The following is a 52781-nucleotide window of genomic DNA, read 5'->3' as shown; positions in this document are numbered from 1 at the left end:
CAAGAGGTCTACGTCGCCTCGACCGGCGTGATCGGCGAGCCGCTGCCGGCCGAGCGCTTCGAGGGCGTTCTGGCCGACTGCGCGGCCCGCGCCACGGACGGCTCCGCCGCCTGGGCCGAGGCGGCGCGCGCCATCATGACCACCGACACCTTCCCGAAGCTCGCGACCCGCACGGCCACGATCGACGGCGTGCCGGTGACGATCAACGGCATCGCCAAGGGCGCCGGCATGATCGCCCCCGACATGGCGACGATGCTGTCCTTCGTGTTCACCGATGCCGCCCTGCCCCAGGCGGTGCTGCAATCCCTCCTCTCGGCCGGCGCGAAGACCAGCTTCAACTGCGTCACGGTGGACGGCGACACCTCCACCTCCGACACGCTGATGCTGTTCGCCACCGCCAGGGCCGGCAATGCGGCTTTGTCGGACCCGGCCGATCCGCGGCTTTCGGGTTTCCGGGAGGCCCTGGACAGCCTGCTGATCGAGCTGGCGCAGCTCGTCGCCAAGGACGGCGAGGGCGCGCGCAAGTTCGTCACCGTCCGGGTCACGGGGGCCGAGAGCGATTCGTCGGCCCACCGCATCGCGATGTCGATCGCCAATTCGCCGCTGGTGAAGACCGCGGTGGCGGGCGAGGACGCCAATTGGGGGCGGGTGGTGATGGCGGTCGGCAAGGCCGGCGAGCCCGCCGACCGCGACCGGCTCGCCATCTGGTTCGGCGACGTGCGCGTGGCCGTCCAGGGGGCCCGGGACCCGGATTACAGCGAGGCGGCGGCGAGCGCGGTGATGCGCGAGCCGGAGATCGAGATCCGGGTGGATCTGGGCCTCGGCGCGGGTCAGGCCCGTGTCTGGACCTGCGATCTGACCAAGGCCTATATCGAGATCAACGGGGATTACCGCTCGTGAGGGCAGCCCTGGCCGGCGTCCTCCTGATCGCTGCGCTCTCAACCGGGGCCCGGGCCGACGATTCGGCCTGCGCCCGCCATATCAGCGTGGTCGGCCGCGCCGCGGAGGCGCGGGTGCCGGATTTCGCCGAGGTGACGGTGGGCATCGAGGCGCGTGCGCCCGATGCGGCCGCGGCCCTCGACGCGGCCTCGAAGGCGGTGACGGGCGTCTCGGCGCAGGCCCGCGCCCTCGGCGTGCCGGCGGCCGATATCGGCACCGCGGCTGTCTCGCTGCAAGCCGCCACACGATCGGTGGCCCGGCCAGGGGGCGGCCTCACCGAGGAGCCGGACGGTTACCGGGCGAGCAACTTCGTGAGCGTCCGCCTCGCCGACATGGACCGGCTCGGCGACCTCCTGCGCCAGGCTCTTGAGGCCGGCGCGAACCGGATCGACGGCGTCGGCTTCGGCCTGCGCGATCCCGACAAACTCGACGCCACCCTCCAGGTGGCGGCGGCCCGGGACGCCCGCAGCCGGGCCGCGGCGCTCGCCGACGCCCTCGGCGTCAAGCTCGGCCCGCTCTGCACGTTGGGACCCGCGGGCGGCACACCCTACGCGCTCGCGAACCGCGCCCTGGCGGCGCCGATGGCCGCCAAGGGCCGGCGCGTCCCGATCGAGGCCGGCACGATCCAGATGTCCTCCGAAGTCGCGGCCACCTTCGCGGTGACGCCATGAGTGCCCCCGGGACGGCCGGCCCGCGCCTTCTCCTCGTGGTGGCCGTGGCCCTGGTCGATGTCGATGGCCGCGTGCTGGTGAGCGAGCGCCCGGCAGGCAAGCAGCTCGCCGGCCTGTGGGAATTTCCCGGCGGCAAGGTCGAGGCCGGCGAGCGGCCGGAAGAGACGCTGATCCGGGAACTCTCCGAGGAACTCGGCATCCGGGTCGAGGAGCCGTGCCTCGCGCCCCTGACCTTCGCCAGCCACGCCTATCCGGATTTCCACCTCCTGATGCCGCTCTACGTCTGCCGGCGCTGGACCGGCACGCCGCAGCCGATGGAGGGGCAGGCGCTGAAATGGGTCCGGCCGAAGGCTTTACGCGATCTCGCGATGCCCCCCGCCGACGCGCCGCTGATCCCGTTCCTGATCGACCTCCTGGAGGTGTGAGTCCTCCTCACAGCGACAGGATCGCCTCGACCGCCTCCTGCACGGCGAGCGCCTCCGCGAAGGTGGCGAGGTGGTGCGGCTCGCCCCGCGCCATCCGGACGACGCCGTCGAGCTGGCGCCGCAGGGTGATCGGGCGCAGCGTCTCATTCGGGAGTGCGCCGGGCTCCGGCTCGAAGCGCCCATCCGGGCCAAGGCGCTCGGCGATGGCCCAGTCGCGCAGTCGGACGGCGCCCGCGTCGCCCGCCAGCGTCCACGTGTTGTGGTCGTCCTTGTCGGTGCCGCCGACCCGGCCGGTCAGGGTCACGGGGACGCCGCCCGCCGTGAGCGTCACGTCAATCGCCCGCTCGGAGCGGCCGGGCTCCGGGAAATCGATGCGGCCACCGATTCCCTCCAGCGGGCCGAGCAGGCGGCGGGCCAGGAACAGGAAGTGCGAGACGACCTCGCGGGTGAAGCCGCCCTCCGCCCGCGCGTCGAGCCAGCGCACCGCGTCTGCCTGCCACGGGCGCGGCCAGCGGGCGAAGTCCACCGCGATGGTGAGGCGCCGCGGCCTACCCACGGCGCCCTCGGCGATCCAGCGCTGCAGCACCGCAACGCCGGGCGACGAGGCGAAGGGGAAGTTCACCGCGCCGGCCGGTCCGGCCTCCGCCACGAAGGCGCGGGCCTCGGCGAGGTCGATGGCGAGCGGCTTCTCGCAGAAGACGCTCCGGCCCGCCGCCAGGGCAGCCCGCGCGTAGCCGAGATGCGAGGCCGGCGGCGAGGCGACGTAGAGGCAGGCGCTCGACGCCACGACGGATTCGGCATCGGCGACGCGCGGCACCATGGGGAAGGCCGCGCCGATGCGGGCCAGGGCCTCCGGCGACGGGTCCCAGATCGCAGCGACCCGGACGGGTGAGTCCGGCGCCCCGTGGATCGCGCCGAGCAGGCGCTCGCCCATGATCCCCGCGCCGATGATCCCGAGGGCGAGTTGGTCGTCGGTGGCCGGCATGGAGGATCCCGCATGTCGGACGGCACGGATGCGCGTCCCGGCATAGCCTTACGGATCTGAACCGGTGCGGGAAAGGCTGACGGCCAACACGACCTCAGGCTCGGCCCTGCCGGGCATCGAGGCTGAGCGGACCGGCCCCGAAGGCTGCGACCTGGAACAGCCCCCCGGTCATGGCGAGGTTTTTCAGGAAGTGAGTCATCTGGGCCTTGTCGCCGAGCACCGCATGGAAGGTTACCGTCGTCACGATCGCGAAGACGGACAGCACGATCGCGACGAGCCGGGTGCGGTAGCCGGCGATCAGCAGGAGGCCACCGCCGATCTCGACGGAGGTCGCCACCCCGTAGGAGATCGGCGGTACCGGCAGGCCACCAGCCTCGATGGTGGCGAGGGTCGCCACGGGAGAGACGAGCTTGCCGGCACCACTCACCAGGAAGATCACGCTCATCAGGATCCGGCCGGCCAGCGGGAGCAGCGCAGTTGCGTTCGGAGCGCGGGAGATCAAGGTCACCATGGGGGTTCCGTTCGCTTCGGCGGCGGGCGCAGGACTCAGGTCGCGCCCGGACGTGCAACTCTCTCCAGCCAGCCTGCCGCGAGGCTGACCTCGGCCTGCGACAGGCCGTGGCCGGCGGGCAGGATCCGATGCTCGACCTGCGCGCCGGCGGCGGTGAGCTGCGCCGCGAGGCGGCTTGCATTCTCCACCGGCACGATCGGATCCATGGCGCCGGAGAGAATCAGGACGGGTTTTCCCGCGAGCTCGGCCGCCGGGGGATCGGCGAAGGGCACCATCGGGCGCATCAGCACGGCGCCCGCCTGAATCTCCGGCCGCAGCATCAGCAAAGCGGCGGCGATGTTGGCGCCGTTGGAGAAGCCCAGCGCCAGCGGCGCGCCGAGCCCGTAATGATCGCGCGCCGCCGCCACGAAGCCCGCGAGGTCGTGGCTGCGGCGGCGCAGGTCGGCCTCGTCGAACACGCCCTCCGCCAGCCGGCGAAAGAAGCGGGGCATGCCGTTCTCGAGAACCGCGCCCCGGGGCGACAGGAGCGCGGCGTCCGGCGCCAGCATCCGGCCGAGCGGCAGGAGATCGCTCTCGTCGCCGCCGGTCCCGTGCAGGAGGAGCAGCGGGTGCCCCGTATCCGGGCCGGGCTCGAAGCGGTGGATGAACCCGAGGGTCTCGTGGGTCATGGCGACCTCCTGGCGGTGTGGGGGCGGTCCCGCCCCGCGGGACGCGGAGCGGGCGCGCTGGCTTCAGGCGACCTTGGGCAGCACGGCCTCGATCTCAGCCCGGTGTGGCTCCAGCCCGGCGGGCAGCTTCAGGGCGGACCCAAGGGCCTCGATCGGCTCGTCGACCGCGAAGCCGGGCGCGTCCGTGGCGATCTCGAACAGCACGCCGCCCGGCTCGCGGAAGTAGATCGAGCGGAAATACTGCCGGTCGCGCTGCTCGGTGACGTGGAGGCCCCGGGCGGCGAGGGCGGCGCCCATCGCGGCCTGCGCGGCGTCGTCCGCCGCCCGGAACGCGATGTGGTGGACCGAGCCGGCGCCGGGCCGGCCGGGCAGGAAGCCGCCCACCGCCCGCAGGGTCACGAAGCCGCCCACCGCGGCACTGCCCGCGAAGCGGATCAGGTTGCCCTCGCGGCCGGCCTCGTGCAGGCCCAGCACCTCCGTGAGGATCGCGGCCGTGGGCTCGGCCTTGTCGAGGAGCAGCGTGACCCCGTGCAGGCCGCGGATGGCGTGCTCGACCGGGACCTCGCCGGAGGCCCAGGCCTCGCCTTCGCCCTCCGGATCCGCGACTCCGACCAAGGCGAGCATCATCCCGTCGGGATCGCGGAAGCGCAGAACCGGCGCGCCGAAGACCTGCACCAGCGGCTCATGGGCGACGCCCTGCTCGATCAGGCGGTGCGTCCACCAGCCGATGGAGGCGCGGGGGATCCGGAACGCGGTCTCCTGCGTCTCACCGACGCCGACGCGGCCGGGGGCGGCCCGCTCGATGGGGAAGAAGGTCAGGATCGTGCCGGGGCGCCCGGCCGCGTCACCGTAATAGAGGTGGTAGGTGCCCGGATCGTCGAAATTGACGGTCTTCTTCACCAGCCGCAGCCCGAGCACGCGGGTGTGGAAGTCGAGGTTGCGCAGGGCCAGCCCGGAGAAGGCCGTGACGTGATGGAGGCCGGTCTGGATCATGGCGCTGTCTCCTGAGGCTGCCGCGCCGGGCGCGGTGCGTCTTGCGATGACAGCAATCTGCCCCTTGCCCTTGGTCCCGAAAATAGAAACGCTGGAGACCCATCGTTTCCGGATCTGACCCAAGAGCTTGGCAAATGAGACTGCCTGACTTCGAAGCCTGGGCGGTGTTCGCCAAGGTGGTGGAGACCGGCTCCTTCGCCCGGGCCGCCACGGATCTCGGGCTGTCGAAGGGCACGGTCTCGAAGGCGGTCGGCCGGCTTGAACTCCGGATCGGGGCGCGGCTGTTCAACCGCACCTCGCGCAAGCTCGCGCTCACCGAAGCCGGGCAGGCCGCCAGGGCGGGCGCCGCGCGCATCCTCGCCGAGGGCGAGGCCGCCGAGGCGCTGGCCATGGCTGGCGCCGCGGAGCCGCGCGGACTGGTGCGGCTCGCGGCCCCGATGACCTTCGGGGTGATGCATGTCGCGCCAGTGCTGCCGGATTTCCTTCGTGCGCATCCGGCCGTGTCTGTGGACCTGCACCTCTCCGACGCGGTGGTCGATCTCGTGGGCGGCGGGTTCGACATCGGGCTGCGGATCGCGGCCCTGCCGGATTCGTCGCTGCGCGCCCGCCGGCTCTGCGCGGTCCGTCGCTCGCTCGTGGCCACGCCCGCCTATCTCGACCAGCACGGACGCCCCCGGCATCCGGACGAACTCGCCCGCCACGCCTGCCTCGGCTACGCCTATCTGCCGACGCCCGACCGCTGGCGCTTCGTGGATGCGCGCGGCGCGGAGGCCGTGGTCACGCCCGGCGGCGCGCTGCGGGCCAACAACGCCGAGGCGCTGGCCCCGGCGCTCCGGGCCGGCCTCGGCCTCGCGCTCCAGCCCGATTTCATGATCTGGGACGACTTGGAATCGGGCCGCCTGGAGCGGGTCCTACCCGGCTGGTCGCCGCCCCCGATCGCGCTGCACCTGGTGACGCCGCCCGGCGATCCCCGGCCGGCCCGCGTCACGGCCCTCATGGCCCACCTTGTGCAGAGCCTCGCCAACGCTCCGTGGGCCGATCCGCAGGCCGCGGGGCCGGCACGAGCCCCTGACAGGCGCTGAAGCTAATACATATTAGGGAAGTCTATCGGCCCACAGACTACCGTTCGATCCGCGGGCAATACCCGGCTTGACGCAGGAACTTAGCGCATCGTCCTACGCATCAACACTCGGAACGCCTTCGGCACCAAGGAACGCACACCCCTGTCCCATTCGATCAATACACGGCCTGGAGACGCAAACGACTGGCCACCCTCACGGGAATCTTCCCGTGAGGTTAATGTTGGCCTTGCATGGCAACCTGACGTATGCGAGGACTATAGTCCGAATCGGCACGGCGGGACTTCGCTGCCGGAGGATGCTATGTATGAGTGTATACCCTCTGGTCGAGGCCTCCATGTTCACAGCGGTTCCAGGGCGCCGCGTGCCTGACAGGCTGCGGCATAAGACGGTCGCGGCGGCGGTAGCTGATTCGCTGCGGCGGCGGATCCTGACCGGGGAACTGCGCCCGGGCGTTCAGCTTCGCCAGGATGCGCTGGCCGAAGAATTCGGGATCAGCCGGATCCCGATCCGCGAAGCGCTCCTCCAGTTGGAGGCCGTCAATCTCGTCAAGATCGCGCCGCACCGCGGAGCCGTGGTATCGGGCCTCTCCCTGACGGAGGTGGAGGATATCTTTCGGCTCCGCGCCCAGCTCGAGCCCCAGCTCCTGCCGCTCTCGGCCCGCCACCTCACCGACGAGGATTTCAGGGACCTTCGCGCCGTGCTGAAGGCCTACGGTGAGGCGCTGAGCAGCGGCGAAGTCATGCTCTGGGGCGAGCTGAACCGCCGCTTCCACTTCGACCTGCTGCGCCACGCCGAACGGCCCCGCGCGCTCGCGATCGTGTCGGGCCTGCTGCAGGATTGCGACCGCCCGACGCGCCTGCAGCTCCAGGCCATGGGGGATGTCGCCCGCGCCCAGGAGGAGCACACGCAGATCCTCGATCTCTGCGAGGCCCGCGACGTCGATGCGGCGGCGGCGGTCCTGCGCGCCCATATTGAATATGTCGGTGTCTGCCTCCTGGCGGTGTACCGGGACGGGCAAGCCCGGCTCTGATCCGATCGGCATCGTCGCCCTCCCGGCCAGGGGCCTCAATCCCCCTTGTCGGCCCGGCCGCCGAAGCGGGTCAGCCGATCCTTCATCTCCAGCACCTTCTGGACCTTGGCGCCGAGGGTGAGGAGCTGGACGAGGCGGTCGGTCTCCAGCCGGCGCATGTCGTCGTACCAGCCGGTGAAGAGCTCGAACAGGTCGTGCATCTCCCCGAGCCGGGCCTGGGCATGACGCTCGGCCTCGGTCTCGACCTGCTGCATCAGCAGCTCGCGCAGGAGCGTCAGGGTCGGGTCGATCTCGCGCTTCTTGCGCTCCTCGACCAGGGTGCGGACGATCTGCCAGACATCATCCGGCGTGGCGAAGTAGTCCCGCCGGTCGCCGGGCCTGTGCTGGAGCCGCACCAAGTTCCACGACTGCAACTCCTTCAGACCCATGCTGACGTTGGAGCGCGACACGCCGAGCCGCTCGACGATCTCGTCGGCGTTGAGCGGCCGCTCGGCGACGAACAGCACGGCGTAGATCTGCCCCACCGTGCGGTTGATGCCCCATCGGGAGCCCATCTCTCCGAAATGAAGCACGAAGGTCTGGACGAGGGGGGGCAACTGCACGGGGGGGTCCGACGGGGTGCGAGGATCCGGGGGTGCCGGGCTCTCCCGGCACCCTATCAGGTCTTGAGCCAGAACCGGAGCACCGTCGCGACCAGCCCGAGGGCCACGATGCTCAGCGCCCAGATCGCCACGAACCAGGCGAAGCGTTTCCATAGGGGGAGCGGGGCGGTGGGGGCCATCAGTGATACCCATGCGTGTCGACCTTACCGCGGAACACCCAGTACGAGTAGGCGGTGTAGGTCAGGATGATCGGGATCAGGACCGCGGCGCCGACCAGCAGGAAGATCTGGCTCGCCTCGGGGGCGGCCGCCTGCCAGATGGTGATCCGTCCCGGCACCACGTCGGGGAAGATGCTGATCCCGAGCCCGAGGAACGAGAGGCCGAACAGCCCGAGCGCGATCAGGAACGGCGCCCGCTCGGCCCCGCCCCGCAGGGTCCGCCACAGGGCGTAGGCCGCGAGCGCCACGAGGAGCGGCACCTGCGCGGTGACGAGCACGTTCGGCATCTCCAGCCAGCGCGTGAAGTAGCGCCCCTGCAGGAACGGGGTTGCGGCGCTCACCAGAGCGATCGCCGTCACCGTCCCGATGGTGAGGCGCTGGGCGAGGCGCCGGGCCTGGAGCTGGAGTGTGCCCTCGGTGCGCATCACCAGCCACGTGGCCCCGAGCAGCGCGTAGGCGACCGCGAGGCTCACGCCGACCAGCAGGGTGAACGGCGTCAGCCAATCCCACCAGCCGCCGGCATAGGCGCGGCCCTCCACGGTGATGCCCTGGAGCAGCGCCCCCAGGGTGATCCCCTGGGCCAGGGCGGCCACCACCGAGCCGACCGCGAAGGCGACGTCCCAGGCGGCGCGATGGCCAGGATCGCGCCAGCGGAACTCGAAGGCGACGCCCCGGAAGATCAGCCCGAGCAGCATCGCGATGATCGGCGCGTAAAGCGCCGGCAGGATGACCGCGTAGGCGAGCGGGAAGGCCGCGAACAGCCCCCCGCCACCCATCACCAGCCAGGTCTCGTTGCCGTCCCAGACCGGGGCGATCGAGTTCATCGCGGTATCCCGGTCGGTTCCCGGCTTCAGGGTCGGGAACAGGATGCCGATGCCGAGGTCGAAGCCGTCCATGATGATGTAGGACAAGATCGCGGCGGCGATGATGAACGCCCAGACAACAGTGAGATCGATATTGTGCAGCATGGCGGCCTCACGCGGTCGGCTGGAGATGGCGGTCGGGATCGATGGCGGAGGCGGGCGTGATGCCCGCGGTCCGGATCGGCGCGCCGGGCTCGATCCCGGTCTCGCCGGACTGCGGCGGCTTGGCCATCAGGCGCAGGATGTAGAGCGTCCCCATGGCGAAGACCGTGAAGTAGATCACCACGAAGGCCGTGAGCGAGGCGGCCACGGCAGGCCCCTGGAGCGGCGAGGCGGAGTCCTCCGTGCGCAGCAGGCCGAACACCGTGTAGGGCTGGCGCCCGACCTCGGTGGTGACCCAGCCGGCCAGCACCGCCACGAAGCCGGCGGGCCCCATGGCGAAGGCGAAGCGGTGGAAGGGCGCCCAGGTGTAGAGCCGGCCCTTGTAGCGGGCGAATAGGCTCAGGCAAGCCAGCAGGAGCATCAGCATCCCCAGGCCGACCATCACGCGGAACGACCAGAACACGACCGGCACCGGCGGCCAGTCCTTTCGGGGCAGGGTTTCGAGGCCGGCGAGCGGCGCGTCGAAGGCGTGCTTGAGCACCAGCGAGGACAGCTTCGGGATCTCCAGCGCATAGCGGATCGTGCCGGCTTCCTGGTCGGGCAGGCCGAACAACACGAGCGGCGCGCCGTCCGGATGGCTCTGGAAATGCCCCTCCATGGCCATGACCTTGGCGGGCTGATGCTCCAGGGTGTTGAGACCGTGCGCATCGCCGGCCAGGATCTGGGCAGGCGCGACGAAGGCGAGCATCCACATCGCCATCGAGAACATCGTCCGGGCGGCCGGGTTGGTCCGATCCCGCAGCAGGTGCCAGGCCCCCACAGCACCGACCGCGAGAGCGGTGGTGAGGTAGGCCGCCAGAACCATGTGGACGAGGCGGAACGGGAACGACGGGTTGAACACCACCGCCCACCAGTCCAGCGGGATGAACTGACCCTGCGGGTTCGTCCCGTAGCCGGCCGGCGTCTGCATCCACGAGTTCACCGACAGGATCCAGAAGGCCGAGAAGAAGGTGCCGAGCGCCACCATCAGGGTCGCGGCGAAGTGGAGTCGCGGCCCCACCTTGCGCATCCCGAACAGCATCACACCGAGGAACCCGGCCTCCAGGAAGAAGGCCGACATGACCTCGTAGGCCATCATCGGCCCAAGCACCGGCCCGGTCTTGTCGGAGAAGACCGACCAGTTGGTCCCGAACTGGTAGGACATCACCAGTCCGGACACGACACCCATGCCGAAGACGATGGCGAAGATCTTCAGCCAGTACCGGAACAGGTCCATGAACACCTGCCGCCCGGTGGTGAGCCACAGGCCCTCCAGCACCGCGAGGTAGCTCGCGAGGCCGATCGAGAAACAGGGGAAGATGATGTGGAACCCCAACGTGAACCCGAATTGCGCTCGGGCGAGGATGAGGGGATCGAGATAGGCAAGCACAGCAGGCCTCCAACCAACCGACGTCGACTCGCAATATAGCAATTTCAGAAATTCCTGAAAAGACGATAACTTCTGCGTGTCTCCTCGGGTCGACGTGCTACGCAGGGTCCGCGAGAGGTCTGGACGCGTGGCCTGGAACGCGTCAGGGTCAGCCCCTACCCCACGATCGGGACCTGCCGGCTTGGCGCCGCATCGGGCCAAAGGGCCGCGACGCACTCCCCGTCGGCCGCGCCCGGACATCACGAGAGCCCCCGCGCCCCATGGCCGAGTCCCTTGCCGCATTCCCTGCCGAAACCGCTCCGGTCGATCTCGCCGCGCTCCTGTCGGACCGCATCCGCGGCATCGGCACGAGCCAGATCGGCCTCGTGGCGGATCGCGGGCGCGACGACCCGGAGGTGGTGAAGCTCTGGATCGGCGAGGGCGACCTGCCGACGCCGCCCTTCATCGTCGAGGCGGCGCACCGGGCGATGCTCGCGGGGCATACCCGCTACACCACGTCGCTGGGCCTGCCGGCCCTGCGCGAGGCGCTCGGCGCCTATCACGCCCGCCACTGGGGCGTGGAGATCCCGCCGGACCGGTTCGCCGTCACGGTTGGCGGCATGAACGCGATCATGCAGGCCGCCCAGGTCCTGCTGGAGCCGGGCGACGAGATCATCATCCCCTCCCCGGCCTGGCCGAATCTGCGCGAGGCCGTGCGCATCGCCGGCGGCGTGCCGGTGGCGGTGCCGTATCGGAGGCAGCCGGACGGGCGCTTCGCCCTGCCGCTCGCCGATATCGAGGCGGCGCTGACGCCCCGGACCCGGGTGATCATGATCAACTCGCCCTCGAACCCGACGGGCTGGATCATGCCGCGCGCCGAGATGGAGGCCCTGCGCGACCTCGCCCGCGCCCGCGGCCTCTGGATCCTCTCGGACGAGGTCTACGCGCACTTCACCTACGGCAACCGGATCGCCCCGTCCTTCCTGCAGATCTGCGAGCCGGACGACCGGCTGATCGTGACCAACACCTTCTCGAAGAACTGGGCGATGACCGGCTGGCGCGCCGGCTGGGTGATCTTCCCGCGCGGGCTGGCGCCGACCTTCGCCAAGCTCGGGCAGTACAGCACCACCTCGATCCCGACCTTCGTGCAGCATGCCTGCATCGCGGCGCTGAACGAGGGCGACGGCTTCATCCGCACCATGGTCGACCGCTGCGCCGAGGCGCGGGCGATCCTGGTGGACGGCCTGACCCGGCTGCCGGGCGTCACGGTCGCCCCGCCCGACGGCGCCTTCTACCTGATGGCCCGGATGGGCGGGGACGAGCCGAGCCTCGACCTCGCGCTCCGCCTGCTGCGGGACGCCAAGGTCGGGGTCGCACCCGGCACCGCCTTCGGGCCGGAGGGGGAAGGCCTCGTGCGGATCTGTTTCGCCATCAGCCCGGCCCTGGCCCGGGAGGCGGTGTCGCGCCTGTCGCGTACCCTGGGCGATGCGATCGGGCGCGCGCCTAAGCGCTGACGCGCTTCAGGTCGTCGAGAAAGGCCGCCACCTTGCGATGCAAGAGCGTGGCGTTCCGGGACAGGTCCGCCGTGTCGGTGAACACCTTCGTCGCGGACGCGCCCGTCTCTTCGGTGAGCTGGGCCACCGTTGCGATGCTCTGCGTCACGCTGGTGGTGCCGCCGGCTGCACGGGCGACGGCCTGGACGATCTCCTGTGTTGCCGCCCCCTGCTGGCCGATGGCCTCGGTGATGGACGAGGCGGACGTGTCGATCTTCCCGACAACGCCCGAGATGCTGCTGACGGCGACAGCGGATCTGTCGGTGGCCTCGCGAATGGCTTCCACCTTCTGCGTGATATCGGTGGTTGCCTTCGCGGTCTGATTTGCCAGTTCCTTGACCTCCGTGGCCACCACGGCAAAGCCGCGGCCCGCCTCCCCGGCCCTGGCGGCCTCGATCGTCGCGTTGAGCGCGAGCAAGTTGGTTTGATCGGCCAGACCGGCGATCAGTCTCACCACGTCTCCGATACTGGCCGCGACGCTGCGCAACTCATCGACGACATTCATGGTCTCGGCGGCCTCGTCCACTGCCGCCTTTGACATGACCGTCCAGGCGTCGAGTTCCCGCCGGATTTCGCCGACGGAGGCGCCGAGCTGTTCCGCCGATCCAGCCACGACCGTCACGTTCTCCCCCGTCTGCCGTGCCGTCCGTGCGACGACGGAGGATTCCCGTGAGGCCTGTTCGGCGGTCGAGGTCAGGGTGCGGGTGGTCGTCTCGAGCCCTTCGGCCGCCTTCTCCACCTTCGCCGACAGGGCGCCGACCTCGCCTTCGAAGACGGTGGCGAGGCTGACCAAGGCTTGCGCCTGCTGCTCCAGCCGCCGGGCATTCACTGTGGCCTCGTGGATGTCCACGAGGCTGCCGCAGGCCCGGACCGCCTTCCCCTTGGCATCGTGCACGATACCGCCGGTCGCCCGGAACCAGCGATAGCTTCCGTCGGCCGTCTTCAACCGGTAGACCGTATCGTAAACGGATTTCCGTCCAGGCTCATATTTCAATGCGGCCTTGAAGACCGCCAAGGTCGGCCCGGCATCGTCGGGATGAATTTTGTCAGCCCATGCTTGGCAGGTATTCGGGAAATCGGTCTCGTCCTTGTAGCCGAGCAATCGCCTGAATTCGTTTGACCAAGTCCAGCGACTCTTCGGATCGAGCCCGTCTTCATTAAATAACTCAGCATCCCACAATCCAACACCACAATATTGGTAGAGGTTATCCAAAATTTCGGTATCGTGATTCTTAAATAATCCGAGCATGCCGTTCTCTGCGTGACGAGGAAGAGGAGCCGGTCTCGCCTGCGCCTCGCGCCATCCGCACATCGACTGGATCTCATCAGATGCCAAGGCCCGGAACAGCCGTCGCTCCGATGCGCCTCCAGATCACACACCCTGATGAGAAACTTCGCGCAGAAGACACACGGTCGTAATTAGAGAATCTTTCCAAAAATGCAAGATGATCCGCGATCGGGTCATCCAAGAAGAACAGGCCCGCGCGGCAAACAACGGCGAATTTTCTCGCCTGCATTGCTCCGACCGACCCCTTTATCATGGGCTGACCCGAAAATGTCTTTCGCGACCGGGGCGCGCTCGGCCGGCACAGGGGCGGATGCGGCCTTACCGGCACGACACCCGACGCTACCGCCCCCAGCGCAGCACCAGCGCGTCGTTCCGCCGGGCGAGCTCGATCAGGCCGGCCCGGGTCGCCGGATGCAGAGGCTGGATCGGCAGGCGCGCGGTCTCGTGGGCGATCACCCCGCCCTCCTGCATCAGCGCCTTGCAGGCGAGCAGGCCGCATTGCCGGTTCTCGTAGTTGATCAGCGGCAGCCAGCGCGCGTAGGCGTCCATCGCCTCCTCCCGGCGGCCGGCCGCGTAGGCGTCGGTGATCTGGCGGATTCCGTCGGGATAGGCGCCACCGGTCATCGCCCCGGTGGCGCCCGCATCGAGGTCGGCCATCAGGGTGATCGCCTCCTCGCCGTCCCAGGGGCCGACCACGGCATCGCCGCCGAGCGCGATCAGCTCGCGCAGCTTCGCGGCAGCCTGGGCGGTCTCGATCTTGAAATAGCTGATATTGGCGATCTCCCGCGCCATGCGCGCCAGGAACGCGGCCGAGAGCGGCGTGCCCGAAACCGGCGCGTCCTGGATCATGATCGGGATCGAGATCGCGTCCGAGACCGTGCGGAAGAACTCGTAGATGCCGAGTTCCGGCACGCGGATCGTGGCACCGTGATAGGGCGGCATGATCATCACCATGGCGGCCCCGGCGTCCTGCGCCCGGCGCGAGCGCTCGGCGCAGACCTGCGTGGCGAAGTGCGTCGTGGTGACGATCACCGGCACGCGCCCGGCTACGTGCTCCAGCACGGCGTACATCACGCGCTCGCGCTCGTCGTCGGTGAGGACGAACTGCTCGGAGAAGTTCGCCAGGATGCAGATGCCGGTGCTGCCGGCGTCGATCATGAAGTCGATCGCCCGGCGCTGCCCGTCGAGGTCGAGGGCGCCGGAGGCGTCGAACACCGTGGGGGCGACCGGGAAGACGCCGCGATAGGGCTGGGCCAACGAGGTCATGGGCGATCCTTCTGCCGGGAAGCCAGGGGCTTCGCCCCGCGAATCATCGGACGATCGGGGCGGCCCGCCTCCTATCACGAACGCCGTGCGGCATCGGCGCGGGGCGGAACCGCCGATGTGACAGGATGGTCAGCTCAGTTTCAGCCCCGAGCCCAGGACAATTTCGGCCCAGCCGGAGTAGACCGACGCGACGGAGGGCGGATTCGCACGATCGATCCGCCCCCTTGCCTTGACGGCACAACTCGATTCATTGACGCAATGCGTGCGCGGGGCCGGATCGACTTCGGCGGCCACCAGAGAACATTGTTATCGGCGTGAGGTATTTTCGGATGCGACTTTTCTCGACCAGTCTGGCCGCGGTGCTGGCCGTCTCGGCCCTCCTCCTGGGCGCCCCCGCCCGGGCCGACGACCTCGACACGATCCGCGCCGCCAGGACCCTGCGCATCGGCACCGAGGGCACCTACGCGCCGTTCACGTTCCACGATGCCTCCGGGGCGCTCGTCGGGTTCGACGTGGAGATCGGCCGCAAGGTCGCCGAGAAGCTCGGCGTCACGCCGCAGTTTCTCGAAGGCAAGTGGGACGGGCTGATCGCGGGGCTCGACGGTGGGCGCTACGACGTGGTGATCAACCAAGTCGGCATCACCAAGGAGCGGCAGGCGAAGTTCGACTTCTCGGAGCCGTATATCCGCTCCCGGGCGGTGCTGGTCACGAAGGCCGACCGGACCGACATCACGTCCTTCGCCGACCTGAAGGGCAAGACGGCCGCCCAGAGCCTGACCAGCAACTTCGCCCGCCTCGCCGAGCAGTCCGGGGCGCAGCTCGTCGGCACCGACGGGTTCGACCAGTCGGTCCAGCTGGTGATCACCGGGCGGGCCGACGCCACCGTCAACGATAACCTGTCGTTCCTCGACTTCCGCAAGCAGAAGCCGAACGCCCCGGTGAAGATCGCCGCCGAGCAGGCCGACGCGGAGGCGTCCGGGATCATCCTGCGCAAGAACAACCCCGCGCTGAAGGCCGCCCTCGACAAGGCGCTCGCGGACATCAAGGCCGATGGCAGCTACGCGGCGATCGCGCAGACGTATTTCGGGGCCGACGTGTCGAAGTAATCGTCCGAGGGGCCACGACGCCGCTCTGGTTGCGTCTGCGTGCCGCCGGTTCGGACCGCCACTGATCGCGAGGCACGAGAGCCCCCTCTCCTGTGCGGGTTGCATTCTCGCGTCTCCGTTGCGGGAAAGGACGAGAGCGTCCCCAAGGCTTCCCCTCCCCCGCAAAGGGGGAGGGAGACGCGCGGATCCGGCCCCTTTTCCAAAATCGACGTGTGACGTAGCGCGTGTGGGAGGCTCTCACACCGCCAACTCTGTGCAACCCCGGCCCTCGAAAGGAGACGCCGCCCCGTGCCGCACTGGCTCGACCTCATGCTTCAGTCGCTCGGGCCGTTGCTCGTCGCGGGCTTGCGCTTCACCGTTCCGCTGACGCTGATCGCCTTCGCGCTGGGGCTCGCCCTCGGGCTCGGGACGGCCCTCGTGCGCCTGTTCGCGCCCCGCCCCCTGGCGGCGCTGGCGTGGCTCTACGTGTGGATCTTCCGCGGCACCCCGCTCCTGGTGCAGCTCTTCGTGATCTTCTACGGCCTGCCGAGCGCCGGGATCCTGATCGACGCCTTCCCGGCCGCGGTGATCGGGTTCACGCTGAACGTCGGCGCCTACACGTCCGAGATCATCCGGGCCGCCATCGCGTCGATCCCGAAGGGCCAGTGGGAGGCGTCCTACGCGATCGGCATGACACCGGCACAGGCCCTGCGCCGCACGATCCTGCCGCAGGCGGCGCGGGTGGCGGTGCCCTCGCTCGCCAACACCTTCATCGCCCTCGTGAAGGACACCTCGCTCGCCGCCGCCATCACGGTGCCCGAGCTGTTCCAGGCGGCCCAGCGCATCGTCGCGGTCACCTACGAGCCGCTGATCCTCTACACCGAGGCCGCCCTGATCTACCTCGTCCTGTCCACGCTCCTGTCCGGATTCCAGGCGCTGCTGGAACGGCGCCTCGGGCGCTACGGTGGCTATCTGGAGGCGCGCGCGTGATCGCCCTGTCGGCCATCGAGAAAGGTTTTGGCGCCAACCCGGTCCTGCGCGGCGTCGATCTCGCCATTCCAGAGGGGCAGGTGACGGCGCTGATCGGCCCTTCCGGCTCGGGCAAATCGACGCTCCTGCGCTGCGCGAACCTGCTGGAGATCCCGCAAGGCGGCACGCTCACCCTCGGCGACCTCCGCCTCGCCTTCCGGCCCGGACACCCGCCGGCCCGGCGGGTGGTGCTGGCCGTGCGGCGCCAGACCGGCATGGTGTTCCAGAACTTCCAGCTCTTCCCCCACCGCACCGTGATCGAGAACGTCATGGAGGGGCTCGTCACCGTGGCCCGATGGCCGCAGGCCAAGGCCCGGGCCCGGGCGCTGGATCTGCTGGAGCGCGTCGGCCTCGCCCACAAGGCGGCGGACTGGCCCGCCAGCCTGTCGGGCGGACAGCAGCAGCGGGTGGCGATCGCCCGGGCGCTCGCGCCGTCCCCGCGCCTGCTCCTCTGCGACGAGCCGACCTCGGCCCTCGACCCGGAACTCGCCGCCGAGGTGGTGGACGTGCTGGCCGGCCTCGCGGGCGAGGGCATGACCATGCTGATGGCGACCCACGACCTGCGCCTCGCGCGCCGCGTGGCCGACACGGTGGTGTTCCTGGAGGCCGGCACGATCGTGGAACGGGGATCGCCCGCCGATCTCTTCGGCCGGCCGGCCGACCCGCGGACCCGGCGCTTCACCCGGACGCTGCTCGGCGAGGGCGAGGACGCGGCGCGAGCGTGAGGGGCCGCGGCGCCGTCGGCAGCGAAGATGTGATGTCGATCAGTTTGTTCGGCTTCTGACTCAGAGCAGGCGGTTAGCTTTTCAGTAAGTTGCCGCGATAAATCTAAGGGAAACTGGACCGACGCATAATTGTCGGTCAGCCACACTATTTACGCGTCATTTCGCCCCATGTGCCCTCGGATGTTTCAGGATTGCCTTCGAGGCCGACGCGCCCAGGCGCCCGGACCGGACCACCCGGCCGGCCGGCCCCGCGAGCCCGCACGCACCCGTTCCGCCTGTCAGGCCCGTGAGGGAGGCGCTGCATGTCGACCCCGCCGCTGAACGTCGACGAGGCGGCCCGCCTGCAGGCGTTGGCCGAACTCGACATGTCCGATGCCGAACCCGACGTCGCGCTCACGCATATCGTCGAGCTCGCCGCGCGCCTGCTCGGCGCGCCGACCGCGTTCGTTTCCTTCGTCGATCGCGACCGGCAGATCTTCAACGCCAAGGTCGGGCTCGACCTGTGCGAGACCGCCCGCGACATCGCCTTCTGCAACCGGACGATCGCGCAGGACACCCTCCTCGTCGTGCGCGACGCGACCCGGGACCCGCGCTTTTGCGACAATCCCCTCGTCTCCGGGCCGCCCTTCATCCGCTTCTATGCCGGCGCTCCGCTCCGCACCCGCGCGGGGCACGCCATCGGCACGCTCTGCCTCCTCGGGCCCGAGCCGCGCGACGCCTTCACCGACCAGGACCGGCAGATCCTCGCCGACCTCGCCCGCCTCGTCATCGACCGGCTGGAGCTGCGCCGCGCCGAGGCCGGCCGGCGTGCCACCCAGACCCGGTTCGAGCACATCGCCGACACCTCTCCCGACGCCATCGTCTGCACAGACGCGCAGGGCCTGGTGAGCTTCTGGAGCGCGGGGGCCGAGCACATGTTCGGGCATACGGGTGCGGAGGTCCTGGGGCGGTCCATCGCCCGGCTGATCCCCGACCGGATGGCCGGGGGCAGCGAAGGCCTGCTGCGCCGGCTCGCCCAGGGATCGGCGGAGCACCTGACCGGGCGCACCGTCGAGCTGACCGCCGAGCATCGCGATGGCCGGGAGTTCCCGGTGGAACTGTCCCTGTCCACGTGGCGCGAGAACGGCGTCCCGACCCACGGCGCGATCATGCGCGACGTCAGCCAGCGCTGGGCCATCGAGGAGCGGCTGTTCCGCCTTGCCCATCTCGACCCGCTGACCGAGCTTCCCAACCGGCTGGTGCTCCGCGGCCGGATCGAGGCCGCCCTGGCGCAGGCCGAGCCGGCGGCCGTGCTGATGTTCGATCTCGACGGCTTCAAGGAGGTCAACGACGCGCACGGCCACGCCGTGGGCGACGCGGTGCTCAAGGTGACGGCCGCGCGCCTGCGCGCCTGCGCGGGTCCCGACGGGACCGCCGCCCGGCTCGGGGGCGACGAGTTCGCCATCGTGCTGCCCGGCGTCGGCGACCCGCTCGTGGCGGTCGCGGCGGCCGAGGCGGCCCTGCGCGCCCTGGCCGAGCCCTACAGCGTCGACGGGCTGGTCATGCATCTCGGGGCCAGCGCCGGCATCGCGCTCAGCCCGGCGCACGCGACCGAGGGGAGCGAGTTCCTGGCCTGCGCGGACGCCGCCCTCTACGACGCCAAGGCCCGCGGGCGAGGACAGCACCGCCTGTTCACCCCCGAGCTGCGCGCGGCGATCCAGCGCACGCGGGCCTGCCGCGAAGGGCTGCGCCGCGCGGTCCTGCGGGACGAGTTCGTCCTCCACTACCAGCCGCAGGTGCGCCTCTCCGACGGCGCGCTCATGGGCGCCGAGGCGCTGATCCGCTGGCAGCATCCCGAGCATGGGCTGCTGCCGCCGGCCGCGTTCCTGGACGTGCTCGACAACAGCCCCGACGCGGCCCGGATCGGCGACTGGGTCCTGCGCACGGCCTGCGTCCAGGCCGAGGCGTGGCGGGCCGGCGGCCTGCACCCGTTCCGGATCGGCGTGAACCTGTTCGCCGCGCAGTTCCGCGGCGGGGATCTCGCCGCCCGGGTCGCCGCGTCCCTCGCCGAGACCGGGCTGCCGCCGGAGGCGCTGGAGCTGGAGATCACCGAGACCATCATCCTGCGCCACGATCCGCAGGTGGATGCCGCCCTCCAGGCGTTGCGGGCCATGGGGGTCGGCATCGCCTTCGACGATTACGGCACGGGCTACGCCTCGCTCAGCCTGCTCAAGAACTTCCCCCTGACGCGGCTGAAGATCGACCGGGGCTTCGTGAACGGCCTGTGCGTGGATCGCCGGGACGCCGCCATCGTGCGGGCGGTGATCGACCTCAGCCGCAGGTTCGGCCTGACGGTGATCGCGGAGGGCGTCGAGACGCAGGAGCAGCGGCGCCGCCTGCTCTCCAAGGGCTGCCAGGAGGCGCAGGGCTACCTGTTCGGCCGGCCGATGAGCGCCGAGGCCTTCGCGGCCCAATACGGCCTCGCCGGGCAGGCGGAGGCACCCGTCACCAGGGCCGGCAGCGCAGGCTGAGGAGATCGTCGAGCGTCAGGGCGGTGCCGAAGATCAGCGGCCGCCAGGCCGGAAGGGTGGCGCAGATCAGCCCGGCCGCCAGGACCAGCCAGGGCAGGACAGGCCGCAGGCCCGCGCCCGACCTCACGCCGGGCTCCGCGCGGCGGCTTGGTCCGCCCGGCCGGACCGGACCAGCAGCCAGCCGCCGACCAGCATGGCGGCGCCCCAGAGCAGGAAGCCGAGATCCCAGTAGATCCACTGGTCCCGCGGCATCGGCTCGTTGACGTGGTGGACGCCCAGAATCTCGTGGTCGATCAGGCCCTCGACCGTATTGAACAGGCCCCAGCCGATCAGCAGGGACCCGGCGAGCAGCTTGCTCGACCAGGACAGATGGCCGCGATGCGCCGTGCGCCAGAGGATGAACAGCCCGAGGACGACGAAGACGTAGGTCGTGCTGTGGAAGATCCCGTCCCACAGGGTGTTGAGTTCCAAATTCGCGAGGGAGTCGATCGGATACCAGCTGCTCACCATGTGGTGCCATTGCAGGACCTGATGCAGCACGATCCCGTCGAAGAAACCGCCGAGCCCGAGCCCGAACAGGATGCCGGCGCTCAAGGGAAATTTCGGGTCCCGGGGCGCGTCCATGCTCACGTCCCGGGCTGAGGACGGCCGGGGGTCGAGACCAGCCGCAGGTAGACCACGAGGGCGCCCAGGAAGACCGCGAGGCCGAGCCCGGTCGCGTAGGGCGCGAAATCCTTGCCGGCGATGGCGAGCGCCGCGCTGTGCCCGGCCAGGAGATCGGCGCCGGCGAGCAGAACGCCGACGCAGCTCTCCCCCACCAGGAAGCCCGAGGCCAGGAGGACGCCGCGGCGCCGGGCGGCGCCGACCGCCCGATCGACGTCCCGGGCCTGCACCCGGGCGCGCAGCCGGCGCTCGGCCACCCAGCCGAGCACGCCGCCGATGGCGATCGTCATCTCCACGGAGAGCGGCAGGTACATGCCGATCCCGACCGTCAGGGCCGGGAAGGTCATGTCGCGCCGCTTCAGCCACGTCTCGGCGGCGACCAGCACCGCCCCGAGCCCGGCGCCGATCAGCACCATGCGCCAGGGCAACGCGCTGTGGACGATGCCGCTGGCGATCTGGGTCATCAGGGCGGCCTGGGGCGCCGGCATGGCGCTCGCCGCATCCTGACCCTCGCGCAGAGGCGCGCCGACGAAGCCGTAGGCCTCGTAGAGCAGCGCCAGGATCGGGGCGATAACCACGGCCCCGATCCCGACGCCCAGGATCAGCGCGACCTGCTGGTGCCAGGGCGTGGCGCCGAGCACCTGCCCGGTCTTCAGGTCCTGCAGGTTGTCGTTGGCGATCGAGGAGGTGGTGACGATGACGGAGGTCAGGAGCAGCGTCATGCCGGTGACGAACCGGTCGCCTTCAGGCCCCGCGGAATGGCCGAGGATCAGCGGCAGCAAGAGTGCAGTCGCCATCGTGGTCAGGATCCCGATCCCGGAGATCGGGCTCGACGAGGAGCCGAGGAGCCCGGCGAGGTAGCCGCAGGCGGCCGCCATCAGGAAGCCGAACAGCACCGTGAACAAAGTCGCGGCGAGTGCCAGCACGATCAGCAGGCCGCCGAGATCGGCGGGCTTGGCGAAGAACCAGAACAGGCCCGCCAGCGGCACCCCCAGCGCCAGCGTCCCGGCCGCGACCCAGGTGATCGGCAGGTCGCGCTCCTCGCGGGGATGGTCCTTGCCGAGGCCGCCGGCGCCGGAGAGCGCCGCGCGGATGCTGCCCAGGATCGGCTTGGCGAGCGATCCCACCGTCCACAGGCCGCCCACCGCGATGATGCCGGCCCCCATGAGCCGCACCTGATCGGACCACACGGCTTCGGCCGCCGCCCCCGCGGAATTGGACGGATCGGGCGACAGGGCGGTCAGCACCGGCACCGCGATCCCCCAGGCGATCACGACGCCGGTGAGGAGCGCGAGGCAGGCGCCGATGCCCACAAGGTAGCCGACGCCGACCAGCGCCAGCGAGAAGCCCGTGCCGGTGCGGAACGCCGCCCCGCCGAAGCTGATCGCGCCGTTGAGGCCGTCGCCCAGCACCTTCAGACCGGTGGTGGCGAACCCGATCGTCCCGGCAACGCCTGCGGCCGCCAGCAGGTCGCGCAGGCCATGGCCGCCCTCCTCCTCCTGGCCGGTCCGGAGCACCTCGGCGGCGGCGATCCCCTCCGGGTAGGGCAGGTCGCTGCCCGCCACGAGGGCGCGGCGGAGGGGGATGGAAAACGCCACGCCGAGCAGGCCGCCGAGCAGGCACACCGCGGTGGTCTGCCAGAACGGGAAGCCGTGCCAATGTCCGACGAGGACGAGGCCGGGCAGCGCCAGGATGACGTTGCACAGCGTGCCGGCGGCCGAGGCCTGCGTCTGCACGATGTTGTTCTCGAGGATGCCGGCGCCGCCCATCAGCCGGAACGCGCCCATCGAGATCATCGCGGCCGGGATTGACGACGAGAACGTCATCCCGGTCTTCAACCCCATATAGAGGTTGGCCGCCATGAAGACGACCGTGATGGCCGCGCCGAGGGCGATGCCGCGCAGGGTCAGCTCCGCCGGATGGTCCTGCGACTTCGGCGACGTCGTCGGGCTGCGGGCGTCCATCCGGTCCCCTGGCTGTCCTACGCAAACCGCGCGGAGCCCAAAAACTTTCCCGCACCCCGCCGATCGGATCCGGATGGGGTTTGCCTGGGTCGATCTGCCCCGGGCGATGCCGCCGATGTGATGCAGTCGTCCGGCGCGCCGGCGGGTTTGCCGGCAGACGTCCCGCATCGGCCTCGGCCTGCGCGCCGGCCCCTCCTCCGCCCGGAATCCCCGCCTTGTCGAAGTGGTCCCTCTACGGCCTCGCCCTGCTGGCCGGCATCGCCAACGCCGTCGAGCCCGGCCAGAACGCGACCCTGGCCAAGGTCACGGGTCAGCCGATGCTGGCGGGCATCTTCTGCTTCGTCCTGTCGATCCTCTGCTTCCTCGCCGCCATGGCGGTCGTCTGGCGGCGGAACCGGGCGGCCGCCGAAGAGGCCACCCCCGTCCCCTGGTGGGCGTGGCCCGGCGGCATCCTCGGGGCGGCGGTCGTCCTGGCGCAGCTCTACGTGTCCGAGCAGGTCGGCGCCGCGCCGTTCCTGGGCTGCGTGATCACGGCGGGCGTGGTCGGCTCGATCGCCCTCGACCATTACGGCCTCATCGGCTTCGAGACGCACGCGGCGAGCCGCTGGCGCATCCTCGGCGGCGTGCTGATGATCGCGGGCGTCGCCCTCGTGGCGGTCTTCTGACGGACCGCGCCGCCCGGTCCACACGTCCCCCCAAGCAGGATGCGATCATGATCTTCCTCTACGGCGTCGCCCTGCTGGCGGGCCTCGCCAGCGCGGTCGAACCGGGCCAGAATGCGGGCCTCGCCAAATCCCTGGCGCGTCCGCTCCTGGCAGGCGTGGTGAGCCTCGTCGTCAGCATCGCCACGATCGCGGGGATCATGCTCGTGACGGGGCAGTTCGGGCTGCCGGGGCTGGACCGGCTCGCGCAGGTGCCCTGGTGGGCGTGGCTCGGCGGGCTGATGAGCGCGGGCCTGACGGCAGCGCAGCTCTACATCTCGAAGGCGATCGGCGCGGCCACCTTCCTCGGGCTGATCGTGACGGCGGGCGTGATCACCTCGATCCTGCTCGACCATTTCGGCCTCGTGGGCTTCAAGGTCCACCCGGCGGGCCTGTGGCGCATCCTGGGCGGCGCCCTGATGATCGGCGGCGTCGGCCTCGTCGCGCGGTTCTGAGGGCGGTCCCGGAGCCGGGATCCGCCTGCGCGGCTCGGACGTTTTCCCGGATCCTCACCCCTGCCTGGAGGCTTGTCGTGGGACTCGCCGCCTTCGTCTTCTTCGTCGTCCCGTGGATGGCCGTCGCGGTCTGGCTGTTCCTGAAGCCGGGCGGGTTCCGCCTGGGAGCGCCGGCAGCGCCCTGGCGCCCGCTCACGGATTACCCGCCGCCGCCGCGCGACCAGCGGAACGCCGCCGAGGCGTCGAGCCTCGAATCCGGTTCCGCGCATGACGGCAAGCACGCGCCGATCCAGTTCACCTGAATCCCGAGATCAGTCCCCGGCCTGCAGCAGGTGCAGGTTGAAGCTGCCGTCCTCGGCCCGCCAGAGCGCGCGCGGCCGCCAGCCGGCCGCTTCGGCGAGCGCCTGAAACGCCTCGGCCGTGTACTTGTGCGACGTGTCCGTCCGGATGCTCTCGGAGGCCGCGAACGCGATCGTCCGGCCCCCGAGCCGGTAGGTCGCGGGACGCGCCGCCACGAGATGCGCCTCGACGCGGAACGGGTCCGGCAGCAGCCGGATCTCGTGGCGGAAATTGTCGGGATCGAAATCCGCCCCGCATTCGCGGTTGAGCCGGGTCAGGATGTTGCCGTGGAACGCCGCCATCAGCCCGTCGGCGGCGCCGTAGGCGCGTTGCAGGCGCTCGGGATCGGTCGTCCCGTCGGCCCCCACGAGGAAGAGGCTGGGCCCGAGCGTCGCCCGCGCCCGCTCCAGAAACAGGCCGGCCTCGCCGGGGTCGAAATTGCCGATGCTCGTGCCCGGATAGAAGCCCAGCGTCCCGCCCGACCCCGCCCGGAGCGGCAGCGCGACCGGCTTCGCGTAATCGGCGCAGACCGGCACCATGGCGATCCCCGGATAATCCGGCGCGAGCCGCCGGATCGCAGCCTCCAGATAGGCGCCCGAGATGTCGATGGCGACGTAGGCGGCGGGCTCGGGCAGCGCGTCGAGGAGGGTGCGGATCTTGCGGCTCGCGCCGCTGCCGAACTCGACCACGGTCACGCCCGGCCGGACCTGCCGGGCCACCTCGGCGGCGACCCGCGGCAGGAGCGCCGTCTCCTGCGCGGTCGGGTAGTAATCGGCGCTGTGGCAGATCCGGTCGAACAGGTCCGAGCCGGTCTCGTCCCAGAGGTATTTTCCGGGCAGCGTCTTCGGCTCGGCGGTCAGGCCCGCGAGGGCGTCGCGGAGAAACGCGTCGCTCACGGCTGCCTCACCGGGCGCGTCGCCGTGAGGACGACGAGGGCGAGGCGCTCGACCGCGTCGTAGGCCTCGGTCGCCAGCTCCTCACCGTACTCGTCCGGATCGAACTCGCGGTAGGTCCAGTCGAGGCCCGTGCGGGTGCAGAGCTCGGCCACGGCGTCGCGGAACGGATCCTCCCCCTCGACGATGGCCGCGCCGGTGAACAGGACGAGGCTGCCGCCCGGGGCGAGGCGTTCGACCGCCTGCTCGGCCACGGCGAGCGACAGGCCGGCTCCGAGCGGGCCGCCGCCATGCCGGTAGGCCCGCGCAGCGGTATCGATCATGAACGGCGGGTTCGACACGATGAGATCGAACCGGCCCTCGACGTCGCGCAGCATGTCGCTGCGACGGACCGCGACGCCCTCGGTCCCGGCGAGCCGGGCGTTGATCCGGGCCGCCCGCATAGCGGCGGGGTTGATGTCGACGAGCACAATTTCGGCGCCCGGCGCCCGCTTGGCGACGCAGATCCCGGCGGCGCCCGACCCGCAGCCGAGATCGACGGCCCGGCGCACCGGCGTCGTCCGACCTTCGAGATGGGCAATCACCGCATGGGCGAAGCGCATCGTGTCGGGGCCGAAGAACACCGCGTCGGCGGCACTCGGCGGGTAGGCGGAATGGGCGAAGAGGTCGCCGTCGAGGCTGGAGAACCGGATCGTCGGCCGCAGGAGCGGCCCGTCCTCGACGACGGCGCCGGCCTCCCGCATCAGGCGCAGGAGCGGCTCGGGCAGCAGCCCGGCCCGGAACGGCCGGCTCCAGCCGAACACGTCGCGCAGGTTCTTCGCCTCGGCGTTGCGCGGCCGCGCGTTGACATGGGCGTGGCTGGCCGGCGTCACCGTGGTGAAGCTGTAGCCGGTGTCGCGCACCGCGCGCGCGAGCGCCAGCACGGCCGCTTCGTCCTCCGGGAACGCGGATTGCGGGAACGGTTCGGATCGCGTCATCGGCCGGTCCTCAGCTGTCCATCTGGCGCGCCACGAAGGCGCCGTCCGCGAGATCCGCGGCCACCTGCTGTGCATCCCAGGGTGCGCTCGCCGCCGCGCGCCGATACGGGCAGGTCCAGCCGTCCGGCACCGCGCGCCCGCTGAACTGCCGGGCCGCGGATTGCTCGCCGTGCTGGGCGAGCATCGGGTTGATCGAGCCGGTCCACGCCACGTCGCGGTCGACGATGGCGGCGCGCAGGCGCTCGTAGCGGCCCTCGGCGCGCAGGCGCTCGAACTGGTCGTGCAGGTTGAACACCAGAGCCGGCGTCTCGAAGCGCCGGGCGCGGCGGCTCGCCCCCGGATGGAGCCCGACCACGAAGAAGGCCTCACCGCCGAAACTCAACGAGAAGTGTGGATCCTCCGGATCCGACGCGACCCGCGGGTCGCAGGTCTGGCCGAGGCACTGGTCCTTGTCGGAGAGCGACTGGACACGCGCCCACAGGGCCGCCTCGAAGGCCTCTTCGGAGAGGGTTCGGGGGCCCTCGAACAGGACCGCGAAGCTCTGAAACAGGCTCGGCTGCGCACGGTAGCGGCAGATGAAGGCCAGCAGCGCCGGATAGATGCGGGTATCGTCCCAGCCGGACGTGATGTCGCGGGCGACCACAACCTTCATCTGCCCCCGCGACAGGGCCGACTTGGCGCCCACGCAGGGAAACGGCGCATGCTGGATGAAGTCCCTGAAGCGTTCGGCAACGGGATGCTGGTCGTCGTTCGTCGGAAGTCGCATGGAGGATGAGGTCACGCCGCCGTTGTCGGACACGGCCGCACACACCGCCGGCCAATCGGCCGCGGTGTCGTCCGGCCTGGAATGCCCGGAGAACCGGTCGCTCCGGGCATTGTTCCCCGGAAGGCAAGCCACAATCGCCCGTTGATCTATGTTAATACGGAGATATCGAGACCGAAATTCTCCGAATACTTTCACGTTTGTATGATGCGATACCGGAGCGTGGCCTCGGCGGATCCGCAGACCCCAGGCGGACCCGCGAGGATGCCGATTTCCAGACAGCTGCGCCGACGCGCGCTCCTCCTCCTTCCGAGAGAACTCCGTCGCGTTCCGTCAGGAGCCGCGCAGCGCAAACCTGTGCCGGCAGCGGGCGGAGGACGAGCGAGAGGCCGCATAGCGGACATGATGGCCACGCTCACGCCGTCGTGTCCCTGCCGCCCGACGGGATTAACGATCCGCTTACCATGAAAACCTAGCCGATCCGGCGGAAACGGCGCCGTCGCGCCGGTTGAGCGCTGACAATGAACGCCGTCGATTACGTGTCGGTCTGGTACGCCGCGGCTGCGGCCCATCTCGATCCGTTCGGATCGCTGGGCCTGTGCCTGGGCTTTACGGCGGGCATCATGCCGCGGCGGGACCGGATCCTCCTCGCCTCGGCAGCCTGCGCGGCCGCCTTCGGGATCCATTACCTGACGCTCGGGGCGCTCACCGGCACCGCCATGTGCGCCATCTCGGTGATGCAGAGCCTCGTCGCGCTGACCTGCCTCGGGCGGCCGGGCCGGAGCGGCTGGGTGCCGCCGCTGTTCGCCGGCAGCACCCTCGCGGCGGCCGCCCTGACGGCCGCCACCTGGACCGGCTGGCCCTCGGCCTGCGCGGCCCTCGGCACGCTGCTGGCCACGAGCGCGCGCCTTCACGCGGCGCCCCAGCCCATGCGCCTGCTCTTCCTCGGCGCCTCCCTCTGCTGGGCCGGTCACAACCTGCTGGTCGGCTCGGTCTTCGGCCTGACCTGCGACCTGCTGACGATCTCCGGTCTGGTGATCGCGCTGCTGCGCGCCCTTCCGGCCCGCCCGGTCACGCCGGCTGGCCTGCGGGCGTAAAGGGGCACGACCCCTGCGGCGATCGACCCAGGAAACCCGGAGGCCCCCCGGCGTTCCCGTTAGGCCGACCCTGCCGCGCGTGACCGCCGGCGTTCCGCCGGAGTACCCGTTTGCCCGAGGCGACCTATCCCCCGCTCGACGTGCTCAAGCCGGTGGCCGACGGCGTCTGGATCGTCGACAGCGGGCCGTTGCGCGCCCTCGGCATCCCCCTGCCCGTCCGGATGACCGTCATCCGGCTCCGCGATGGCGCGCTGTGGCTGCACTCGCCGACACGCTACGACCCGGGCCTCCACCGCGAGATCGCGGCTCTGGGGCCGATCCGCCATTTCGTCGCGCCGAACATCGCCCACTGGACCTACCTCAAGGCGTGGCAGGACCATTGCCCCGAGGCGCTGACCTGGGCGGCCCCGAACCTGCGCCAGCGGGGGCAGGTCCGCCGCTCCGGCCTGCGGATCGACCGGGTGCTGACAGACACGGCACCGCCGGACTGGGCCGCGGACCTGCGCCAGACCGTCGTTCCGGGCGGCCTCGGGTTCCGGGAGGTCGGCTTCTTCCATCGGGCGAGCCGGACGCTGATCCTGACCGACCTCGTGCTCAATCTCGAACCGGCGAAGATGCCGGCTCTGCTGCGGCCGTTCCTGCGTCTGGCGCGCATGACGCCGCCCCATGGGCAGCCGCCGCCCTATCTGCGGCTCGTGATCAAGCTGCGCCGGCGGGCGGCGGCCCGGGCGGCGGCGGAACTCGTCGCGCTGAAGCCGGAGCGGGTCATCTTCGCGCACGGATTGTGGTTCGCGGGGGACGCCACCGCGCGCCTGCGCCACGCCCTGCGCTGGCTCGGCCGGTTCGGTTAGGGGCGCTCGCTCCTCACCGAACCGGAGGCAAGCACGGCTGTTGAGGCGCGGGACCGCGACCCGCTCAAGCGTCGTCCGCGAGTTGCCGCAGGATCCAGACGCGCGCGGCGGCGAGATCCGGGAAGACCGGCGGGCAGATCGAAGCCACCGGGCCGAAACCCGCCTCCAGGAACCACTTGCCCGCATCCGCCCCGTGCTGCTCCGAGAGGCGGACCAGCACCGCGACGAGGAACCCGTCCGCGAAGACGAGTTGGCTCTCGGCATCGTCGCTCTGCGTCGCGACCTGCACGGGCTGCAGGCTCAGGATCATGGGGCGCCCGGCCTTCCAACGTGCGTCCGGAGAGGATGTGCGGCGGAAGGACGTGGCCGGCATCGACCCGCCCCTGTCTGTCCAATCAGGCCTCCCACGCCGAAGTTCCGGGCCGCGCGCCGTCCGGAACACGGCGGAGCCCGCCCCGTTGGCCTGTCATGGCTTGGACCCCCGGCTTCTAGGCCTCGGGCTCGTGAACCCGAGCCATGGACCCGGCTTGTGGAACAGCCGGCTTGCGGAACAGGATGTCTCATGAACGATCGGACGATGGCCCGCGGGCTGGCCTGGTTCGGGATCGGGCTCGGCCTGGCCGAGACCTTCGCGCCGCGACGCGTCGCGGAGGCGACGGGGCTGGAGGGCCACGAGAGCCTCATCCAGCTCTACGGCTTGCGCGAGATCGCCTCGGGCGTGGCCATCCTGGCCTCCGCCGAGCCGGAGCGGCATCTCGGCGTGCGCGTGGCGGGCGACCTGCTCGACGGCGCGCTGCTGGCGGCCCGCTCCACGCCGGCCAATCCGCAGCGCGGCCGCACCCTGGCGGCGGCCCTGGCGGTGGCGCCGGTGGTCCTGCTCGACACCGCCATCTGGATGAAGGCCCGCAACCGGCCGCGCCGCGTCCCGCCGAGCCCGGCCGAACTCCGCTATGTGCGCTACAGCGCCGCGGTCGAGACGATCGGGCCGGACGAGGATGCGACGATCGATGCGATCATCGCCTCGCAAAAGCGACTGCATGCCCGCAACCGGGAGATCTTCGGCCGGCCGGTGCGGGCCTCGCACGGCAAGATGCACGGCGCCGCGGTCGGGGAACTGGAGGTCCTGCCGAACCTGCCGCCCTGGCTGCGGCAGGGGCTGTTCGCGGAACCGGCGCGCTACCCCGTGGTGGCGCGGCTCGCCAACGTGCCCGGCGAGATCGCCTCCGACGCGGTCGCGACCCAGCGCGGCTTCTCGTTCAAGGTGATCGGCGTGCCCGGCGCGATGCTGCCGGAGCATGCCGGTGAGCTGACCCAGGACTTCGTGCTCGACAGCGGCGACCGCTTCGCGGCCGGCACCGCCAAGCAGTTCCTGGCGAACCATCGCGCCCTGGAGCACGGTTCGCAGATCCCGGACGGGGTGAAGGCGGCGGTCTCGGCCGCCGCGCGGGTCGGGAATGCCGCGCTCGACGCCGTGGGAGCGGGAAGCGCGATGCTCGACTTCTTCGGCCACCCCCGGGTGCATCCCCTGGCGGAGGCCTATTTCTCCCAGACGCCGCTGCGCTTCGGCGCCTATATCGCCAAGCTCGCGGTCGTGCCGGTCGGCCCGGCCCAGCGTGCGCTCGCCGACGCGACGGTGGATGCGGGCGGGGATCCGGACGCCTTGCGCCAAGCCACGGTCGGCTACCTGCGGGAGCACGATGCGGCCTTCGATCTGCGCGTCCAGCTCTGCACCGACCTCGACCGGATGCCGGTCGAAGATGCCAGCGCGGAGTGGGGCGAGGACGAGAGCCCCTATCAGACGGTCGCCCGGCTGCGGTTCCCCCGGCAGGACGCCTTCACGCCGGAGCGGCGCGCCCATGTCGACGAGGCGCTGTCGTTCTGCGTCTCCCACAGCCTCGCGGCGCATCGGCCCCTCGGCTCGATCAACCGGGCGCGGCTGAGGGCCTATCCCGAGATGGCGCGCCTGCGCCGCGAGGCGGGCGGGCACCCTGTCCGGGAGCCCCGCTCCATCGCGGAGATCCCGGCCTGAGGCCCGGACGGGGCCGTGCCGTCAGCCGCCGGCCGGCCCCACCGCGACGGTCCCGTCCGCCCGGTTGAGGGCGCTCACCCGGGGTCCCCGGATCCCGGGGCTGCGCTGCTCCAGGGCGTCGAGGACCGCGTTGGCCGCCGCGATGATCGCGCCGGGCGAGCCGCCCGGGATCTCCGGCCGGATCGCCTCGACCAGACGGGCGAGCAGCGTCTGCTCGGTCTGCGGATGGGTCGTGCCTTGCGCCTGCTGCCAATAGGCCGCGTAGACGTTCTCGGCGATCGTGCGGGCGGTCCGGTCGGCCTCCGGCGTATCCTGGTCCATCGCGTACCTGTCCCGTCCCGCTGCTGACGGTGACAAGGGTGGCTCTCCGCGCCGCGCCTTCAAGGCCCCCCAGCCTCCTCCGGCGCCGGATCGGCGCCTTCGAGGGACCTGGCGAGCTCGGTCAACACCTCCTCGACCATGGGCGGCCACGGCGCGTTCTCCGCGTCCATGAGGCGCGCGGCGCTGACCAGGGCGGTGATCTGCGCGTCGTAGACCGGCCGGCCGACGAGTTGCGCGTAGCGCACCCGGGCGGCGAGCGCCGTCGCCAGACGCTGGACCTCTGCGAGCTTCGCGTTCGGCGCGCGGATGCCCTCGCCGTTGCCCATCCCTGCATCCCCTCGCGTCACCCACGAATTGTCATAGGTCACGACCGGCGCGCCGTCAGGGGTCCGCGCGACGTCTGCGGGAACTTCCGCCGGCCGGGAGCGTCGATTTATAGACAGACACCTGTCGTTTCAGGAGCTTCCCATGCGTACGCCGCTGATCCTCGCGCTGACCGCGACCTTCGCCCTCGCCGTTCCGGCCTTCGCGGATCCGGTGAGCGAGACCGGCACCGGCGGCGGCCCGACCTCGACCGCGAAGGCGCCGCACACCACCGCGACGGGCCAGACCGTGCCGAACCCGCGCGCCCTCGGCCCGAACGAGACCGGCAGCATCGATCGGCGCAGCACCAACGAGGAGCGCAACGATGCCATCACCCGCGGCATCTGCATCGGCTGCGCGCGCTAGGGACCGGTCCCCGGCCCGGCCGTTTCAAGGCAGCGATCGCGCGACCTGTCTTGAACGGCCGCCCGGCATCGGCCACATCAGCAATCCCCGATTCACCACGAACAGGAGTTGACGCGTGGCCAACGAGGCTGTCGATCAGGCGACAGAGAAGACCTATTTCGGCCTGACACTTTCACAGCACGCGGAGCGGATCCGGAAACTGGCGACGGAGCGCGGCCTGACCGGTGAGGTCTTCGACCGCGTGACCAAGAAGGCCGTCGAGATGATCCCGACCATCCGGCTGAACGACACCCCCCAGCGGTAAGGCCGGACCGGGCCGGCTCAGCGCTCGGCCCGCAGGCTGTTGATGATGCGGCTCGCGATCTTGCGCACGGCCGCATCGTCCCGCGCCTCGCCATCCCCCCGATCCCAGAGATGATCCAGGCTGCTGTCGAGCTGATCCAGCAGTTCCGGATGGCGCTGGGCGAGGAAGCGGATCGTCCCGAACAGCAGGTGTTCGGTCGCCATCTCGCGGCGGCGGGCCTCGATGATCGGGTCGTGAGGCGATGGGTTGTGGGGCGATGTGGGGGCTTGCTCTGTCATGCGGGCCCAACGATCGGCCCGCGCTCCGGTTCGGTCGCACCCGCGCGGTGCGGTGCCGCGGCGTCCGGGCCAAAACAGCGCCACTCAGCGACGGCACGGTTCAGCTCGACCGGCCCGGAGGTCAGGCGCGCGGTCGACCTCCTGAGCCGAGGCCCGGCGTTCAGCGCCGCAATCCGCCGATCCAGGCCGTCAGCGGTTCCACGAAGGCGGCCCAGGTCCGCGCCCAGACCGTCCCGGTCCGGCCGTCCTCGGCGCGGCGGCCGGACATGAGCGCCGCCACCAGCGCGTCCTCCCGGGGCTTGCATTCGTCCAGGGCGTTGCGTTCATCCCCGGCGCGGCTCTGCCCCGGGGGCTGATGCCCCGAGGCCTCGCGCAGGCAGCGGTGCCAGGCCTGTTCCAGGGCATGGGGGTCGTCCGGATCGGCCACCGGGCCGGCGCCCGCGGGGACGGGGGCCAGCACGAGGGCTGCACACAGGCCGATGAGGGCCGCCGGGCGCGTCCGCCCCGGAAGCCCTTCGAGACCTGTGTCGCGGCGCGCGTCCTCCCGCCGGATCGAGGCCCGCGGACAGCGCTTGAGCAACGGTATGCGCATGTCCGTCCTATGCCCCATGGCCGAGCCCCGTGGATAGAACGGATCGGCAACAGTGCGGCGCGGTCGGCGCCGGCGCTCAACTGCCCCGGCCGGAGCGGGCGGCCCGGCAGGTGTGGTCCATCAGCGCCTCGGCGCTCGCCTCCGGCATCCGGTAGGCCAGGACGATCATGCCGGCGCCGGGGTCGGCCGGATCGGCCGCGACCGCCGCGAAGCTCGCATCGTGGAGCCGCCCCCGCCAGCCCGCCACATGGGCGAGCGCCGCGAACGGGTTGAAGCGCTCCACCGCATCCGCCGGCACCCGCAGGGCGAGGTAGCGCTGCCCCTCCAGGGCCACGGGGAACGGCGCCCAGGTCTCCCCCACGGCGGAGCCATGGGCCTTCAAGGCCGCCATGACGTCCCCATCCATGCAGTCGAGGTGGATGTGGAGCTGGTCCTGGCTGCGGCCGCCGACCGAGTTCACCTCCAGGCCGACCGCGGCGACCGGCAGGCGTCCCCGGAAGGCGTCCGAGACGAAGTGCCGCGCGTCGAGCGCAGCCCGCCAATAGGCGGTGCCGCGGGACCCCTGGAGCACGGGAGCCTCGATCCCCGATACGGTGTCGGTGGGCATCACGACCGTGTGGGTCGGCTCGCCCGGGGCGCGCAGCACCGCCGTCCCCGGCCGTACGCCGTCGCCGAGATCGACGGACAGGCACGGGAAGCTGCGACCCGCGGTTTTCTTGGCGAGGACGCAGCCCTGCAGCGCGACCCACAACACGTCCCGCACCGGATTGGCCGCATCGGCGACCGGGATCAGCGTGAACGCGAGCAGCGTCGCGACGGCCAGCTTACGGCGCATGTTCCGGCTATCCGATCCCCGTCGGCCGTTCCGCGGCAGGCAACGGCCGGCAAACCGTGTATCCTCAAGCCGTCAGCGCGAGGTTACGAACCGCCAATGCTCGAATTGGACACGCGACACCTGCGGCTTGTGCGCATCGCGGCCTGGCTCCTGGTGGCCTTCATCGCCGTCGTGACCCTCGTGCCGATCGGCCTCCGGCCGGTGGTGACCGCTAACCCGAGCATCGAGCGGATCGCGGCCTATGCGCTCGCCGGGCTGCTGATGATGGTGGGCTACCCGCGCCGCTGGCTCCAGATCCTGATCGGCAGCATCCTCCTGGCCGGAGGTCTCGAGGCGGCGCAGACCCTGACCAGCACGCGCCACGGCCGGTTCGACGACTTCCTCGTCAAGGCGGGGGCGGCGCTGGCCGGCGCGGTGGCGGGTCTCGCGATCGGGACCCTGGCGGCCCGGCGCCCGACGCGCCTCTCGGACCGCTAGGCCCGGCGGCCTCATCCGGGCCTCACGGCGCCTGCGCGAGACAGCGGCGCGCCATCGCGGCGTTCGTGCGGTTCCACACGGAAACCGCCGAGCTTCCTGGGCATTATCCGATGGGGGCGTGTTGAGGATCCTGCACGCGAGGGTGTCATGTTCGGCGCGGCCAAGCTCACGGGACGGTTCTGGTTTCGCAAGACGTGGACGGGCAAGCTGGTCCTGCTCGTCGAGGAGGAGAAGCCGCGGTGGTTGAGCCGCGGCGGACTGACCAAGCTGCGCTGGCGCGACGCGCGCCTGCTCGATCTGGCGGAGGCGCCGATGCGCACGCTGATGACCCTCGAACGGACCTATCGGGCGGATTACGGCTCCGGCGCCGCGCGGGTGCTCCAGGCGGTCGTCCCGTCCGGGACGCGGGGCGCCATCGCCACGCCGCACGGGCCAGCCGCCAGCGCCTGACGGTGCCGCCGGGCAGCCCCGGAGCGACACCGCGAGCCTGCTCTGACCGGACGGGGAGCGGGCCGGCGATCCAGGCCCGCCACGCACCGTCCTCCTTTGGGGGACGGCTGGCGGATTCACACATTGGGGTTTCGATCATCGTGCAGTCGCCGGGTGGGGCGACCCGGATGGCTCGCGCGCGCTCCCTCCCCGGCCTTCGCTTCTGCGATGGAAGCCTGTGCATCCGTTCGGGAGGATCGGCCAAGAGTTTCGAGCCGTCCGCCCCTCGGACGTCCAGAAGTCCGGCCCGGACAGCATCGTATGAAAACCCGGGCGCGCAGTAAGGCGCAGGCTGGAATGTGACCGAATGTCTCCAGTGCGGGCAGCGTGCTTAATCTATGTTGGCATTTTCCGCCCAACCGGTAGATAACAACCAAGATTGGTTATATTAGATCAGACCAGCCCTTGACTGGTGGCAGAGAAGGCCACGTTCATGGCGCACTCCCGCGAGAGAGGCGTCGATGGAAGACAGCACTTCAACCCCGAACCAGGACTCGATCGATTTCGTCGAGCTCACCGCCGATATCGTCTCGGCTTACGTGGCCAACAACTCGGTTCCCATGCCCGATCTGCCGACGCTTCTGTCCGGCGTCCATGCTGCGCTGACGGGGCTGGGCCAGAGCTCGACGGCTGCGGAGCCGGATTTCAAGAAGCCGACACCCGCGCAGATCAAGAAGTCGATTACGCCGGACGCGCTGATCAGCTTCATCGACGGCAAACCGTACAAGACGCTCAAGCGTCACCTGACCGGCAACGGCATGACGATCGAGCAGTACCGTCAGCGCTACGGCCTGCCGCCCGATTATCCGACGACGGCGTCCAGCTACTCGGCGATGCGCGCCGAGTTCGCCCGCAATGCCGGCCTCGGCCACAAGCGCCGGGGTCCCGCGGCGAAAAGCGCCGCCGCGCCCGAGACCGCCGCGGCAGCACCCGAGCCCGCCAAGCCCACCAGGGGCCGCAAGAAGGCTGACGCGCAGGCCTGACCGCGCGCGTCCACGATCCCGGGCAGGCACGCCGCCGCGCCCGCCCGGGTCTGACCACCGCGGAACGACGCCTGCGCCCGGGCCGTTGCCCCGGAACAGCCCGGACGGAACAGCTCGGAGCCGACCTTGAACCGATCGATCCTCGCCCTTCTGATCGCCGCCACGACCGTCACCGGCCTGTCGGCGGCCCGGGCGCAGGAGCGGACCGGAGCGGAGCCCAGGGCCGAGACCGCGCCCAAGCCCGAGGCCGATACACGGGATCCGGGCCGGACGGCCACGGAGGCGGTGACCAACCCCGCCGCCGTGCCGCCGGCCGAAGGACGTGTCGGGAGCGGCAAGCCTCCGGCTTCCGGGGCGCCCCCATCCACGGGCCGATAGAGCGTCCGGGCGAACCATTGCCGCCCTGGCGCGTCTGTCCGGTGCGGCCAAGCCTCGGCCGCGGGGTGAGCAGAGCCGGATGAGTCCTCTTGAACGGGTCGTCGACGCCGAACCCCGGGCCGGCAACCCTGGTCCGCGCTCGTCCCGCCCCTGGCTGCGCCGCCTTCGCCGCCACACCGCAGGGATAGCCGCCCCCGATCCCCGGCTCTGGGTCCTGAGCCTCGCCCTCATCGGAATCGACGCGGCCTGGATGCGCGCGGCCGGCATGGTAGCCGCGCCGACGGGCTTCGTCGCGGCGGCCGCCCTCGTGGCGGTCCTTCTGGTCGCGGCCGCCTGCCTCGCCACGCTGAAGTCGGATCCGCCCCTGCGCGGCATGGCGCTGGCGAGCGCGTTCCTGATCACCTTCACGGTGCCGGTGGCGGTGCTGCACTTCCTCGCCGCGGGCCTCGGGCTGCCCTTCATCGACGACGCCCTGGCCCGGTTCGAGTCACGGCTCGGCTTCGACTGGACCGCCTACGTGGCCTTCCTGGCACGGCACCCCGCCCTGTCGTGGTGGCTGGCGCTCGCCTACCATTCCAGCGGGCCGCAGGTCGGAATCGTGGTCATCGCGCTGAGCGCGACCCGCCGGCTCGGGCGGCTCTGGGCCTATATCCGGCTGTTCGCCGTCACGCTCCTGTGCGTGATCGTCGTCGCCGCCCTGCTGCCGGCGCTGGGGCCCTACGCCCATTACGCGCCGCGCGTCGTCCCGTCGGACCATCTGGAAACGGTCGGCGCACTCTGGCATCTCGAGCCGGTGGCGCAGCTGCGGGCGGGCACGCTGAAGACGCTGGCGCTCAGCGACCTGCGGGGCCTCGCCACCTTCCCATCCTTTCACGTGTGCCTCGCGATCCTGACCGCCTGGGCGCTGGCGCCCCTTCCCGTCCTCGGCCCGCTCGCGATCCTCCTCAACGCGGCCGTGATCGTCGCGACGCTCGGCGCGGGCGGCCACTACCTGCCGGACGTGTTGGCTGGGGGGATCCTCGCGACCGCGGCCCTGGCGATCCGCGCGCGTGCCCGGCGCCGCAGCCCGGTGGCGGCCATGGGCTGCCCGGTCTCCGGCGCGATCAGCCCGGCCGACGCCTGAGCGCTCTCCGCGGAAGCGGACACCGGAGAGCGCGCAGGAACAAAGGCTGCGTGCCGCGAACCGCCCCGGTTCCGGCGTATTAGCGTCAGGGTGGAGATCCGACGGACCATGCCCGAAACCCGGTGGACGACGATCGCGATGCCGAGCCAGGCCGGGCGGCTCGCGATCGTCACAGGCGCCACGAGCGGGATCGGCTACGAGGCCGCCCTTGCGCTCGCGGGGGCCGGGGCCGAGGTCGTGCTCGCCGCCCGCAACGCCGCGAAGGCCGAGCGCGCCCTGGCGTCGATCCGGCACCGGCACCCGAATGCGCGGCTCGCCGTCGATCTCCTCGACACCGCCCGCCTCGCCTCCGTCCAGGCCTTCGGCGACCGGTGGCGGGCCGAGGGGCGGCCGGTCGACATCCTGCTGCTCAACGCCGGCATCGCCAGCGTGCCCCGCCGGGAGGAGACCGAGGACGGGTTCGAGCGTCAGCTCGGCACGAACTATCTGGGCCATTTCGCCCTCACGGGGCTCCTCCTCCCCTTCGTCGCGCGGCGGCCCACGTCCCGGATCGTCCCGGTGGCGAGCCTCGCCCATCGGCCCGGGCGGATCCATTTCGACGATCTGCAGCTTCGGCAATCCTACGGTCCGCAGAAGGCCTATCGGCAGTCGAAGCTCGCCATGCTGATGTTCGGGCTCGAACTCGACCGGCGGCTGCGGGCGGCGGGTGTGCCGATCCGGTCGATCCCAGTCCATCCCGGCGCGGCCCGGACCGACGTCTTCCGGCGCGGCGACCGGGCCGGCCCGATCCAGCGGCTCGCCGGGCACGCGATCTTCTCGGTGATCGGCCAATCCGCCGCGGATGGGGCGCTGCCGCTGCTCTTCGCCGCCACGGCGCCGGAGGCCGAGGGCGGAGCCTATTACGGCCCGGACGGCATCTGGGAACTCCGCGGCCACCCGACCCGCGCCGACATCGCGCCTCAGGCCCAGGACAAAGCGGCGGCGGAGCGGCTCTGGTCGCTGTCGGAGACGCTGACCGGGACGGCCTGCACGGTCTGACCGGATCCCCGCCCCGCTTGCCTGCCCCGCTTGCCTGCCCCGCTTGCCCGCCGCGACGCCCCTTCATAGGTTCTTCCGATGACGGCCCTTCCCTTCGACAACAGCTACGCCCGCCTGCCGGAGCGCTTCTTCGCGCGCCGCCCGCCGACGCCGGTGGCGGGGCCTCGCCTGATCCGGCTGAACCGGGAGCTCGCCGAAGAGCTCGGCCTCGATGCCGACTGGCTCGCAGGTCCCGACGGTGTGGCGGCGCTCGCGGGGAACACGGTTCCGGAGGGGGCCGATCCGATCGCGGCGGCCTATGCCGGGCACCAGTTCGGGCAGTTCGTGCCGCAGCTCGGCGATGGCCGCGCGGTGCTGCTCGGCGAGGTGATCGACAGGACCGGCATCCGCCGCGACATCCAGCTCAAGGGCTCCGGCCCGACCCCGTTCTCCCGGCGCGGCGACGGGCGGGCGGCCCTCGGGCCGGTGCTGCGCGAGTACCTCGTCAGCGAGGCCATGGCGGCGCTCGGCATCCCGACCACCCGGGCGCTCGCCGCGATCGCGACCGGCGAGCCCGTGATCCGCGAGACCCTGCTGCCCGGCGCGGTCCTCACCCGCGTCGCGGCGAGCCACATCCGGGTCGGCACCTTCCAGTTCTTCGCCGCCAGGGGCGACGCCGAGGCCCTGCGGGCGCTCGCCGATCATGTCCTGGCTCGGCACTATCCCGACGCCGCGCAGGCGGAAAATCCCTACCGGGCGCTGCTCGACGCCGTCATCGCCGCCCAGGCCGAGCTGGTGGCGCGCTGGCTGCTCGTGGGCTTCGTCCACGGGGTGATGAACACCGACAACATGGCGGTGACCGGCGAGACGATCGATTACGGGCCCTGCGCCTTCCTCGACGCCTACGATCCCCGGACCGTCTACAGCTCGATCGACCAGACCGGGCGCTACGCCTACGGCCAGCAGCCGCGCATCGCGCTCTGGAACCTGACCCGCTTCGCCGAGACCCTGCTGCCGCTGCTCGCCGAGGCCGAAGCGGAGGCGGTCGCCGAGGCCGAGGCGGCGCTCGCCGGCTACGCGCCGCGTTTCGAGGCCGCCTATCACGGCGGTCTCAATCGCAAGCTCGGTCTGGGCGCGGTCCGGGAGGGCGATCCCGCGCTGGCGGGCGACCTCCTGAAGCGGATGGCCGAGAACCAGGCCGATTTCACCCTGACCTTCCGGACCCTCTCCGGGGCGGCGCAGGGGCCGGAGGGCGACGGGGCCGTGCGCGACCTGTTCGTCGATCCGACCGCCTACGACGGCTGGGCCGCCGGCTGGCGGGCGCGACTCGCGGAGGAGGCCCGCGACCCGGCCGAGACCGCCGCCGGGATGCGGGCGGTCAACCCGGCCTTCATCCCCCGCAACCATCAGGTCGAGGCGATGATCGCGGCGGCCGTGGAGCGGGAGGACTTCGCGCCCTTCGAAACCCTGCTCGCCGTGCTGGCGCGGCCCTACGCCGACCAGCCGGAGCACGCCCGCTTCGCGCAGGCGCCGGAGGGCGGCGGAATCGGCTACCGGACCTTCTGCGGCACGTGAGCCGGTCTCAGGCCTGCGGCCAGGTATAGATCTCGTGCACGGAGCCGTCGGTCCGGAACCAATGCACCCGCGTGGCCGGATTGAAGCCGTGATCCCGATACGAGGTGGCGATCACCGACACGAGGGAGGCCGCCAACGCGCGGTCCTGGATGTCGTAGGCGAGGAGTTGTGGGGCGCGCCCCTCATTCCGGGCGAGATCGCGGACGAAGATCGAATACGACATGCCTCCGACTCGGCTCCATTTGAAATAACCTGCACGTGAATATATCGTTCGGATCGGAGATGTTCATCGAAAGCTCATGTCAAGGTTAAGGAGTTTTAACTGGATTTCGACGACTTGCTTGAGTTTCGATCGAGATCGTCTCCGCTCTTGGCGCCCGATCGGGACGTCAATACAGGGCGCGGACCACCACGACGTTCAGCCACGGGCAGGCCGGCATCGCCGCGCCGGGTCCGGACCGGACGGCGGCCGGTCCGGACCCGATCCTGACCGCGGAACCGGACGCGCCGGGCCCGCCCGGACAGGAGCTTCCGGGACGATGGGCAAGCGGATCCTCGCGGGGCTCGTCGCGCTGCTCGTCGGCCTGTCAGGCGCACGGGCGGGTCCCGTCGTGGTCGCCTCCAAGCTCGACACCGAGGGCGGCGTTCTCGGCGCCATCATCCTGCAGGCGCTCAGGGCCAGGGGCATCCCGACCGTCGACAGGACCCAGCTCGGGGCGACGTCGATCGTGCGCCAGGCCCTGCTGGAGGGCCAGATCGACATCTATCCGGAATATACCGGCAACGCGGCGTTCTTCTTCGGACGACAGGATCTCCCGGTCTGGAAGGACGCGCGGGCCGCCTACGAGACCGCCCGGAGCCTGGATCTCAACGCCAACGACCTCGTCTGGCTGACACCCGCCTCGGCCGACAACACCTGGGCGATCGCGGTGCGGGCCGAACTCGCCCGGGCCAACGGCCTGACGACCATGAGCGATTTCGGCCGCTTCGTGGCCGGCGGTGGCGCGATCAAGCTCGCCGCCTCCGCGGAATTCGTCTCCGCGCCGGCCGCGCTCCCGGCCTTCAGCCGGGCCTACGGCTTCACGCTCAGACCGGACCAGCTCATCATCCTGGCGGGCGGGGACACCGCCGCCACGATCGCGGCGGCGGCGCGGGGCACCTCCGGGACCAACGCCGCCATGGTGTTCGGGACCGACGGCAGCCTCGCCGCCGCCCGCCTCGTGGTGATGGCGGACGATCGGGGCGTCCAGCCGGTCTACCAGCCGGCGCCTCTGGTTCGCGGGACTGTCCTGCGGGCGCATCCGGAGATCGCCACGGTGCTCGACCCGATCTTCCGCCGACTCGATCTCGCGACCCTGCGCGACCTCAACGGCCGGGTGCAGATCGGCGGCGAACCCGCCTCCGCGGTGGCGGCGGACTTTTTGAAGGCGTCGGGATTCGTACCCTGAGGCCGGGCCGCGCTCTCCGCCGAACCGGTGTCCATGTCCACTTCGGCGGAGCGCGCGCTAAGTCCAGGCGACGCGCGGCCAAGCTCCTGGGCCGCGCCCGGAGTCTCGGGATGGGCCAACCCTCTGCGGCCGGCACGGGCATCGACGCCCACCCGGCCGGCCGGATCGCCTCCGGCCTCGATCCGCTGGGCGCGGCCCTCGCTGCCATGCTGGCCGTCGGCCTCCTCGCGCTGCCGCTGATGATCGCGCGGCCGAACCGGATCGCCGAGGGCACCGCGCTGATGGCGTGGTCGGCGCTGCCAACCGGCCCGGCGCTGGCGCTCCTCGCCGTCTCAGGGCTCGCCGCGCCGCTGCTGGCGCTCCGGATCCCGCCGGCCCTCCGGCTCGCCGCGGGGGCGGCCGCGCTGCTGCTCCTCGGCCTCGCGGCCGGCTGGGCGGCCGATCACCTGACCCCGCCCGGCGACCGCTACAGCCGGGTCTCGCCGGATTCCGGCTGGTGGCTGGCCGTCGCGGCCGCCGGCCTCGCCGCGGGCGACGGGCTGGCGCGGCTGCGGCCCGGCCCCGGGATGCGGGTCGCGGCTCTCATGGCCCTCGCGATCCTGGCGGGGCTCGCCCTCCGGTCCGGCTTCTGGGACAACCTCTCGGTGATGCGGGAATATGCCGGCCATTCGGACACGTTCGGCCGGGAGGTCCGGACCCATCTCGGCCTCGCCCTGTCGTCGGTGGCGGCCGCGGCCCTCGTCGGCATCCCCGCCGCCGTCCTGGCACGCCCGGTCCCGCCCCTGCGGCGGATTCTGCTCACCGGCCTCAACGTGCTGCAGACCATCCCCTCCATGGCGCTGTTCGGGATGCTGATCGCGCCGCTCGCCTGGATCGGCCGCACGATCCCCGGAGCTTCGGAGTTCGGGATCGCCGGGATCGGCCCCGCCCCGGCCTTCGTGGCGCTGTTCGCCTACGCGCTCCTGCCCGTGGCGGCCGCGACCGTGGCGGGGCTCGACGCCGTGCCCGAACCGGTGCGGGACGCGGCACGCGGCGTCGGGATGACCGGCCGCCAGCGCCTCCTCCAGGTCGAGCTGCCGCTGGCGCTCTCGGGCCTCCTCACCGGGATCCGCATCGTCCTCGTCCAGAATATCGGGCTCGCGGTGATCGCGGGCCTCGTGGGCGGCGGCGGCCTCGGCGTGTTCGTCTTCCAGGGCATCAGCCAGAATGCGGGCGATCTCGTCCTGCTCGGGGCGCTGCCGACGGTCGCGCTGGCGAGCGGCTCTGCCGTGCTGCTCGACGCCGCGATCGCGGTGAGCCGCGGCCGGGCCGTCGAGCCGCGCCCGTGAGGCCGGATCCGATGATCGAACTCGCCGGCGTCAGCCGCGTCTTCGGCGCCAGGGCGGTTGTGTCCGACGTCAGCCTGAGGGTCGCGGCCGGCGCGATCCTGACGGTGGTCGGCACCTCGGGGTCTGGCAAGACGACCCTGCTGCGGATGATCAACCGCCTCGTCGAGCCGAGCGCCGGGACGGTCCGGATCGCGGGCCGGGACATCCGGGAGGTCGCCCCGCACGTCCTGCGCCGGGGGATCGGCTACGCGATCCAGGGGCACGGCCTGTTCCCCCACCGCACCGTGGCGGAGAACATCGCGGTGGTGCCGCGGCTTCTCGGCTGGGACCGGCGGCGCATCGATGAACGGGTCGACGCGCTGCTCGGCCTGTTCAACCTCGATCCGGCCGCCTACCGGGACCGGTTCCCGGCGGCGCTCTCGGGCGGCGAGCAGCAGCGGATCGGCGTGGCCCGGGCGCTCGCCGCCGAGCCGCCGATCCTGCTGATGGACGAGCCCTTCGGCGCCCTCGATCCGATCATCCGCGGCCAGGCCCGGGCGGACCTGCGGGCGATCCAGCGGCGCACCGGCACCACCATCGTCCTGGTGACCCACGACATGGACGAAGCCCTGCAGCTCGGCGACCGGATCGCCGTGATGGACGGGGGCCGGCTCGTGCAGGAGGCCGACCCGGCGGCGCTGATCGGCGCCCCGGCGACGGATTTCGTCGGCGCCCTCCTCGGCGGCCGCGACCGGGCCTTCCAGCTCATGGCGCTGCGCGTCGTGGACGACCTCGTCGAGCCGGGCGAAGCGCCGGGCGAGCCGATCCCGGCGGGCACCTCGGTGCGCGCGGCCCTGGCCGAGAGCCTGTGGTCGCGCCGCCCCGCCCTGCCGGTCAGCCGGGACGGCGTGCGCCTCGGCCGGGTGACGCGCGCCGCCCTCGAGGCGCAGGGCGCCCGCCCGTGAGCCGTGCAGGATTCCTGGCGCATTGCGCGCTGCTGCTGCTCCTCGGCGCCTTCCTGCTGACGCCGCAGAGCTTCGCGGGCCTGTTTCGCCCCTTCGCGCCCGGCGACACGGCGCCGATCTACGCGCAGACCGCGCTGTTGACGCTCACGATCAACCACCTCCTGCTGGTTGCCGCCGCGACCCTGGCGGCGAGCGTGCTGGCCATCGGCTTCGCGGTCGCCGCGACGCGGCCGGCCGGACGCGACATCCTGCCGTTCGCCCGGGCCTTGGCCAATCTCGGCCAGACCTTTCCGCCGGTGGCGGTCCTGGCGCTCGCCGTGCCGGTCTTCGGGTTCGGGCCGGTGCCGACCCTCGTCGCCCTCGTGCTGTACGGGCTGCTGCCGATCTTCGAGACGACGCTCACCGGCCTCGAAGGCCTCGATCCGGCGCTGATGGACGCGGCGCGCGGCATGGGTCTCACCGACCGCCAGCGGCTCGTTCAGGTGGAGCTGCCGCTTGCCCTGCCGATGATCCTCTCGGGGGTTCGGCTCACGGCCGTGATCGGCCTCGCGACGGCGACCATCGGCTCGACGGTGGCGGCCAGCACCCTGGGCGAGGTCATCATCTCGGGCCTGCTCACGGGCAACACCGCCTACGTCCTCCAGGGCGGCCTCGTCGTCTCCGCGCTCGCCATCCTGCTCGACGCGACGATGCGCGCGCTCGAACATGGTGCGGCGCGGCGGTCTGGATTTCGTTCCTAAGATCGACTAACCGTCTCGCGGGGCCGTACGCGCGGCCCTGGGGCGTGGAATCCCCTGTCTGATGGTTGGTGTCGACCAGAACGACACCTGCACCTTGACCACACGGTCGGGGAGCCTGCGGCGTATGTCCAGGCGTTCCGGCGCTAAAGGTCGTAGGGACCGTTCAGACACGGTTTTCCAACTCCCCGACTCTGTAGGTCGATGGCTCGTTCGCGGGGGCGCACCGCGGACCACAGCCAGCCGGGGGGCGGGTGATGGCATCCATCGATCCCGAACTGCGCAGGCGCCAGCTCGCCAAGCTGCGTGCGGCCTATGACGCCAGCCCGCGCCTCGCGGATGCCGACATCGTCGGGACCAGCATCGCGCGGCATTCGCGAGCGCTGCTCGGGCGGATCCTCCTCGCCTTGAGCGGCCCGCACGGCGGCGCAGGCGCACCGATGAGCCGGCCGGACGGCAAGACCTGCGCCGACGTTTAAACTGTCGCCCTGCCGCCGCGGATCCGTTTCTAGCCGCGCTCACAGGAACGACCCGGACCGCAGGATGCGGTAAAATCCAATCCGTAACAAAGTCCTTGCGATCCACACAACTAATAATGTCAGACTAATATATAGAAAATGTTTATTTTCGCATAATAATAACTTTTTCAAATACAGTTATTTCTTTGAATTTCTCTTCACGGCAGAGACTCGATTTGGCCTATTCGATCGTCGGTGGCAGTTTTTCAATTATAATCTGCAAAAAACCGGCGAATTGCAATTTTACCCGCCACGATCGACCGGTATATCAAAAAATATAGTGTTGAATCGATAGGGCGGCGGCATCACTCTTCGCATGGCGCCGATGATTCGGCCGGCCGGATCTCGGCCAGGAAGTCCCGTGCCGGCCCGTCTCGCATGCGCCAGACTGGGAGGTCGTCATGATGTGCAGAGAAATCGCGTTCGCCTCACCCGCGCCATGTTCGGCAGCGGCGCTCGGCCTGCTGCTCCTCGGCTCCGCCACGGCCGGCGCCGAGGACATGCCGCGGCAGGGGGATTTCCGGATCACCTACACCTCGACGGTGGTGGGGGCGCCGAAGCCCGTCACCATCGGCGAGAACCGCGTGGCCTCGGCCACGATCAACATGATGACCGCGGTCAACGAATCCGGCGGCAAGCTCCTGCACAACATGGCCGGGCGCTGCACCTCCGCGCCGACGATCGACACCGGCGCCAAGACCCTGGAGAACCACGGCTATTGCGACTACGTCGATGCCGAGGGCGACCACGTGTTCGAGAAGTGGGACTACCCGCTTCAGCCGCTCGCCGCGGTGAGCGAGGGGACGGGCACGTGGATCGGCGGGACCGGCAAGTTCGCGGGCCTGTCCGGCACGATGACGATCCGCTCGCGCCGGCTGAACACGCTGACGGAGGGCGCCGTCCAGGTCGTCGGCGAGAAGCTCGGCAGCTACAGCTTCACCGACACCGTGGCGAGCGCCAAACCGGACTGAGCGAGCCGGATCGAGAACCGGCGGGACGGCGGGTCGTCCGGGCGCTATACGCGCCCGATGACGCCCGCCGACCGAGACCGGTTCGAGAAGTGCCTCACGCTCGCCGCGCAGGGCGCGACCTCGGGCGAGCGCGCGGCCGCGCAGGCCGCCGCCGCCCGCATCGCTGCCGGCGCCGGCCTGACGCTCGCCGAGGCGATGCGCGCCATCCGGCCATCGCGGCCGGAGGCCGCGCCCCGGCCGACGCCGCGGCGCGCCTATGCCTGGGCCCAGCCGAAGGAGCCGGTGAAACCCATCACGGTCGAGGAATTGCTGCGCCAGAAAGCCGAGACCGAGGCGTGGCGCAAGCGGGCGGCCGCCCGGGCGAAGCGCCGCAGCCGGCAGGCGCAGCCGGACCAGGAGGCCTACATGGCCGCGCAGCGCGCCCGGCAGGCCGAGCGCGACCGCGCCTGGGCGCAGGCTCGGGCCGCGGCGGAGCCCGACGACCCGTAGAGACGCGATCGATCGGATCGCCGAGCGATTCGCGATGCGAGACAAGGCTCGGGGCGGCCGTCCGACCCACCCCCTCATCGCTGAGGCGCCGGAGCGCAGCGCAGGCCTCGCAGGAGCTCCTCTTCGCGGCCCGCTGCGCGGTCATCTCAGCGATGAGGGGATGGGTTGGACGGCCGTTCTCTGGATGAGCCCCCTGCCTGAACCATCGCGACGGAGCACGGCTCTACGACATGGGCGCCTCGCCGAAGAACGCCAGCAGCGCCGCGTTGAACCGCGCGACATCCTCCAGGTTCGTCAGGTGGGCGCCGCTCAGTTCGCGGTACTGCGCATCGGGGATGTTGCCGGCCAGGAAGCGGCCCTCGGCCGCCGGCGTCGAAAGGTCGTGCGTCCCGGCGATCACGAGCGTCGGCACGGCGATCCGCGCGAGATCGGCGCGGAAATCGGCATCGCGCACCGCCAGGCACGCGCCCGCGTAGCCCTCGGCAGCCGTGGCCGCCAGCATCCGGCGCAGGCTGGATGCGAGGTCGGGATGGGCGGCCGCGTAATCCGCCGTCAGCCAGCGCGCGGCCAAGGCATCGGCGATGCTGCCGACGCCATCGGCGCGGACCGCCGCGACGCGGTTGGTCCAGTTCTCCGGGGGGCCGATATACGCGGCCGTGTTGCACAGGGCGAGGCGCGCCAGACGCTCCGGATGGTTCAGGGCGAGCCATTGCCCCGTCAGGCCGCCCATCGACACGCCGGCAAAATGTGCCCGGCCGAGGCCGAGATGGTCCAGCAGGCCGATCACGTCCCGGCCGAGCTGGGCGATCGTGTAGGGTCCCGGCGCGACTTCCGATTGCCCGTGCCCGCGGGTGTCGTAGCGGACCAGGTGGAAGCGGCGCGCCAGGGGCTCGACCTGCGGCGCCCACATGTCCAGCGACGCGCCCAGCGAGTTGGACAGCACGAGCGCGGGGTGCGCCGGATCGCCATCCGTCCGGTAGTGCAGCCGGATTCCGTCGAGGTCCGCAAAAGCCATCCGGCTCCTCCCGTTTTCTGAAGTCAGCATCTGCCGTCGCGATAGGCCTTGCGCCAGCGCCGGATCGCGACCCGCTCGAACAGATCCACCTGAAGGAACGGATCCGCCGCGATGCGTGCCGCGGCCTCGCCTTCGAGCAGATGCGGCGCGGACGCGTTCAGGGCCGGAGCGCGTGCCCGTGCCGGACCCTCCGGTGATGCCGGTGATGGGCCTGGGGCGGCGGTGCGACCGTCGGCGCTGCGGCGGGCGGTGGGGCGACGCCGTCATGGGCCGCGACGACCCGCCGGGCCTCCTCGACGCTCATGTCGCAGGCGCTCGTCATGCCCTGCAGCGCTCCGAGGGCGCGATTGTATTCGGGCAAATTGGTGCAGCCGGGAACGCCCCAGGCCCAGGCCGGAGCCGGGGCGGCGCTCATCATCGCCAGCGCGAAGCCGGCCAGACCGTTCCTGAACGACACGTCCGTCCTCCCGTAACCGAGCGCCGGCTCGCCGGATCCCGCCGCCTGCCAAGCGACGATCCCGATGATCGGTTCGCCCCGGCGAAGCGGGATGCGGCGTTTTACGGCATCCCGGCGAGGACGGCCTTCGGTGCGGCAGCGCGTCGACGGCCGACGCTCAGGCCGCCCGAAGCAGATCGCCAGGCCGGGAGAAGGTGAATACGCGCCTGTAGAAGTAGATGCCGCGATGCCGCATGGCTTCATTGGCCTCGTCGAGATCGAAGCCGCACAGTTTATCCCGCGAGGTATCGATGCAATTCACGTAACGCCACTGCACGCCGTCGATCATCCGAGGGATCGGCTGATCCTGACGGACCGCACAGAACTGCTGGGCATCGGCCGACTTGGCAAAGATATAGAAGGTCTTCCGCGCGCACATCGGAACCTCCAAAGCACTTTGGGGCGTATCTACGACGCAACGGTCAAGTTTAAAACCGATTCGACGACAATCGTCAAGCTTATGCCACATTCTCGCCACGGATGGGGCAACGGGTCACGCGCGCCACGCGGCGGCCTCCTGGAGGGGCCTGCCCTGTCGACGACGTCGACAGACAGGATCTCCACGGTCCCTGAGCGGCAGCCGCGCCCGCGCCGACCAGGACATCCGCGGCGATCAGGCATTTCCCGGCAGGTCGGCGGCACGTCATTGCGTTCTCCCGGGCCGTCCCTTTCCGGGAGCATGACATCGGCCGTCCCGCCCCGGAATCACCGGCCCCGAAGGCTCGTTACAATCCCGCAGCCCGCTTCACGCCGGCCAGTGCTTGAGTGAAGCTCCAGAGCCGGGCCCGATCGCGCTGCAATCGAGCACGGCTCTAAGCCTTCGTTTCAACGCCGTCTCTTGCGCCGAACCGGCGTCCACTTCGGCGGAGAGCGCTCTAAAGACAGCCGATGCGCCGCAGGGCGCCGATCAGCTTGCGCCCGACGCGGTAGCCGTTGAGGGATTCGGACCCGAGGATCTGGACGCTCTCGGTCCCGGCGGTCCGGCCGTAGAGGAACAGGTGAAAGTTCGGCTCCGGCTGCTCCGGCGGCGTCGCGCTGACTTGGCCGCAGAACGCGACGTCGCGACCGGTTTCGCCCGTCATCGGCCTCACCTTGCGGAACCGGACGAGGGGCGCATCCGGGAACTCGGCGGCGACCCTGGCCCGCATCTCGGATTCGGGCGGCACACCGAAATCCGGGCGATCCGGTGCGAGCATCCCAAGGGCGTCCTCCCCGCGGGCGGCCGGTGACGCGAGCAGAAGCACCAGCAGCGGCGCGATCCGCAGGCCGACGCGCCCTGCACCCGGATGGGCGCGGGGTGCAGCCCAAAGCGGGTGCCCGGCTGCGGCCGGTTCTTCGGCCTGTCGACGCGGGGGCAGAGGATCTGCTCCTTGGAGAGACTTCTGGCGGCACGGAGATAGTATTGGAGCACGAAGATCGATTGAGAGAAAGCCGCGGCGCCCGGGGGCTCACAGGCGCCTGGATCGCCCCGCCGCGTGCAGATCGTGCACGCCGCGACCGGACGGCTGCGCCATCGGTGCGGTCCGATCGCTGCCCCCTCACGCGTGCATAGCCGGTCCTCACCCTTCACTCTCTCACGTTGACGCGCGATAATGTATGCGTACCCCGCAATTGTATGTGTTTTCGCGGGAGATCATTGTGATTCGGCACGATGTGGATCGGTTTTCAGCCGATTTTCGGCGCGCAATCGACGGCTTCGCGGTGCGCATCGTCGCAGCCTATCTCGCGCGCAATGCGGTTCCACCGACCGGCCTGCCGGAGATTCTCACCGGCGTGCACAAGGCCTTGATAGGGCTCGCGCCACCGGCCGATACCGGGCCAGCACCCGAGCAGCCGAATGCGGCCGAAATTCGCAAATCGGTCCAGCATGACGGCCTGATCAGCTTCGTCGACGGCCGCTCCTACAAGACCCTGAAACGCCACCTCAAGGCTCATGGCCTGACGCCCGATCAGTACCGCGCACGCTACGGTCTTCCGCACGACTACCCGATGGCCGCTCCCGGCTACGTCGCGCGGCGCGCGGAGATCGCGCGGGCGATCCGCGCCGGCCACAATCCGGATTGACCCTCACGTGAGGCGATCTCACAGAGCGCGTGCGAATCTCTGAATTGTCCGGTCCCTGCCGCGGCGATACGCTCGGTTCGCGAGGAGGAGGTCCGGGCGCCATGAATGCCAGCATGAACCTGCACGCCGGCCAGTGCCATTGCGGCGCCGTGCAATTCGACGCGGCGCTCAGCGACGGCTTCCGGTCGATCCGACGCTGCACGTGCTCGTATTGCCGCATGCGCGGCGCCGTGGTCGCCATGGCGGAAGCGGGCGGGATCCGGATCCGGCAGGGGGCGGACGTGCTGACGCGCTACCGCTTCCACACCGGCACGGCTGAGCACTTCTTCTGCTCCCGCTGCGGAATTTACACGCACCATCAGCGGCGCTCCGACAGCACGCTCTACGCGGTCAACGTGGCCTGTCTTGAGGGTGTCAGCCCGTTCGATTTCGAGGTCGTGCCCGTGATGGACGGCATCAACCACACGAACGATACCGGCCGTCCGACACGCCGCGCCGGCACACTCCGCTACACGCCCGCCGATTGAGCCTTGGCGCTCAGCGGCTCTCAGGCCGCGGATGAGCGGGACCGCGAAGGCCGGCCCTCAATAGGTCGCGCTCAGATAGGCGGCGATGGCCTTGGCCTGCTGCTCCTCGATCGGGGCGCGGTACACCTTGACCATCTTGGCGACCTCCGCGTCCCAGAACGCCTGCCCCTTCCGGGGCGGCTGCATGGCGACGTAATCGGCCGAGTGGCAGGTTGTGCAAGTCTCCTGCGCGGCCTGGAATCCGGCCGCGTGGCCGGGATCCGGAGGCGTCCTGAACTGCGCGGTCGGCTCCGGCAGCGTGTAGGTAAGGGGGGCGGCGAGCGCGGCCGTTCCGGCGAGCGCGAGGCAGAGGGCGGCCAGCGCGAGGAAGCGGGGCATGTCGATCTCTCTCAGGCCGCCCGCACGCGGGTCGTCTCGACGACGTTGCGCATGTAACCGGCGGGATTCCAGCGCGGCTCCATCGGCTGCGTGCCGCCGTCGTTTCCGGTCGCGCGGACGCGCAGGACATGCGGACCCGGCGCCAGATCGGCCTCGGCGGTCCAGGCCCGGAAAGCGTAGCGGCCGAGATCCTGGCCGAGCCGGGCCGGGCTCCAGGTCCGGCCGTCGTCGGTGGAGATCTCCACCGCCTTGATGCCCGATCCGCCGTCGAACGCGATGCCGCGCAGCGGCACGCGCCCGGCCTTCACCTGCGCGCCGTCCGCGAGGTTGGTCACGAAGGAGCGGGTGTTGAGCCGGCCGATCGGCACGGTCCTGTCGGGCGCCTTGCCGGGCTCGGTGCAGGCGCACGGGGTGTCGGGGATGCGGTAGGCACCCGTCATCCAGAAGCCCGCGAAGGGCTTCTCGAGCACCGTGATGGCGTTGAGGTGCTTGACCCAGTAGGTGCCGTAAGTGCCCGGCACCACGAGGCGCAGCGGGAAACCGTTGAGCCAGGGCAGATCCTGCCCGTTCATGCCCCAGGCCAGCATGACCTCGCCGTCGCGGGCATGGTCGAGGGGAAGCGCCTTGGCGAAATCGGGCGTCTCCGGCAGGACCGGCCCGTCGAGCCCGCCGAACGAGACCTGCACCGCCCCGGCCTTCACCCCCGCCTTGTCGAGCACGCTCCTGAGCGGCACCCCGGTCCAGCGGGCGCAGCCCATCGCGCCGTTGGCGAGCTGCCCGCCGGCGATCCGCGGCTCGAAGAAGCCCCGGGAATTGCCCGAGCACTGGTTGACGGCCGCGATCTCGGTCCATCCCGGCAGGGCCTTGAGCTCCGCGAGCGACAGGTCGAGGGGCCGCTCGACATGGCCCGTCACCGCGACGCGGAACGCCTGCGGGTCGATCTCCGTGGGGATGTCGGCGAGGTGGTAGCGGACGAAGAAGGCGTCGTTGGGCGTGATGGCGCCCTCGTCGAACACCGAGAACGGCGTCTCCAGTTGCGGCGGCCGGGCCGTCATCTGCAGGAGCGGGCGCTTGCCCGGATAGGCCACGAGCGGCCGCTCGCCGTTGCCGAAGGGCAGCGTCGCGGTCTCGTCCGCCGCGGCGGGCAGCGGCGCGAGGGCGCGGCTGCCCGCGCCCGCCGCCAGCGCCGCCAGAAGACTCCGCCTGTCCATCATCGCCAGCCTCTCCCGTCGCGGGGCGCCCCCGCCTTGGGCCGCGACCGCGAGGGCGTCAAGCAGCCGCCCGGCTAAGAGCGCCTCACAAAGCTCCCGGGCACCGGACATTTCCCTCTGGCCGCGACAGCGCAGCGGTGGTTTTTGAGAGGCTCTAATGCGGCGCCGTCGTGGGCCGGCCCGGCGCCCGCGCCAGATCGTGCGCCGCCATGCCGAGGAGCATCGCGGCCACGAAGACGAGGACCGGCGCCGCGCCGGTCGAGAGGGCCGCCACGGCGGGGCCGGGGCAGAAGCCCGACAGGCCCCAGCCGATTCCGAACAGGGCGGCCCCGAGCACCAGCGGCGCATCGATCCGCCGCGCCGTCGGGAGATCGAAGGTCTCGGCGAGGGCCGGGCGCCGGAGCCGGCGGGACAGGCGATAGCCGAGGGCCGACACGCTCACCGCCCCGCCGAGCACGAAGACGAGGCTCGAATCCCAGGCGCCCGCGACATCGAGGAAGCCGCGCACGCGGGCGGGGTCGAGCATCCCCGACAGGGACAGGCCGAGCCCGAACAGCAGGCCGGCGGCGAGCGCCGCCAGGGGACGCGCCGCGCCGCTCACGACGCCACCCGCATCAGGGCCACCGTCAGCATGCCGGTGGCGAGGAAGACCAGGACCGCCACGATCGAGCGCGGCGACAGCCGGGCGAGCCCGCAGACCCCATGTCCGGAGGTGCAGCCGGAGCCGAGCCGCGTGCCGAAGCCGACGAGCAGCCCGGCGAGCGCCAGGACCGGCCAGCCCGCCGCGATCCGCATCACCGGCCAATGCCCCGCCAGCACGGCGAAGAGCGGCGGCCCGAGGACCAGCCCGATCAGGAAAGCGGCATCTG

65 protein-coding genes (2 of these 65 cut by a window edge) are annotated in these 52781 nt (G+C 71.0%); 34 read left to right on the top strand and 31 right to left on the bottom strand.

Annotation, left to right across the window (positions count from 1 at the left end):
* The 3 genes in view from argJ to FVE89_RS01055 are tightly spaced (each overlapping or abutting the next) and all read left to right on the top strand, a layout consistent with a single transcriptional unit that may run on beyond the window.
* Positions 1-900: the 3' portion of a bifunctional glutamate N-acetyltransferase/amino-acid acetyltransferase ArgJ gene (argJ, locus tag FVE89_RS01065; RefSeq protein ID WP_160532406.1), read on the top strand. The gene continues 351 nt to the left of window position 1, outside the view; the window shows 900 of its 1251 coding nt (coding positions 352-1251); the start codon falls outside the window, past its left edge; the stop codon is at positions 898-900.
* The gene (locus FVE89_RS01060) at positions 897-1610 is read left to right on the top strand and encodes an SIMPL domain-containing protein (RefSeq protein WP_160532405.1); all 714 of its coding nucleotides are present in this window, start codon (positions 897-899) and stop codon (positions 1608-1610) included. The genes argJ and FVE89_RS01060 overlap by 4 nt, the downstream gene beginning before the upstream one ends.
* Positions 1607-2035, top strand: coding sequence for a (deoxy)nucleoside triphosphate pyrophosphohydrolase (locus FVE89_RS01055; protein WP_160532404.1), 429 nt, complete (start codon positions 1607-1609; stop codon positions 2033-2035). The genes FVE89_RS01060 and FVE89_RS01055 overlap by 4 nt, the downstream gene beginning before the upstream one ends.
* A gap of 7 nt (positions 2036-2042) precedes the next feature.
* Here the strand turns inward: FVE89_RS01055 and FVE89_RS01050 are convergent, their stop codons facing one another.
* The 4 genes from FVE89_RS01050 to FVE89_RS01035 form a co-directional block, all read right to left on the bottom strand.
* Complete coding sequence (locus FVE89_RS01050; protein WP_160532403.1) at positions 2043-3020, bottom strand: Gfo/Idh/MocA family oxidoreductase; 978 nt, start codon at positions 3018-3020, stop codon at positions 2043-2045.
* Between the two features lie 94 nt (positions 3021-3114).
* Complete coding sequence (locus FVE89_RS01045; RefSeq protein WP_160532402.1) at positions 3115-3531, bottom strand: DoxX family protein; 417 nt, start codon at positions 3529-3531, stop codon at positions 3115-3117.
* Between the two features lie 35 nt (positions 3532-3566).
* Positions 3567-4199 carry an alpha/beta hydrolase gene (locus FVE89_RS01040; RefSeq protein WP_160532401.1) on the bottom strand — a complete coding sequence of 211 codons (633 nt, stop codon included), beginning with the start codon at positions 4197-4199 and terminating at the stop codon, positions 3567-3569.
* A 63-nt stretch (positions 4200-4262) separates the two neighbouring features.
* Positions 4263-5192, bottom strand: a complete 930-nt coding sequence (locus FVE89_RS01035) for a VOC family protein (protein ID WP_160532400.1) — start codon at positions 5190-5192, stop codon at positions 4263-4265.
* A 134-nt stretch (positions 5193-5326) separates the two neighbouring features.
* Here FVE89_RS01035 and FVE89_RS01030 point away from each other — a divergent pair, with 134 nt between their 5' ends.
* The gene (locus FVE89_RS01030; protein WP_160532399.1) at positions 5327-6274 is read left to right on the top strand and encodes a LysR family transcriptional regulator; all 948 of its coding nucleotides are present in this window, start codon (positions 5327-5329) and stop codon (positions 6272-6274) included.
* A gap of 334 nt (positions 6275-6608) precedes the next feature.
* Positions 6609-7304: a GntR family transcriptional regulator gene (locus FVE89_RS01025; RefSeq protein WP_160532398.1), complete on the top strand. Its 696-nt coding sequence runs from the start codon at positions 6609-6611 to the stop codon at positions 7302-7304.
* Positions 7305-7339: 35 nt separating this feature from the next.
* Here FVE89_RS01025 and FVE89_RS01020 read toward each other — a convergent pair whose 3' ends face one another.
* Genes FVE89_RS01020 through FVE89_RS01005 form a run of 4 tightly spaced genes read right to left on the bottom strand, consistent with a single transcriptional unit; the run spans position 7340 to position 10518 of the window.
* The gene (locus FVE89_RS01020; protein WP_160532397.1) at positions 7340-7906 is read right to left on the bottom strand and encodes a GbsR/MarR family transcriptional regulator; all 567 of its coding nucleotides are present in this window, start codon (positions 7904-7906) and stop codon (positions 7340-7342) included.
* A gap of 56 nt (positions 7907-7962) precedes the next feature.
* Complete coding sequence (locus tag FVE89_RS01015) at positions 7963-8085, bottom strand: DUF2474 family protein (protein WP_160532396.1); 123 nt, start codon at positions 8083-8085, stop codon at positions 7963-7965.
* Positions 8085-9092 (bottom strand): cytochrome d ubiquinol oxidase subunit II, encoded by a 1008-nt coding sequence (gene cydB / locus FVE89_RS01010; protein WP_160532395.1) that lies wholly within the window; start codon positions 9090-9092, stop codon positions 8085-8087. The genes FVE89_RS01015 and cydB overlap by 1 nt, the downstream gene beginning before the upstream one ends.
* Positions 9093-9099: 7 nt before the next feature.
* Positions 9100-10518, bottom strand: a complete 1419-nt coding sequence (locus FVE89_RS01005; protein WP_160532394.1) for a cytochrome ubiquinol oxidase subunit I — start codon at positions 10516-10518, stop codon at positions 9100-9102.
* A 260-nt stretch (positions 10519-10778) separates the two neighbouring features.
* Here FVE89_RS01005 and FVE89_RS01000 point away from each other — a divergent pair, with 260 nt between their 5' ends.
* Positions 10779-12011 (top strand): pyridoxal phosphate-dependent aminotransferase, encoded by a 1233-nt coding sequence (locus tag FVE89_RS01000; RefSeq protein WP_160532393.1) that lies wholly within the window; start codon positions 10779-10781, stop codon positions 12009-12011.
* Here the strand turns inward: FVE89_RS01000 and FVE89_RS00995 are convergent.
* Together FVE89_RS00995 and FVE89_RS00990 are read right to left on the bottom strand one after the other, a co-directional pair.
* Positions 12001-13299, bottom strand: coding sequence for a methyl-accepting chemotaxis protein (locus tag FVE89_RS00995; RefSeq protein ID WP_160532392.1), 1299 nt, complete (start codon positions 13297-13299; stop codon positions 12001-12003). The genes FVE89_RS01000 and FVE89_RS00995 overlap by 11 nt on opposite strands.
* Positions 13300-13677: 378 nt before the next feature.
* On the bottom strand, positions 13678-14604 hold the full coding sequence (locus FVE89_RS00990) for a dihydrodipicolinate synthase family protein (protein WP_160532391.1): 927 nt from the start codon (positions 14602-14604) through the stop codon (positions 13678-13680).
* Between the two features lie 329 nt (positions 14605-14933).
* Between FVE89_RS00990 and FVE89_RS00985 the strand changes: the two genes are divergently transcribed.
* The 4 genes from FVE89_RS00985 (at position 14934) to FVE89_RS00970 (ending at position 19953) form a co-directional block, all read left to right on the top strand.
* Positions 14934-15710, top strand: a complete 777-nt coding sequence (locus FVE89_RS00985; protein WP_160532390.1) for an amino acid ABC transporter substrate-binding protein — start codon at positions 14934-14936, stop codon at positions 15708-15710.
* A 288-nt stretch (positions 15711-15998) separates the two neighbouring features.
* Entirely contained in the window at positions 15999-16679 is a 681-nt protein-coding gene (locus tag FVE89_RS00980) for an amino acid ABC transporter permease (protein ID WP_160532389.1), read from the top strand.
* Positions 16676-17443, top strand: coding sequence for an amino acid ABC transporter ATP-binding protein (locus tag FVE89_RS00975; RefSeq protein ID WP_160532388.1), 768 nt, complete (start codon positions 16676-16678; stop codon positions 17441-17443). The genes FVE89_RS00980 and FVE89_RS00975 overlap by 4 nt, the downstream gene beginning before the upstream one ends.
* Positions 17444-17745: 302 nt before the next feature.
* Positions 17746-19953, top strand: a complete 2208-nt coding sequence (locus FVE89_RS00970; RefSeq protein WP_160532387.1) for an EAL domain-containing protein — start codon at positions 17746-17748, stop codon at positions 19951-19953.
* Here FVE89_RS00970 and FVE89_RS30380 read toward each other — a convergent pair.
* From FVE89_RS30380 to FVE89_RS00960, 3 genes are read right to left on the bottom strand one after another with little or no spacing between them, the layout of a single operon-like run.
* A complete protein-coding gene (locus FVE89_RS30380) occupies positions 19928-20080 on the bottom strand; it encodes a hypothetical protein (protein WP_202130565.1) in 153 nt (50 codons plus the stop codon). The genes FVE89_RS00970 and FVE89_RS30380 overlap by 26 nt on opposite strands.
* A complete protein-coding gene (locus tag FVE89_RS00965) occupies positions 20077-20577 on the bottom strand; it encodes a DUF2243 domain-containing protein (protein ID WP_160532386.1) in 501 nt (166 codons plus the stop codon). The genes FVE89_RS30380 and FVE89_RS00965 overlap by 4 nt, the downstream gene beginning before the upstream one ends.
* Positions 20578-20579: 2 nt before the next feature.
* Positions 20580-22580, bottom strand: coding sequence for an oligopeptide transporter, OPT family (locus tag FVE89_RS00960; protein ID WP_160532385.1), 2001 nt, complete (start codon positions 22578-22580; stop codon positions 20580-20582).
* A 215-nt stretch (positions 22581-22795) separates the two neighbouring features.
* Between FVE89_RS00960 and FVE89_RS00955 the strand changes: the two genes are divergently transcribed.
* The 3 genes from FVE89_RS00955 to FVE89_RS00945 all read left to right on the top strand — a co-directional run bounded on the left by FVE89_RS00955 (position 22796) and on the right by FVE89_RS00945 (position 24038).
* Positions 22796-23245: a DMT family transporter gene (locus FVE89_RS00955; RefSeq protein WP_160532384.1), complete on the top strand. Its 450-nt coding sequence runs from the start codon at positions 22796-22798 to the stop codon at positions 23243-23245.
* A 47-nt stretch (positions 23246-23292) separates the two neighbouring features.
* Positions 23293-23736 carry a DMT family transporter gene (locus FVE89_RS00950; RefSeq protein WP_160532383.1) on the top strand — a complete coding sequence of 148 codons (444 nt, stop codon included), beginning with the start codon at positions 23293-23295 and terminating at the stop codon, positions 23734-23736.
* A gap of 77 nt (positions 23737-23813) precedes the next feature.
* Positions 23814-24038 carry a hypothetical protein gene (locus FVE89_RS00945; RefSeq protein ID WP_160532382.1) on the top strand — a complete coding sequence of 75 codons (225 nt, stop codon included), beginning with the start codon at positions 23814-23816 and terminating at the stop codon, positions 24036-24038.
* Between the two features lie 9 nt (positions 24039-24047).
* Here the strand turns inward: FVE89_RS00945 and egtD are convergent, their stop codons facing one another.
* The 3 genes from egtD to gntA are packed head-to-tail and all read right to left on the bottom strand — an operon-like array spanning position 24048 to position 26711.
* Positions 24048-24971 (bottom strand): L-histidine N(alpha)-methyltransferase, encoded by a 924-nt coding sequence (egtD, locus tag FVE89_RS00940; protein ID WP_160532381.1) that lies wholly within the window; start codon positions 24969-24971, stop codon positions 24048-24050.
* Positions 24968-25945: a class I SAM-dependent methyltransferase gene (locus tag FVE89_RS00935; RefSeq protein WP_160532380.1), complete on the bottom strand. Its 978-nt coding sequence runs from the start codon at positions 25943-25945 to the stop codon at positions 24968-24970. Before FVE89_RS00935 ends, egtD begins: the two co-directional genes overlap by 4 nt.
* A 10-nt stretch (positions 25946-25955) precedes the next feature.
* Positions 25956-26711 carry a guanitoxin biosynthesis heme-dependent pre-guanitoxin N-hydroxylase GntA gene (gene gntA / locus FVE89_RS00930; RefSeq protein WP_160532379.1) on the bottom strand — a complete coding sequence of 252 codons (756 nt, stop codon included), beginning with the start codon at positions 26709-26711 and terminating at the stop codon, positions 25956-25958.
* A 518-nt stretch (positions 26712-27229) separates the two neighbouring features.
* Here gntA and FVE89_RS00925 point away from each other — a divergent pair.
* Positions 27230-27805 carry a YgjV family protein gene (locus FVE89_RS00925; protein ID WP_160532378.1) on the top strand — a complete coding sequence of 192 codons (576 nt, stop codon included), beginning with the start codon at positions 27230-27232 and terminating at the stop codon, positions 27803-27805.
* A gap of 110 nt (positions 27806-27915) precedes the next feature.
* Positions 27916-28656 (top strand): DUF4336 domain-containing protein, encoded by a 741-nt coding sequence (locus tag FVE89_RS00920; protein ID WP_160532377.1) that lies wholly within the window; start codon positions 27916-27918, stop codon positions 28654-28656.
* Positions 28657-28720: 64 nt separating this feature from the next.
* Here FVE89_RS00920 and FVE89_RS00915 read toward each other — a convergent pair whose 3' ends face one another.
* Positions 28721-28966: a hypothetical protein gene (locus FVE89_RS00915; RefSeq protein ID WP_160532376.1), complete on the bottom strand. Its 246-nt coding sequence runs from the start codon at positions 28964-28966 to the stop codon at positions 28721-28723.
* A gap of 252 nt (positions 28967-29218) precedes the next feature.
* On the opposite strand from FVE89_RS00915, the gene FVE89_RS00910 reads away from it, so the two are divergent.
* Positions 29219-30685, top strand: a complete 1467-nt coding sequence (locus tag FVE89_RS00910; protein WP_246730437.1) for a catalase family protein — start codon at positions 29219-29221, stop codon at positions 30683-30685.
* A gap of 21 nt (positions 30686-30706) precedes the next feature.
* On the opposite strand, the gene FVE89_RS00905 is transcribed toward FVE89_RS00910, so the two are convergent.
* Both FVE89_RS00905 and FVE89_RS00900 read right to left on the bottom strand, forming a co-directional pair.
* Positions 30707-31006 carry a hypothetical protein gene (locus FVE89_RS00905; protein ID WP_160532375.1) on the bottom strand — a complete coding sequence of 100 codons (300 nt, stop codon included), beginning with the start codon at positions 31004-31006 and terminating at the stop codon, positions 30707-30709.
* A gap of 59 nt (positions 31007-31065) precedes the next feature.
* A complete protein-coding gene (locus FVE89_RS00900; RefSeq protein ID WP_160532374.1) occupies positions 31066-31332 on the bottom strand; it encodes a hypothetical protein in 267 nt (88 codons plus the stop codon).
* A gap of 142 nt (positions 31333-31474) precedes the next feature.
* Here FVE89_RS00900 and FVE89_RS00895 point away from each other — a divergent pair, with 142 nt between their 5' ends.
* Complete coding sequence (locus FVE89_RS00895; protein WP_160532373.1) at positions 31475-31735, top strand: hypothetical protein; 261 nt, start codon at positions 31475-31477, stop codon at positions 31733-31735.
* A gap of 115 nt (positions 31736-31850) precedes the next feature.
* Positions 31851-32039 carry a hypothetical protein gene (locus FVE89_RS00890; RefSeq protein ID WP_160532372.1) on the top strand — a complete coding sequence of 63 codons (189 nt, stop codon included), beginning with the start codon at positions 31851-31853 and terminating at the stop codon, positions 32037-32039.
* A 17-nt stretch (positions 32040-32056) separates the two neighbouring features.
* Here the strand turns inward: FVE89_RS00890 and FVE89_RS00885 are convergent, their stop codons facing one another.
* The 3 genes from FVE89_RS00885 to FVE89_RS00875 all read right to left on the bottom strand — a co-directional run bounded on the left by FVE89_RS00885 (position 32057) and on the right by FVE89_RS00875 (position 33744).
* Complete coding sequence (locus tag FVE89_RS00885; RefSeq protein ID WP_246730436.1) at positions 32057-32317, bottom strand: hypothetical protein; 261 nt, start codon at positions 32315-32317, stop codon at positions 32057-32059.
* A 160-nt stretch (positions 32318-32477) separates the two neighbouring features.
* Complete coding sequence (locus FVE89_RS00880; protein WP_246730435.1) at positions 32478-32909, bottom strand: hypothetical protein; 432 nt, start codon at positions 32907-32909, stop codon at positions 32478-32480.
* A gap of 76 nt (positions 32910-32985) precedes the next feature.
* Positions 32986-33744, bottom strand: a complete 759-nt coding sequence (locus tag FVE89_RS00875) for a CDP-diacylglycerol diphosphatase (protein WP_160532371.1) — start codon at positions 33742-33744, stop codon at positions 32986-32988.
* Positions 33745-33840: 96 nt separating this feature from the next.
* Here FVE89_RS00875 and FVE89_RS00870 point away from each other — a divergent pair, with 96 nt between their 5' ends.
* From FVE89_RS00870 to FVE89_RS00840, 7 genes are all read left to right on the top strand, one after another.
* A complete protein-coding gene (locus FVE89_RS00870) occupies positions 33841-34221 on the top strand; it encodes a hypothetical protein (RefSeq protein ID WP_160532370.1) in 381 nt (126 codons plus the stop codon).
* Between the two features lie 147 nt (positions 34222-34368).
* Complete coding sequence (locus tag FVE89_RS00865; RefSeq protein ID WP_160532369.1) at positions 34369-34671, top strand: hypothetical protein; 303 nt, start codon at positions 34369-34371, stop codon at positions 34669-34671.
* A 500-nt stretch (positions 34672-35171) separates the two neighbouring features.
* Positions 35172-35693, top strand: coding sequence for a MucR family transcriptional regulator (locus FVE89_RS00860; RefSeq protein WP_160532368.1), 522 nt, complete (start codon positions 35172-35174; stop codon positions 35691-35693).
* 126 nt (positions 35694-35819) lie between these two features.
* The gene (locus FVE89_RS00855) at positions 35820-36071 is read left to right on the top strand and encodes a hypothetical protein (RefSeq protein WP_160532367.1); all 252 of its coding nucleotides are present in this window, start codon (positions 35820-35822) and stop codon (positions 36069-36071) included.
* A gap of 79 nt (positions 36072-36150) precedes the next feature.
* Positions 36151-37194, top strand: coding sequence for a phosphatase PAP2 family protein (locus FVE89_RS00850; protein ID WP_160532366.1), 1044 nt, complete (start codon positions 36151-36153; stop codon positions 37192-37194).
* 108 nt (positions 37195-37302) lie between these two features.
* The gene (locus FVE89_RS00845) at positions 37303-38232 is read left to right on the top strand and encodes an oxidoreductase (RefSeq protein ID WP_160532365.1); all 930 of its coding nucleotides are present in this window, start codon (positions 37303-37305) and stop codon (positions 38230-38232) included.
* 78 nt (positions 38233-38310) lie between these two features.
* The gene (locus tag FVE89_RS00840; protein WP_160532364.1) at positions 38311-39786 is read left to right on the top strand and encodes a protein adenylyltransferase SelO; all 1476 of its coding nucleotides are present in this window, start codon (positions 38311-38313) and stop codon (positions 39784-39786) included.
* A 7-nt stretch (positions 39787-39793) separates the two neighbouring features.
* Here FVE89_RS00840 and FVE89_RS00835 read toward each other — a convergent pair whose 3' ends face one another.
* On the bottom strand, positions 39794-40009 hold the full coding sequence (locus tag FVE89_RS00835; RefSeq protein WP_160532363.1) for a hypothetical protein: 216 nt from the start codon (positions 40007-40009) through the stop codon (positions 39794-39796).
* Between the two features lie 316 nt (positions 40010-40325).
* Between FVE89_RS00835 and FVE89_RS00830 the strand changes: the two genes are divergently transcribed.
* From FVE89_RS00830 to FVE89_RS00800, 7 genes are all read left to right on the top strand, one after another.
* The gene (locus FVE89_RS00830) at positions 40326-41234 is read left to right on the top strand and encodes an ABC transporter substrate-binding protein (protein WP_160532362.1); all 909 of its coding nucleotides are present in this window, start codon (positions 40326-40328) and stop codon (positions 41232-41234) included.
* A 110-nt stretch (positions 41235-41344) separates the two neighbouring features.
* Positions 41345-42562, top strand: coding sequence for an ABC transporter permease (locus tag FVE89_RS00825; protein ID WP_160532361.1), 1218 nt, complete (start codon positions 41345-41347; stop codon positions 42560-42562).
* 11 nt (positions 42563-42573) lie between these two features.
* Complete coding sequence (locus tag FVE89_RS00820) at positions 42574-43506, top strand: ABC transporter ATP-binding protein (protein ID WP_160532360.1); 933 nt, start codon at positions 42574-42576, stop codon at positions 43504-43506.
* Positions 43503-44246: an ABC transporter permease gene (locus FVE89_RS00815; RefSeq protein WP_160532359.1), complete on the top strand. Its 744-nt coding sequence runs from the start codon at positions 43503-43505 to the stop codon at positions 44244-44246. Before FVE89_RS00820 ends, FVE89_RS00815 begins: the two co-directional genes overlap by 4 nt.
* A 254-nt stretch (positions 44247-44500) precedes the next feature.
* Positions 44501-44722, top strand: coding sequence for a hypothetical protein (locus FVE89_RS00810; RefSeq protein WP_160532358.1), 222 nt, complete (start codon positions 44501-44503; stop codon positions 44720-44722).
* A gap of 440 nt (positions 44723-45162) precedes the next feature.
* Complete coding sequence (locus tag FVE89_RS00805) at positions 45163-45732, top strand: hypothetical protein (RefSeq protein ID WP_246730434.1); 570 nt, start codon at positions 45163-45165, stop codon at positions 45730-45732.
* 57 nt (positions 45733-45789) lie between these two features.
* Complete coding sequence (locus FVE89_RS00800) at positions 45790-46221, top strand: hypothetical protein (RefSeq protein WP_160532357.1); 432 nt, start codon at positions 45790-45792, stop codon at positions 46219-46221.
* A gap of 223 nt (positions 46222-46444) precedes the next feature.
* On the opposite strand, the gene pcaD is transcribed toward FVE89_RS00800, so the two are convergent.
* From pcaD to FVE89_RS00775, 4 genes are all read right to left on the bottom strand, one after another.
* Positions 46445-47236: a 3-oxoadipate enol-lactonase gene (gene pcaD / locus FVE89_RS00795; RefSeq protein ID WP_160532356.1), complete on the bottom strand. Its 792-nt coding sequence runs from the start codon at positions 47234-47236 to the stop codon at positions 46445-46447.
* A 157-nt stretch (positions 47237-47393) separates the two neighbouring features.
* Positions 47394-47693, bottom strand: coding sequence for a hypothetical protein (locus tag FVE89_RS00785; protein ID WP_342389775.1), 300 nt, complete (start codon positions 47691-47693; stop codon positions 47394-47396).
* Between the two features lie 157 nt (positions 47694-47850).
* Positions 47851-48111, bottom strand: coding sequence for a hypothetical protein (locus FVE89_RS00780; RefSeq protein WP_160532355.1), 261 nt, complete (start codon positions 48109-48111; stop codon positions 47851-47853).
* A 496-nt stretch (positions 48112-48607) separates the two neighbouring features.
* Positions 48608-48928 carry a hypothetical protein gene (locus tag FVE89_RS00775; RefSeq protein ID WP_246730433.1) on the bottom strand — a complete coding sequence of 107 codons (321 nt, stop codon included), beginning with the start codon at positions 48926-48928 and terminating at the stop codon, positions 48608-48610.
* Positions 48929-49328: 400 nt separating this feature from the next.
* Here FVE89_RS00775 and FVE89_RS00770 point away from each other — a divergent pair, with 400 nt between their 5' ends.
* Together FVE89_RS00770 and FVE89_RS00765 are read left to right on the top strand one after the other, a co-directional pair.
* Entirely contained in the window at positions 49329-49796 is a 468-nt protein-coding gene (locus FVE89_RS00770; protein WP_160532354.1) for a MucR family transcriptional regulator, read from the top strand.
* Positions 49797-49897: 101 nt separating this feature from the next.
* Positions 49898-50323 (top strand): GFA family protein, encoded by a 426-nt coding sequence (locus tag FVE89_RS00765; protein ID WP_160532353.1) that lies wholly within the window; start codon positions 49898-49900, stop codon positions 50321-50323.
* Positions 50324-50380: 57 nt separating this feature from the next.
* Here FVE89_RS00765 and FVE89_RS00760 read toward each other — a convergent pair whose 3' ends face one another.
* The 4 genes from FVE89_RS00760 to FVE89_RS00745 all read right to left on the bottom strand — a co-directional run.
* On the bottom strand, positions 50381-50701 hold the full coding sequence (locus FVE89_RS00760) for a cytochrome c (RefSeq protein ID WP_160532352.1): 321 nt from the start codon (positions 50699-50701) through the stop codon (positions 50381-50383).
* Positions 50702-50712: 11 nt separating this feature from the next.
* Positions 50713-51915: a molybdopterin-dependent oxidoreductase gene (locus FVE89_RS00755; protein ID WP_160532351.1), complete on the bottom strand. Its 1203-nt coding sequence runs from the start codon at positions 51913-51915 to the stop codon at positions 50713-50715.
* A 151-nt stretch (positions 51916-52066) separates the two neighbouring features.
* Complete coding sequence (locus tag FVE89_RS00750; protein WP_160532350.1) at positions 52067-52513, bottom strand: YeeE/YedE family protein; 447 nt, start codon at positions 52511-52513, stop codon at positions 52067-52069.
* A protein-coding gene (locus tag FVE89_RS00745) for a YeeE/YedE family protein (RefSeq protein ID WP_160532349.1) crosses the window boundary here: on the bottom strand, positions 52510-52781 show its 3' portion. The gene runs 139 nt beyond the window's last position; 272 of the gene's 411 nt are visible here — the last part of the coding sequence; the start codon falls outside the window, past its right edge — the gene reads right to left on this strand; its stop codon occupies positions 52510-52512. Before FVE89_RS00745 ends, FVE89_RS00750 begins: the two co-directional genes overlap by 4 nt.

It is taken from the genome of Methylobacterium sp. 2A (assembly GCF_009806555.1).
Taxonomy (GTDB): domain Bacteria; phylum Pseudomonadota; class Alphaproteobacteria; order Rhizobiales; family Beijerinckiaceae; genus Methylobacterium.
Note: the sequence above shows the minus strand (reverse complement) of the source record. Positions and strands in the feature narration are given on the sequence as shown.

Excerpts from the sequence above, each read along its gene's own strand:
- FVE89_RS00810 (WP_160532358.1), top strand. The coding sequence starts at position 44,501 with ATGGCATCCATCGATCCCGAACTGCGCAGGCGCCAGCTCGCCAAGCTG.
- FVE89_RS01055 (WP_160532404.1), top strand. The coding sequence starts at position 1,607 with ATGAGTGCCCCCGGGACGGCCGGCCCGCGCCTTCTCCTCGTGGTGGCC.
- FVE89_RS00850 (WP_160532366.1), top strand. The coding sequence starts at position 36,151 with ATGAGTCCTCTTGAACGGGTCGTCGACGCCGAACCCCGGGCCGGCAAC.
- FVE89_RS00910 (WP_246730437.1), top strand. The coding sequence starts at position 29,219 with ATGAACGATCGGACGATGGCCCGCGGGCTGGCCTGGTTCGGGATCGGG.
- FVE89_RS00820 (WP_160532360.1), top strand. The coding sequence starts at position 42,574 with ATGATCGAACTCGCCGGCGTCAGCCGCGTCTTCGGCGCCAGGGCGGTT.
- FVE89_RS00885 (WP_246730436.1), bottom strand. The coding sequence starts at position 32,317 with ATGACAGAGCAAGCCCCCACATCGCCCCACAACCCATCGCCTCACGAC.
- FVE89_RS00995 (WP_160532392.1), bottom strand. The coding sequence starts at position 13,299 with ATGCTCGGATTATTTAAGAATCACGATACCGAAATTTTGGATAACCTC.
- FVE89_RS00840 (WP_160532364.1), top strand. The coding sequence starts at position 38,311 with ATGACGGCCCTTCCCTTCGACAACAGCTACGCCCGCCTGCCGGAGCGC.
- gntA (WP_160532379.1), bottom strand. The coding sequence starts at position 26,711 with ATGCGACTTCCGACGAACGACGACCAGCATCCCGTTGCCGAACGCTTC.
- cydB (WP_160532395.1), bottom strand. The coding sequence starts at position 9,092 with ATGCTGCACAATATCGATCTCACTGTTGTCTGGGCGTTCATCATCGCC.
- pcaD (WP_160532356.1), bottom strand. The coding sequence starts at position 47,236 with ATGGCTTTTGCGGACCTCGACGGAATCCGGCTGCACTACCGGACGGAT.
- FVE89_RS00870 (WP_160532370.1), top strand. The coding sequence starts at position 33,841 with ATGCTCGAATTGGACACGCGACACCTGCGGCTTGTGCGCATCGCGGCC.
- FVE89_RS01045 (WP_160532402.1), bottom strand. The coding sequence starts at position 3,531 with ATGGTGACCTTGATCTCCCGCGCTCCGAACGCAACTGCGCTGCTCCCG.
- FVE89_RS01030 (WP_160532399.1), top strand. The coding sequence starts at position 5,327 with ATGAGACTGCCTGACTTCGAAGCCTGGGCGGTGTTCGCCAAGGTGGTG.
- FVE89_RS00950 (WP_160532383.1), top strand. The coding sequence starts at position 23,293 with ATGATCTTCCTCTACGGCGTCGCCCTGCTGGCGGGCCTCGCCAGCGCG.
- FVE89_RS00845 (WP_160532365.1), top strand. The coding sequence starts at position 37,303 with ATGCCCGAAACCCGGTGGACGACGATCGCGATGCCGAGCCAGGCCGGG.
- FVE89_RS00765 (WP_160532353.1), top strand. The coding sequence starts at position 49,898 with ATGAATGCCAGCATGAACCTGCACGCCGGCCAGTGCCATTGCGGCGCC.
- FVE89_RS00770 (WP_160532354.1), top strand. The coding sequence starts at position 49,329 with ATGCGTACCCCGCAATTGTATGTGTTTTCGCGGGAGATCATTGTGATT.
- FVE89_RS00780 (WP_160532355.1), bottom strand. The coding sequence starts at position 48,111 with ATGTGCGCGCGGAAGACCTTCTATATCTTTGCCAAGTCGGCCGATGCC.
- FVE89_RS00825 (WP_160532361.1), top strand. The coding sequence starts at position 41,345 with ATGGGCCAACCCTCTGCGGCCGGCACGGGCATCGACGCCCACCCGGCC.
- FVE89_RS00985 (WP_160532390.1), top strand. The coding sequence starts at position 14,934 with ATGCGACTTTTCTCGACCAGTCTGGCCGCGGTGCTGGCCGTCTCGGCC.
- FVE89_RS01025 (WP_160532398.1), top strand. The coding sequence starts at position 6,609 with ATGTTCACAGCGGTTCCAGGGCGCCGCGTGCCTGACAGGCTGCGGCAT.
- FVE89_RS01015 (WP_160532396.1), bottom strand. The coding sequence starts at position 8,085 with ATGGCCCCCACCGCCCCGCTCCCCCTATGGAAACGCTTCGCCTGGTTC.
- FVE89_RS01000 (WP_160532393.1), top strand. The coding sequence starts at position 10,779 with ATGGCCGAGTCCCTTGCCGCATTCCCTGCCGAAACCGCTCCGGTCGAT.
- FVE89_RS00880 (WP_246730435.1), bottom strand. The coding sequence starts at position 32,909 with ATGCGCATACCGTTGCTCAAGCGCTGTCCGCGGGCCTCGATCCGGCGG.
- FVE89_RS00895 (WP_160532373.1), top strand. The coding sequence starts at position 31,475 with ATGCGTACGCCGCTGATCCTCGCGCTGACCGCGACCTTCGCCCTCGCC.
- FVE89_RS00965 (WP_160532386.1), bottom strand. The coding sequence starts at position 20,577 with ATGGACGCGCCCCGGGACCCGAAATTTCCCTTGAGCGCCGGCATCCTG.
- FVE89_RS00915 (WP_160532376.1), bottom strand. The coding sequence starts at position 28,966 with ATGATCCTGAGCCTGCAGCCCGTGCAGGTCGCGACGCAGAGCGACGAT.
- FVE89_RS00900 (WP_160532374.1), bottom strand. The coding sequence starts at position 31,332 with ATGGGCAACGGCGAGGGCATCCGCGCGCCGAACGCGAAGCTCGCAGAG.
- FVE89_RS00935 (WP_160532380.1), bottom strand. The coding sequence starts at position 25,945 with ATGACGCGATCCGAACCGTTCCCGCAATCCGCGTTCCCGGAGGACGAA.
- FVE89_RS00800 (WP_160532357.1), top strand. The coding sequence starts at position 45,790 with ATGACGCCCGCCGACCGAGACCGGTTCGAGAAGTGCCTCACGCTCGCC.
- FVE89_RS01035 (WP_160532400.1), bottom strand. The coding sequence starts at position 5,192 with ATGATCCAGACCGGCCTCCATCACGTCACGGCCTTCTCCGGGCTGGCC.
- FVE89_RS00835 (WP_160532363.1), bottom strand. The coding sequence starts at position 40,009 with ATGTCGTATTCGATCTTCGTCCGCGATCTCGCCCGGAATGAGGGGCGC.
- FVE89_RS01050 (WP_160532403.1), bottom strand. The coding sequence starts at position 3,020 with ATGCCGGCCACCGACGACCAACTCGCCCTCGGGATCATCGGCGCGGGG.
- FVE89_RS00805 (WP_246730434.1), top strand. The coding sequence starts at position 45,163 with ATGATGTGCAGAGAAATCGCGTTCGCCTCACCCGCGCCATGTTCGGCA.
- FVE89_RS00860 (WP_160532368.1), top strand. The coding sequence starts at position 35,172 with ATGGAAGACAGCACTTCAACCCCGAACCAGGACTCGATCGATTTCGTC.
- FVE89_RS00830 (WP_160532362.1), top strand. The coding sequence starts at position 40,326 with ATGGGCAAGCGGATCCTCGCGGGGCTCGTCGCGCTGCTCGTCGGCCTG.
- FVE89_RS01040 (WP_160532401.1), bottom strand. The coding sequence starts at position 4,199 with ATGACCCACGAGACCCTCGGGTTCATCCACCGCTTCGAGCCCGGCCCG.
- FVE89_RS00875 (WP_160532371.1), bottom strand. The coding sequence starts at position 33,744 with ATGCGCCGTAAGCTGGCCGTCGCGACGCTGCTCGCGTTCACGCTGATC.
- FVE89_RS00905 (WP_160532375.1), bottom strand. The coding sequence starts at position 31,006 with ATGGACCAGGATACGCCGGAGGCCGACCGGACCGCCCGCACGATCGCC.
- FVE89_RS00990 (WP_160532391.1), bottom strand. The coding sequence starts at position 14,604 with ATGACCTCGTTGGCCCAGCCCTATCGCGGCGTCTTCCCGGTCGCCCCC.
- FVE89_RS00970 (WP_160532387.1), top strand. The coding sequence starts at position 17,746 with ATGTCGACCCCGCCGCTGAACGTCGACGAGGCGGCCCGCCTGCAGGCG.
- FVE89_RS00755 (WP_160532351.1), bottom strand. The coding sequence starts at position 51,915 with ATGATGGACAGGCGGAGTCTTCTGGCGGCGCTGGCGGCGGGCGCGGGC.
- FVE89_RS00960 (WP_160532385.1), bottom strand. The coding sequence starts at position 22,580 with ATGGACGCCCGCAGCCCGACGACGTCGCCGAAGTCGCAGGACCATCCG.
- FVE89_RS00925 (WP_160532378.1), top strand. The coding sequence starts at position 27,230 with ATGAACGCCGTCGATTACGTGTCGGTCTGGTACGCCGCGGCTGCGGCC.
- FVE89_RS00775 (WP_246730433.1), bottom strand. The coding sequence starts at position 48,928 with ATGCTCGCACCGGATCGCCCGGATTTCGGTGTGCCGCCCGAATCCGAG.
- FVE89_RS00865 (WP_160532369.1), top strand. The coding sequence starts at position 34,369 with ATGTTCGGCGCGGCCAAGCTCACGGGACGGTTCTGGTTTCGCAAGACG.
- FVE89_RS00760 (WP_160532352.1), bottom strand. The coding sequence starts at position 50,701 with ATGCCCCGCTTCCTCGCGCTGGCCGCCCTCTGCCTCGCGCTCGCCGGA.